We start from the raw sequence: 56,383 nt of genomic DNA, 5'->3' as shown, positions 1-56,383 counted from the left end.
GCCGGCAGCACGCAGGAGCGGCGCGACTGGCAGCGCGACTGCAATCTGCGCCATCTGCTGGCCGCCACCCTGGCTTGATCATCATCAAGCCAGGCGCAGCGGCAGGCTGCGCAGCCGTTTCCCCGTCAGACTGAATACGGCGTTCGCCACGGCGGGCGCAATCGGCGGCGTACCGGGCTCGCCCACGCCTTCCGGATGTTCGGCGCTGGCGATGATGATGGTTTCCACCTCGGGCGTTTGCCCCATGCGCAGCACGGGATAGTCGTGGAAGTTGCTCTGCTCCACTTTGCCATCCTTGAAGGTGATCTCGCCGCCCAGCGCCGCCGACAGGCCGAACAGCACGGCCGACTCCATCTGCTGGGCGATGATGTTCGGATTGACGGCGATGCCGCAATCGATGGCGCACACCACGCGCTGCACGCGGATCTCGCCGTTTTCCACCGATACCTGCGCCACTTGCGCGACGATGCTGCCGAACGACTGGTGCAGGGCCACGCCGTGCGCATGGCCCGGCGGCGGGCTGCCCGCCCTATCCACCGCCGCGTCGAGCACGGCCAGGTGGCGCGGATGCTGCGCCAGCATGGCGCGGCGGAAGGCGATGCCGTCCTGCCCCGCCGCGTGCGCCAGTTCATCGATAAAACTTTCCTTGAAGAAAGCGTTGTGCGAATGCCCGACCGAGCGCCAGTAGCCGACGGGAACGGCACTGTCGGCGATCACGTGGGCGATGCGCTGGCTGGCGATTTCATACGGCATGTCGAATTCGCCTTCGGCCGTCGTCTTGTCCGGCCCCGCGCCGGGCAAGCCGAAATTGCGCTGCAGAAACTGATGCGTGATGGAGCCGCTGACGGATTTATTGTCCCAGGAAGCGATGCGGCCGTGCTCGTCCAGGCGTGCCGCAAAGCGGGCCAGCGCGGCGGGACGGTACATATCGTGTGCCGTGTCCTGTTCGCGCGTCCACACCAGTTGCACGGGCGCGCCATTGCACTGCAGCGCGATGGCCACGGCTTGCGCGATCATGTCCACTTCCAGGCGGCGGCCGAAACCGCCACCGAGCAGCAGCACCTCGATGCTGACATCCTTCGCGTCGACGCCGGCCACCTTCGCCGCCACGTCGACGGCGATGCCGGGCGCCTGCGTCGACACCCACAGCATCACCTTGCCATTGCTCACCTGCGCGGTGCAGTTGACGGGTTCCATGGCGGCGTGCGCGAGGAACGGCGCGCGGTACTCGGCCTTGACGCTGCGCAAGCCTTGCACGGCTTTACTCTCCACCTCGCCGCTGGCGTGGTAGGCATGGCCCGCTTCGCTATTCAACAGGCGGGCAAATTCCGCGTAGACGCCGGCGCTGGACAAGTTCGCTTGCGGCCCCGCCTTCCACTGCGTTGGCAAGGCCGCGGCCGCCTGTCTGGCGCGCCACCAGGTATCGGCCACCACGGCCGCGCACGAGGTGACCGATGTGCTGCGCTGGGGCAAGTGTTGCGTCAGGTCCAGCACCTTTTTGACGCCGGGCATGGCGAGCACGGGCGCCGCATCGAACGCGGCCAGGGTATCGCCCAGGCGCGGCGGCAGATGCAGGGCCGCATACAGCATGCCGGGCGGACGCGCATCGATGCCGAAACGCGCGCTGCCATTGACTTTGGACGGCGTGTCGCGGCGCGGCGCCGGCTGGCCGATCAGTTTGAAATCCTTGGGCGATTTCAGCACGGGCGCGCCCGGATCGATGGCGGCGGCGCGCTGCGCCAGGCTGGCATAGCTGGCGCGCCGGCCATCCGGGTGGATCACGGCACCGTTTTCCGTACGGCATTGCGCGGCCGGCACCTGCCACTGCGCGGCGGCGGCTTGCAGCAGCATGGCGCGCGCGGACGCACCGGCCTCGCGCATGGGACCCCAGCCATCCTTCATGCTCGACGAGCCGCCCGTGACGATCACGCCCAGTTCGCGCGCGGCCTTGGCCACCGTCCACTGCGCCAGCGCCTTCAAGCGGCCCTGCTCGTCCGGGTGGAACGGCAGGCTGTCCTTGAGCATGGCCACATTGCCGAAGATTTTATCCATGGGCGCCTGGATCAGTTTGACGCTACTCAAAGGCACGTCGAGTTCCTCGGCCACCAGCATGGGCAAGGCCGTATGCACGCCCTGCCCCATCTCGCTGCGCGGCATGGCCAGGGTCACCGTGCCATCCGCGCCTATGGCCAGCCAGCCGTTCAAGGCCACGGCGCCATCGTGCAGCGGCAGCGGCGCGCTGCCGTGCAGGCGCTGGCGCGGCGGCAGCACGCCCCAGCCCAGCACCAGGGCGCCCACGCCGGCCACGCCGAGACCGAGGCCGCCGAGCAGGAAACGGCGGCGCGACGTGGTTTTTTCTCCGGTCATGGGAACTCCCTTATTTGATTAGTCATCGATCCAGCGCTCCAGCATATCCTGTGCCAGCACCGGACGGCTATAAAAATAACCTTGCGCCAGCTTGCAGCCATGGCGCAGCAGGAAGGCGGCCTGCTCTTCCGTCTCCACGCCTTCGGCGATCACCGACAATTGCATGCTCTTGCCCAGCTGGATGATGGCAATCGCGATCGCCTCGTCGTTCACGTCCGTCGAGATATCCTTGATGAAGGAGCGGTCGATCTTCAGCGTTTGCACGGGCAGCTGCTTCAGATAGGCGAGCGAGGAATAGCCGGTGCCGAAGTCGTCGATGGCCAGGCCCACGCCGATGGCGTGCAAGTCGTTGATGAAGCCCAGGGCGTCGCCCGTGTTCATGATCACCGATTCCGTCACTTCCAGCTGCAGCCGGTGCGGCTCCAGGCCCGTTTCCTTCAAGATATCGGCCACCATGCCGGCGATGCTGCCCCGCTCGAACTGTTTGACCGAGAGATTCACGGCCATCTTTGGCACGTGCAAGCCCTGCGCCTGCCAGCGCATCATCTGGCGGCACGCTTCGTCGAGCACCCATTTGCCCAGCTGGTTGATGAAACCGCTGTCCTCGGCCAGCGGAATGAAGCGCACGGGCGGCACCAGGCCCAGTTCCGGGTGGTTCCAGCGCACCAGCGCCTCGACGCCGACCAGGCGGCCCGTGTCGATTTCCACCTGCGGCTGGTAATTGAGGAACATCTCGTTCTTTTCCAGCGAGCGGCGCAAGAAGGTTTCCAGGCGCAGGCGCTCGACACCCTCGCCCGTCATCGACGGCGCATAGAAGCGGTAGCCGTTGCGCCCGCGCGCCTTGGCCTGGTACATGGCCACGTCGGCATTGCGGATCAGCATGTTCAAGTCCAGCGCATCGTCCGGATACAGGCTGATGCCCACGCTGCAGGTGACGAACAATTCGTGGTCAGCCACCGTGAACGGCTGGTCGAACATGGTCATCAGCTTTTCCGCCACCTGCGTGGCGCCGTACTCGCCGTCTATGCCTTCGAGCAACACGATGAACTCGTCGCCGCCCAGGCGCGCCAGGGTGTCGCCTTCGCGCAGGCGGGCCGCCAACTGGCCGGCCACCTTTTGCAGCAATTCGTCGCCCACATGGTGGCCCAGGGTGTCGTTGACATTCTTGAAACGGTCGAGGTCGATGAACAGCACGGCCAGCTGCTCCTGCTCGCGCGCGGCGCGCAGCAGGGCGTGCTGCAGGCGGTCGTGGAACAGCAGGCGGTTCGGCAGCGCCGTCAGCGGGTCGTGGTGGGCCATGTGGTCGAGCTTTTCCTGCGACTGCTTGATCAGGGTGATGTCGCTGAACACGCCCACGTAATGGGTGGTGACGGCGCGCGTGTCGCGCACGGCGCTGATGGTCAGCCACTCGAGGTAGATTTCACCGTTCTTGCGCTGGTGCCAGACTTCGCCGCGCCAGAAGCCGCTGGCGATCAGCTCGTCCCACAGCGCCTGGTAGAACGCCGCGTCGTGGCACGCCGAGCGGTTCAGCGAGGAATGCCGGCCCAGCGCCTCCGCTTCGCTGTAGCCGGTGATCTGCGTAAACGCCGGGTTGACGGTGACGATGATGCCGTTCGCGTCGACCACCATCACGCCGTCGGCGATGTGTTCGAGCACGGTGGCCGACAGGCGCAGCTTTTCCTCGGCTTCCTTGCGCGCCGTGATGTCGGCATACACCCAGATGCTGCCTTCGTTGGGACGCAGCGGATCGAGTGCGCAGCCGCTGAGCAGCGCCCAGAACAGGCTGCCGTCGCGGCGCTGGTACTGGCGCTCTTCGCTGAAGTCGCCCCCCTGGGCCAGGGCCGGATACTGGCGCTCGCCCGCCTCTTCGAAATCATACGAGGAAGTGAAGACGATGGCGGTCGAATTGCCCATCATTTGACCTGGATCATAGCCGAACAGCTCCTCGCAGCGGCGGTTGACGGAAATGATGCGGCGGTGGCGCACGAACATCACGCCGAACATCACGTTGTCCAGAATCGCGCTCTGCTCCGTCAGCAGCGCCTCGATGCGCATCTCGTGGTGCTTGCGCTGGCTGATGTCGGCAATGATGCCGTCGACCCAGATGACGCCCTGCTCGCCCGCCTGAGGCTGGCCATTCTCGGCCACCCAGCGCTCGATGCCGAAAGCGTCGATGATGCGGTATTCCAGCGCATACGGCCGCACCTCGGCCACTGCCTGGCGCACGGCGCGGCGGTGCTCGCGGCGGTCTTCCGGGCAGATCAGGTCGGCCCAGGCGTGCGTGCTGCCGCGCATGAACTGGCGCGCCGAATAGCCGGAAATCTCTTCGATGGCATCGCTGACGAAATCGATGGGGCCGTCGGGCCGGTAGCGGAAGACGGCGCCCGGCACCTGCGTGACGATGGTGCGGAAACGTTCTTCGCGCTGGCCCACGTCCTCGAACAGCTGGCCGATGGCCGCGCGCATTTGCTCGAGCTGGGCCGTCAGGCGCCCCAGCTCGTCATTGCTGTGCGAGGCCAGGGGCGTATCGAAATCGCCGTGCGACAGGCGGTCGGAAAAGCGCGTCAGGCGGCGCAGGGGCTTGAGCAGGCGGCGGTTCAGGAACAGCACGATCAGCGCCATCGACACGGCCAGCTGCGCGCCCAGCACGAAAATGTAGGAGATCTGCTTTTCGCGCAGCTCCTGCTGGCTGCGCGCATCGTCCATCTCGACGACGACATGGCCGATGCGCTCGCCGCGCACGAGGATGTCGCGCTCGGCGCGGTACAGATTGCCCACGGGCCGCTGCGGCGCCTGCAGGCGGATGAATTCCGTATCGCCCTGCCCCAGCACCTTCACCAGCAGCACGGAGCGGTCGCGCATCACCGATTCGACCAGCGAATGGGCCGATTCCGCATTCATGTTCCACAGCGACTCCTGCATGCCCAGCGCCAGGATGTCGGCATTGCGCTGCAAGGCCTCGTTCAGGCTGGTGCGCGCAGACTGGCGTTCATGCACGCCGACCAGCACATAGCTGCCGAAGAGGGCGGGCACGACCAGGCCGCCAAACACCACCAGCAGCAGGGCGCCATAGATCGACGAGCCGTACAGCACACGCAGGCTGGTGCGCAGGCGCTGGTAAGGTGAATTAAACATGCGGCAACAGGGCAACAGGGATCAGGCGGGCGATCATCGAGCTTTACGGGGGAAACTGGGTGGACGGGGCGGGAAGAAACTTTTTCAGGAGCAATTATGCATGGAAAAAGCAGGAAAAGTCACCAATAAACACGCGCCAGCGGCGACGTCATGCCATATAGACAGGGCCGAAAAACCACACGCGCGCCGGCGCGCCCGGCCCGCGCCAGCAGAAAAGCGCGCAGCTTGCTATCATCGCGCCACTTTACCTAGAGGAACCACCATGACCTTCTCCATCTACTCCGCATCGATCCCCGTCTTCAAACAGATCCTGGGCAGCCTGGCCGCCATCCTGGACAAGGCGGAAACGCACGCGCAAGACAAGAAAATCGACCCGAACGCCCTGCTGCAATTCCGCCTGTTCCCGGACATGCTGCCGTTCGTGCGCCAGATCCAGATCGCCACCGACTTCGCCAAGGGCTGCGGCGCGCGCCTGGCCGGCGTGGCCGTGCCACCATATGAAGACAGCGAACAGAGCTTTGCAGAACTGAAAGCGCGCATCGTGAAAACCATCGCCTTCCTGGAAAGCCTGCCGCAAGCGGACATCGACGGCAGTGAAACGCGCGCCATCACCACCGGCAGCGGCGAAAAGACCAAGCACTTCACGGGCCAGACCTATCTGTTCCACTACGCGCTGCCGCACTTCTTCTTCCACGCGACGACTGCGTACGACATCCTGCGCCATAACGGCATCGAAGTCGGCAAGAAAGACTTTATTGGCAGTTACTGAGACGCATAAGCAAATCTACTGCGCGGCGCGCTTTGCGGCCTGCGATGCTCGCCGTACTTGAGTACGGCTGCGCTTCTTAGCCACAAATCATCGCCGCTCGCTACGATTTGCTTAAGCGTCGACGCTTTAGAGTAATACCGCTTGATATTGCTCTATTGCGTCGCTATTTAAGTATTCCGGCGCGGATACCCCTGCGCCAGGATGCGCACCCACACCACTTCCTTCTCTTCATCCGTCATCGACACCCAGTGGGCCACTTCCACCACGCTGCGGCCGCAGCCGCGGCAGATTTCATCGAAGGTCGTCGAGCACACGGCCACGCAGGGTGTGTCTGGACGCAGCGGCAATTCCTTGTCCGCCATCAAGACACCTTCGGCAAGCCGAGTTTTTCCCAGCCTTCGGTGCCCAGCGCTTCCAAAGTGGCAATATTCTTGTCGAAGATTTCCGACGCTTCCGGGAACGCCTCGACGGCGCGCTCGATGCTGTCTTCGCGCAGCAGGTGCAGGGTCGGGTACGGCGAACGGTTCGTGTAGTTGCTGATGTCGTCCTCGAACGTCTCGGCAAACTGGTAGTTCGGGTGGAAACTGGCCACCTGCAGTTCGCCGGCCAGGTGCATGTCTTCCACGGCCGCGTCGGCCACGTCGAGGAACTCGTTGTAGTCGAGGAAATCGTTCAGGGTATATGGATGGATCAGCAAGGTCGTGTCGATCTGCTCCGGGTCCGTGTCGGCCAAGATTTGCAGCTCGTCCATCAGCAGCGCCAGCAAATCTTCCGGGTTCTCAGACTCGCACACCACATAACGGATCTGCTTCTTGACGTGCACGGCCTTGGCGAACGGGCACAGGTTCAGGCCGATCACGGCCTTTTCCAGCCAGGCGACGGTATTGGCGATGATGACGGCGTTGTCGTCGTCGTGGCGCGGCGGGGTGTTCATATGCTTGACTCTCTATCAATAAGGCGGCCGGCAGCCGAATGGCCGGCCAAAGCCAAATTGTACGCACTCTTTGCGCAGTCTCATACCGGACGGCTGCCACGCTTGCGCCAGCCTCCCCGCCATGTATGCTATAACAGCGGCCGAATCACGCATCGGGCAAATTAAATTTGCAATAATGACAGCATTTGCGAATGGAAACTCAGCCGTTACCCGCTTATTGCCGCTTATTTCCTGTCATCATGCTGACATAATTCTTGACTCCGGCATGTGGATATACGTACACTCGCACCTGAATCATGGGTCTGTCCGATGTTTCTCCGACGACAACAATGGAACACTATGCACGAAAACTCCTTTAAATCTACCGTCCTGGCGGCGTTGGCCCTGGCGCTTGCGCCCGCCCTCAGCCAGGCGTACGAAGCCGGTGTTGAGAGCGATAACGCGCCAGTCGCCGCCGCCGCACCTGCCCTGATCCCGATGACCGCCCAGGTCACGGCGAAACTCCCCACCCTCGACAACCGCCTGCAAAAGACCGACCGCCTGCTGAAAAACCTCAGCGACAATTCCGATCCGCTGCGCGAAGCCGACGTCTGGGGCCGCATCCGCAGCGGCTATGCGATTCCCGACATCAACAACCAGCTGGTGGCCAACCACGTCAACTGGTACGCCACCCGCCCCGACTACATCGCCCGCACCACGGCGCGCGCCTCGCGCTACATCTTCCACGTGGTGCAGGAACTGGAAAAGCGCGGCATGCCGACGGAACTGGCCTTGCTGCCGTTCATCGAGTCCGCCTTCAACCCGCAAGCGTTCTCCAGCGCCAATGCGGCCGGCATGTGGCAATTCGTGCCCGCCACGGGGCGCGATTTCAACCTCAAGCAAAACATGTTCAAGGACGAGCGCCGCGGCGTGCTGGCCTCGACCGATGCGGCCCTGACGTATCTCCAGCGCCTGTATGACATGTTTGGCGACTGGCAACTGGCCCTGGCCGCCTACAACTGGGGCGAAGGCTCGGTGCAGCGCGCCATCAAGAAAAACCAGGCGCTGGGCAAGCCGACCGATTTCGAAAGCCTGGCCGACCTGATGCCGGCCGAAACGCGCAACTACGTGCCGAAATTGCAAGCGGTCAAGAACATCATCGCCAATCCGGCCCAGTTCGGCCTGACCCTGCCCGTGGTCGACAACCAGCCGTATTTCACGGCCATCGACAAGACCAGCGACATCGACATCACCGTCGCCGCCCAGCTGGCCGAACTGTCGATGGATGAATTCAAGGCCTTGAATCCGCAATTCAACCGCCCCGTCATCATCGGCGGCGAAAAGACGAAGATTCTGTTGCCACAGGAAAACGCTGCCAAGTTCACCACCAACCTGGCGCAATGGGGCCATGCCTTGTCGAGCTGGACCACGCACAAGATCACGAATGCGCGCGAACGCATCGAAACCCTGGCGTCGAAATTCGGCACCACGGCCGACGTGCTGCGCCAGGCCAACAACATTCCGCAGCGCACCAGCCTGCGCGCCGGCTCCACCATCCTCGTGCCGAAGACTTCGGCCACGATGAACAAGGACATCACCCAGGAAATCGCCGACAGCGCCACCATGCTGCTGGAAGCGGACCGTCCGGAACGGGCCGCCAAGGCACTGCGCCGCGCCGCCAAGGGCGGCAAGGCGCAAACGGCGCCAATTTCCCTGGTGAAACCGCGCATCCAGCGCGGCGGCGGCAACAGTCGCGCCAAGGCCCGTCACTGATCGCCTGATCTGTATAGAGCCACCTCGCCGGCCGCCACAGCTTTGCTGTCGCGGCCGGTTGCACATCCGCCTTACCCGCCCACCTACCCAGACAGGAGTCGTCATGGCTTTCTTGCAAGGCAAAAAAATCCTCATCACGGGCTTGCTGTCGAACCGTTCCATCGCCTATGGCATCGCCAAGGCTTGCCACCGCGAAGGCGCCACCCTCGCCTTCACCTATGTGGGCGAACGCTTCAAGGAGCGCATCACGGAGTTCGCGGCGGAATTCGGCAGCGAACTTGTGTTCGACTGCGACGTGTCCAGCGATGAACAGATCGCGGCCGTCTTCCGCGACCTGGCGCAGCACTGGGAACACCTCGATGGCCTGGTGCACGCCATCGGCTTCGCCCCGCGCGAGGCGATCGCCGGCGACTTCCTCGACGGCCTGTCGCGCGACAGCTTCCGCATCGCGCACGATATTTCCGCCTACAGCTTTCCCGCCATGGCCAAGGCCGCCCTGCCCCTGCTGCATCCGGGCGCTTCGGTGCTGACCCTGACTTACCTGGGCGCCGTGCGCGCCGTGCCCTACTACAACACCATGGGCCTGGCCAAGGCATCGCTGGAAGCGTCCGTGCGCTACCTGGCCGAATCGCTGGGCCCGCGCGGTATCCGCGCCAACGGCATCTCCGCCGGCCCCATCAAGACCCTGGCCGCCTCCGGCATCAAGGATTTCAGCAAACTGCTGGGCTTTGTGGCCGAGCACGCCCCGCTGCGCCGCAACGTCACCATCGAAGAGGTCGGCAACACGGCCGCCTTCCTGCTGTCCGACCTGGCTTCCGGCATCACGGGCGAGATTACCTACGTCGATGGCGGCTTTTCGCAAGTGATGGCCGTCAATCCCGAAGTAGAGTAATTGGCACCTGACCGACGTGGCGCAAGCGGCCCGGCAAATCAACCTGGCCAGGGAAACGCGACAGGCGCCGCCGCTGCCCGCCGACATCGTGGCCATGCTCCATTAAACGGAAGAAAACTACGTATTCTTACTGATTTCACATAGGAAACATGATCAAAACGTGGTAGGACTGTCGTTTCTTCCCATTTAGGCCGTGCAAAACGGCGGCAAATACGGTATAGTGTCGTTGTGCGCTGCAATATGTTTCCTTGAAGCGATGGCAACACCGCAGTCACCGCACTACAAACTTAGCAGCTTCGCAAGCCTTAGCGCATCCACAGGATGCCGCTTAATAAAGCCCTCCCGCCTTGTGTGTCGCACCTGACACCGTCCCGGCGCAAAGCTTTTGTGCCGAAATTTCTTTCTAGTTGAGTCATTTCGTTTTGGTTGGCGTTGCTATTTTGCGTTCTGCTTTTTGCAAGAACGCTGATTTTCACGAAAGAAAAAGAATGACATTTGAATCCTTAGGCCTGCATCCGTCCATCCTCGCCGCTCTGACCGAATCGGGCTACACCGCGCCAACCGCGGTACAGTCGCAAGCGATTCCAGCCGCGATCGAAGGCCGTGACCTGCTGGTCTCGTCGCAGACCGGTTCGGGCAAGACGGCAGCTTTCATGCTGCCATCGCTGCACAAACTGGCCAGCGCCGAACAAAGCGCCGCCGGCAAGACGCCGAACCAGGAAATGCAAGCATCGCGCGCCCGCGGCGAGCGTCCACGTTTCAAGGCTGCCCAGCCAAAAATGCTGGTGCTGACGCCAACGCGCGAACTGGCCCTGCAAGTAACGACCAACACCGACAAGTACAGCACCGGCATCCGCCGCATCAAGGCTGTGTCGATCCTGGGCGGCATGCCTTACCCTAAACAGATGCAATTGCTGGCCAAGAATCCCGAGATTCTGGTCGCTACCCCAGGCCGCCTGATCGACCACATGGATTCGGGCAAGATCGACTTCTCGCAACTGGAAATCCTGGTGCTGGACGAAGCCGACCGCATGCTGGACATGGGTTTCATCGACGACATCGAAAAGATCGTCGAAGCGACGCCGGAAGGCCGCCAGACCATGCTGTTCTCGGCAACGCTGGATGGCGTGGTCGGCAACATGGCGCGCCGCATCACGAAAAACCCGCTGGTCATCCAGGTGGCAAGCTCGAGCAACAAGCATGAAAACATCACGCAGCGCGTCCACTTCGTCGACGACCTGTCGCACAAGAATCGCCTGCTGGACCACCTGCTGCGCGACGAAACCTTGGACCAGGCTGTTGTGTTCACCGCCACCAAGCGTGACGCCGACACCATCGCCGACCGCCTGAACATCGCCGGTTTCTCGGCTGCCGCCTTGCACGGCGACATGCATCAGGGCGCGCGCAACCGCACCCTGGACGGCATGCGCCGCGGCCAGGTCAAGGTGCTGGTCGCCACCGACGTTGCCGCCCGCGGTATCGACGTGCCAACGATCACCCACGTGTTCAACTACGATCTGCCGAAGTTCCCGGAAGACTACGTCCACCGCATCGGCCGTACCGGCCGCGCTGGCCGCAATGGCCTGGCCATCTCGCTGGTGAACCACGCTGAAGGCATGAACGTCAAGCGCATCGAACGCTTCACCAAGCAATTGATCCCGGTCAATGTCATCGAAGGTTTCGAACCGAAGAAAACGGCATCGGCACCACGTTCGAGCGCCCGTCCAGGCGGCTGGAAACCAGGCGACAACCGTGGCGGCGCGAAGCCAGGCCAGCGCACGTTCAGCAAGCCGGGCGCACCGCGTAAAGACGGCGCTCCTAGCACCGGCGGCGGCTACAAGGGTTCCAACCCGCGCAGCACCGACGGCGCACGCCGCAGCTACGGCGACCGTTAATCACGGCGCCATGCCGCCAAAGGGCGGCAAGCAATAAAAAACGGCCACCAGATCGCTCTGGCGGCCGTTTTTTTATGCCCGCAACGCTTTATTTCTTCGACACCTTCTGGCGCGACAGCTTGCGCAGCTTGGCCTGCTCGAAGCGCACCTGCTGCTCCGGCGTTTCCAGCGCCAGCGGCGGCACGGCCACGGGCTTGCGGTTGGCGTCCACGGCCACCATGGTGAAATAGCAGCTGTTGGCGTGGCGCACCAGGCGCTGCTGGATGTTTTCCGTCACCACGCGGATGCCCACTTCCATCGACGTCGTGCCCGTGTAGTTGATCGAGGCCAGGAACGTCACCAGTTCGCCCACGTGGATAGGCTGCAGGAACATCACCTGGTCCACCGACAGGGTCACCACATAGCTGCCCGAATAGCGGCTGGCGCAGGCGTAGGCGACGCTGTCGAGGTATTTCAGGATGGTGCCGCCGTGCACGTTGCCGGAAAAGTTGGCCATATCGGGCGTCATCAGGACCGTCATCGTCAGTTCGTGGGCCGACCAGTTCATCGCGCTGTCCAAAGTGTTCTCCAAGGGGAAATAATAGGGGGATGTGAAAACCGGCCCCAGGGGCCGGTTGCCGGGACAGGCTGTTACAGTCCCAGGGTATCGATATCGGCCAGCGAGTCGCGGCCCTTGTCGGAAATGTCGTGACCCTCGCCTTCGGCGCGCGCCACGATGTGGGCTTTCTTGCCCAGGAAATAGGCCACGTCCGTATCCAGCTTGGTCAGCGGATCGGCGGCCACGGCGCGCAGCCCCATGATGCAGCGGCGCAGGAACAGCAGTTGTTGTGCCTTATCCGTGATGGACAGACGGCCGTCGCGTGCATAGCTGAGCAGCTTCAGGCCGGACAGGCGCTTGGCATTGCGGGCAACGCAAGCACTGGGGCGCTCGGTCTTGATGCCGCGTGCAACTTGCTCCAGCGCGTCATATTCATCGGTTGTTAATTTCTCGTTCTTCATTACTTTTCCATAAAAGGCCAGGTGTTCGGCCCCCATGGTACGCGCCCCGCTGCGCATCGGCAACAGGCAACGTGATTCAGTCGCCGCCCGCCACACGGACGGCGTGCTGAAAAGGCGCGTGGAGTGCGCTTATTTGTAGGTGCGCAGCAGCAACCACGCCAGGCCGCAACCGGCCACGGCACCCGCCAGGGCCAGCGCCGCGAGGTTCTTGCTGGTGATCACAGGGCGACGGCCCAAGTAGATTTTGTTATGCAAGGAATTGCCCATGATGGTCTCCTGTACAAGAATTTTTATGATGTCTCATTATAAGAACAGAATCGTGACGGCCGCATGACACACAGCAGTTAGCGCTTGATTTGTATCCACTCGGCAACGTTTATTGGCATTTTTGTTGTTTAAATGGCGTGGCTACCCGGCCGCCCGCGCAATCCATTTCCGGCTAGAAATAAACAGCGCGCGGCAGCGGCTCGGCCGCTCAGGTGGGCGACGACTTGCTCTCAGCCCATCTTGACGGGCGGCGGCGGCGGCGTCGGCTCCTCGACCGGCACGGGATCCGTGTGCGGCGGCTTTTCCGGCGGCGGCGTCAGCGGATCGCCTTCGGGCGGCGGCGGGATATCCGGTTCAGGCGTGCTGTGCGCACGCAGCGGGGCATGGCGGGATCGTGGTTGCATGGTGACCTCCTTTGCCCCCACTGTAGCCCATGGCGGGAAAGACTGGCGCCCGCAAGCCGCGCCATAGGCGGACTAAAACGTCGACTTTTTTTACACAAGCGTGAAAAATGGCCACGCTTTTTTTATAAGCCATTGAATTTAAATGAAAATATTACATGGTACAAATTCTGCTTCAAGGGCGTATGAGGTTATCTGAGGCAGCCGCCACAGTGACCTGGTCCGATCAACCCTTACGCTGAAGGAAATGTCATGAAACCGCTGTCCTCACTCCTGCGTCTCGCTGTCTCCGTGGTCGCCATCGGCGCCGCGCTGATCAGCGCTCCCGCACTCGCGGGTCCGTTGTTTACCGTCAATGAAGGTTCCGTCCCCGGCTCCGCCGCCAATCAGGTGGTGGCCGACCGCATCAGCTTTGAATATCACGCGCGCGTCGAACAAACCATCGTTGGCGGTTTAGGTGGCGGCAACGATCCCTTCACTGAAACAGGCTTTTTGACCAAGGCCGCTTTCGGCAGCCCCAATGGCGGCAGCGTGCCATCGCAACTGAACGCCCTCAATGGCTATGGCATGTATGGCCTGTTTACCATCACCGGCCAGTCCGATACGCTGGCTGGCGGGATCCATGCCAACTTTCAAACCCTGACCATGACCTTGTACATCGACCCCAACCAGGACACGGCACTGTCGATCAGTAACGTGGCAGGTTCGCCGGTGAACGTGGGCGGCGTCTCCGGCGATGACTTTGCCATCGTCACCTACACGCTCGACGTGGGCGAAGCGCACATTTTCGCCGGCCTGGCCCAGGGCGACTTCAAGGCCTTGCTGAACGCCTCGCTGACGCCGCAAGGACAATTGTTTTTCATTAACCCCGACCCGTTTTTCCCGCTGGAGTCCCTCAGCGGCAATACGAACAGCTTCATAGGCGGCAGCCTGACCGACAGTTTCGTCGCAATGGCCGATGGTGGCGGCCTGGAATTATTTCTGGCAGTTCCTGAGCCAGGCACTATCGCCCTGCTCGGTATCGGCCTGTTTGGCCTGGGCATGACCGCACGCCGCCAGCAAGGCGGGCAGCGCCAGGCTTGACGTGCGCAGCATCGAGCCTGAAAGCCGCTGATGGCCTCAGCGGCTTTTTTCGCTGCGGCAGCCGGCAAACGCCTGCCGTTCACGCAGGCGTCTTGCCGTCGGCCGGCACCACCAGCAACTCTTGCAGCGGCCGGCGCAAGGAGCGCGCCTGGGCCGCCGGGCCGGCGCCGATGCGGCCCAGGAACACGGCCCGCTCAAACGCCGCCGCCCCCAGCACGTCCTGGCATTGCCCCGCCAGTTCCTGCGCCAGTTCCTGCATGCCGTCGGTGCGCGAAAAGGCCCGCCGTTCGCGCACATAGCGGGCAAAGATCAGCGGCGTCAGTTCCGGCTGCAATTGCAGGCCCAGCTGCGTGGCCGTCAGCCAGAAGCGCTGCATGGCGCGGCCGGCCGCCACGTAATCGTCGATATGGCGCGGCGCGGCCTCGGCCAGCAGCGCAAAATGCGCGGCGCAATACAGGCCGGGCAGCAAGTCCATCTGCAGGCGCGGCGCCACGGTGCCGGCCAGCCAGGTATTGAAGAAATCCACGCGGCGCCAGCTCTGCATGACCCAGCGCATCAGCCGCGCCGTCATCGGATCGACACCCAGCGCCTGTTCCGGGATGCGGTCGGCGCTGAAGCGCGCGCCCCATTCGATGACGTCGCGGTGCACCTTGTGCGCCTCGGGCATGGTCAGGCGCAAGCGGGCATTGTCGAACATCAGGCGGGCGCAGGCCAGGCGCGCGCGCCCGCCCTCGTACCACTGCACCTTGTAGCCGGAGGGCAAACTCCCCTCCAGCGCGGCCTTTTCGCTGGCGCGCAGCTGGCGCGTGCTGAGCCGGCGCCGCTGCACGCTGCGCTGCGGCAGGAAGGCCGCCAGCGGGTCGGGCAGCAGGCCGGGGCTGTCGACAAAACGCACATCGAAGGTGGGCAGGGTATCGGGCATGGCCGTGCGCCGGCGCGCCTCCATGCGCAAGCCGTGGCTGCTGGCCGCCAGTGCCATGCTTTCGAGCAAGGCGCCCAGCGACAGCTGGCTGGGATGGCCGTCGAGGTCGTACACGCAGTGGCTGCGCGTATCGAAGCCATGCACGACGACGTGGCGCGGCTCGATGGCTTCAAAGCGCCACGGCTGCGTGTTGTCGCCGCTGGGCGCCCAGCGCGCCTGGTCGAGGATGTTTTCCAGTATGGGATCGAGCTGCGGTGCTTGCGCCATTTATGCCCCCTGCGCCGCACGCCGGCGCTTGATGATGGCCATTGCCAGCCGTTGCAGCGGGTGGCGGTTGCCGCCCGGACGCCAGGTATGCACGAGCTTGTTGCGGTAGGCGTCGAAATGCACGCCATGCGGCGCCGCCATGACCTTGCCCCGTTTCAACAGGATCTTCAGGGCTTCCGTGGCGGCCGCGCCGGCGCACAGCTGGCAGCCCATGATGGTCGACGGCCCGCGCCGCTCTTTCAGGTTGATGGCGGACGGGTCGACCAGATACGGGCCGTGCAGGCCGGCCGGCGCCAGGCCGACGAGAAAGCGCAGGGCTTTTTCTTCTTCCGGCAAGTCGCCCCAGCCAAAATACTCTTCGAACGTCATGCCGCCCGGCATGAAACTGAGCACGGCCGTGCCCATGCCCAGCGGCGCGGCCGTGATGGCGGGAATGCCCAGGCGCGCGCAGGTGGCAAAGGTGGCCTGGCGCGCGGGAAAGGCGAAGAAATCCAGGCCGTCCACGTACAGGTCGACACCGGCAAAGAACTCCGCCAGGTTGCTCTCGTGTATGCCGTCGGGAAACTGTTTGATCTCCAGTTCGGGATTGATGTCCGTCGCCATCTGCGCCAGCACGGCCACCTTCGGCTGGCCCAGGGTGGAGACCATGGCGCCGGCCTGGCGGTTGAAGTTGGCGATGTCGAAGGTGTCGAAATCGGCGATGTGAAAGGCGCCGATGCCCAGCCGCGCCAGGGTCAGCAAGTGCACGCCGCCCACGCCGCCCATGCCGGCAATGGCCACGCGCTTGCCGCGCAGGCTATCCTGCTCCGCCTGCGTGACCCAGCCCAGGTTGCGGGCGAACGCCGCGTGATAGGAGAAACCGTCTGTCATGCTCACCTCGTGTAGACGTCCCCAAGGGACCAAGGAAGGTTGGACAGACGGCCAGATGAAAAGTTCCTTCAACGATGAAGGAACCTGTGTTGCGTCTACATGGGCGCCAAGGCTAGCGCGGCAGGCGCGCCTGCGCCGCCATGCCGGCGGCACGCGGTACCGCTGCCGTGGCGCCCACCTTGAACACGCTGACGATCTGCGCCAGGCCCGCCGCCTGCTCGTTCATGGCTTGCGCCGCCGCCGAGGCCTGCTCGACCAGGGCCGAGTTTTGCTGCGTCATGTTGTCCATCTCGACGATGGCCTGGTTGATTTGTTCGATGCCGGCGCTTTGCTCGGCGCTGGCCGAGGAAATCTCGGCCACGATATCGGTGACGTGCCGCACGCTGGAGACGACTTTTTCCATCGTCTCGCCCGCCAGCGCCACGAGTTTTTCACCGGCGCCCACCTGTTCGGCGGAACTGTCGATCAATTGCTTGATCTCCTTGGCTGCCGCGGCCGAGCGCTGGGCCAGGTTGCGTACTTCGCTGGCGACGACGGCGAAGCCACGGCCCTGCTCGCCCGCGCGCGCCGCTTCCACGGCTGCATTCAAGGCCAGGATATTCGTCTGGAAGGCGATGCCGTCGATGACGGCGATGATGTCGCCGATCTTTTTCGACGAGGCATTGATGGCGCCCATGGTCTCTACCACCTGGCCCACCACGCCGCCCGCCTGGCTCGCCACTTGCGAGGCAGAAATGGCCAGCTGGTTGGCCTGGCGCGCATTGTCCGCATTCTGGCGCACGGTCGAGGTCATTTCTTCCATGGTCGACGCCGTTTCTTCCAGCGAGCCCGCCTGCTGCTCCGTGCGCGCCGACAGGTCGTGGTTGCCCGAGGCGATCTCGCCCGACGCCGTGGAAATGGATTCCGCATCGTTGCGCACCTGGCTCACCAGATGCGCCAGGTTGTCGCGCATGGCCTTGATGGCCATCAACAGACTGGACGTATCGCCGGGACGCGTATCGATCTGCGTCGTCAGGTCGCCCTGGGCGATCTGCGCCACGATGGCCGCTGCATAGTCGGGCTCGCCGCCGAGCTGGGCCAGGATGCGGCGCAGCATCAGGGCCGCCAGGCTGCCCACCACCAGCATCAGCGCGCCGCCGATGGCCAGCAGCACGCCCGCCTGGGCCCAGAACTTGTGATTGATGTCATCGATATACGTGCCCGTGCCGACCACCCAGTCCCACGGCGCAAATTTCACCACGGCATACATCTTCGCCACCGGGTCCTTCACGCCGGGACGCGTGCCGTCCGCCTGCACCATGCCGATGCGGCTGTTGGCCAGGGCCGCGCGGTAGCGGTCGCCCGACTGCTTCATGTTCTTTTGCGGCGTGCCGATGCGCGCAGGATTCGGGTGCACGTACAGCAAGTCGGTGCTGAAATCGCGCACAAAGTAATACATCTCGTCCTTGACGAAGCTGCCGATGGCCAGCTTGGCCTGCTGCTGCGCCTGCTCACGCGTGAGCTTGCCCGACTGTTCCAGCGCATACGCCTTTTCCACCGAGGCATTGGCCAGCTCGACCAGCACCGTCAATTGCTCGACCCTTTCCGCCATCATGGTCTGGCGCAGGGAATACAGGGAAAAGGAAGCGATGAGGACGATGCCCAGCAAGGTGCTGAAACACAGGAGGAGAATGCGCGAACGGAGAGTCATGGGAGCCTGGGTAAAGAATAAAATGTGGAATTATAAACAATTTCCATGTGGAAATCTTTTCAGAAAAGCAAAGCGGGCGGCGCTACCAGGCTGATGCCCGGCAGGCACCGCCCGCATATGTCTTGCTGAAGTCTGACTGAAGGTCAGGCCAAGGCTTCCTTGGCCGCCTCTTCCGGCGTCAAGCCGTCATAGAACTGATCGGTAAACCACTCTACCTGCTCTTCGATATGGTCTTGCGCCTGCGCCACGGTGGCGCCGCCGGCCACGAGGAAGCCTTCGACCTCGATACACCAGTTGATCAACTCCAGGGTTTCCGGATCGAGTTCTTCTTTCTTAGCCATCGTATTTCCTTGCTTGTTAAATTGCGATCACATCCATTAGCAGCATTTTAACAGCTTCGGCACGCTGGCGCCCCGGCAACGCCAGCATGAAGATTACTTCACTGCAACATTTTTACGTTCCGGGTACAGCACCACCTGCACATAGTTATCCATGTTCAGATAGCGCTGCGCCGCCAGTTTGACGGCTTGCGGCGTGAGGGCGCGCACGCGCTGCTCGTAGCGCAGGATGTGCGCGGGGTCGCGTCCCTGCGTCACCGAGCCCATCAGCTGGCTCATCCAGTAGCGGTTTTCGCGCAAGGACTTTTGCTGGCGCGTGATCCAGTTCAGCTTGACCTTTTCCAGGTCGGCCGCGGATGGCCCGTCCGCCTTCATCCTGTTGATTTCGGCAAAGGCGGCGGCGATCACCTTATCCACGTTTTCCGGCCCCGTCGGCAAGTTCAAGGCCACCGAATAGTGGCCATACGGATGCTGGCCCATCGACGTTTCGAAGCCGCCGCCATAGATCATGCTCATCTTTTCGCGCAGCACTTCGATGACTTTCAGGTTCAGCACCTCGCCCAGCGCCTGCAGGGTCAGCTTTTGCTCGTCCGAATACGCGGCATCGCCATTGAAGGTGATGGAAATCGTGCTTTTGGGCTCGCTGCCCATGTAGACATTCTTCTTGACCACCCCGCTGACGGGGCGCATGCCCACGTCGCGGTAGGCGTGCACCACGTCGGCCACGGGCAAGGTGCCCAGGTAGCTGGCGATCAGGGGCTTGATCTTGTCGAGCTCGAAGCTGCCCGCAAAGATGAAGGTCATGCCGCGCGCGCTGGAAAAGCGCTGGCGGAAGATTTCCAGTGAACGGTCCAGGCCCACCTTGTCGAAGTCGGCCGCGCGCGGCACGCCATCGACGCGCGGGTTGTCGCCATACATGGCATGCTGGACGGCATCGTAGAACACGGCTTCCGGCTGCGCCATGCTGTTTTTCGCCAGGTCCTGCTGCTTGCCGATGAAGGACTGGTACAGGCCCGCATCCTTGCGCACGTCATGGAAATACAGATACACCAGTTGCAGCATGGCTTCCACATCCGCGCTGCTGGCCGAGCCGCCAAAGCCTTCGCTCAGCTCGCCCAGCGAGGCGCCCACATTGACCGTCTTGCCGGCCAGCACTTTCTGCAAGTCCAGCGGCGCCAGGTCTTTCAGCCCCATGCTGCCGACCACGGCGCTGGCATAGCGGGCGTTGTAGATATCGGCATCGCCGAACAGCGACTGGCCGCCGAAACGGGTCGAGCCCATCAGCACCTGGTCGTTCTTGAAGTCCGTCGGTTTCAGCAGCACGCGCACGCCATTGCCCAGGGTCAGTTCCGTCACGCCGATGGCGCTGTTCAGTTTTTCCGAGACGATGCTGCCGCCGGCCGGCGGGCCGTCCATCAGCTTACTGGCAAGCACTTTTTCCGTGCGCGGCTCGACGGTTTGCCGCTCCGCCTGCGCCACCGCGTCGAGCAATTGCTGCTGCGTCGGTACGGTCGAGGCCGCATCGCCCGCCTTCGGCTCGGCGCCCATGAAGACCACCAGTTTCTTTTGCTGGTCGGGAATCACCTTGGCCACCGTTTCGTTGATTTCCTGCAAGGTTACCTGCGGCAAGAGTTCCTGCGCGTACAGCAATTCATTGGCGATGCCGGGAATGGCTTCCTGCTCCAGGAAGTTGCGCGAATACTCGGCCACGAAACCGGCCGAATCGGACTTGTCGCGTTCGCTGTAGGCGCGCTCGTAATTGCGCAGCATATCCTTGCGCGCGCGGTCCAGCTCAGCCTGGCTGAAACCGAAGCGGCGCGCCCGCTCGTCTTCCTGCACCAGCGCATCGACGGCCGGCTGCACGCCGCCCTTGCCCAGCAAGGCATACGCGCTGAACGATTCATAGCCGCGCACCAGCTTGCCCATGCTGCTGCCGCCCTGGATGAACGGCGGGTTGGCTTGCTGCGTCAATTCCTGCATGCGGGCGCTGAGCATCTGCCCATACAGGTTTTCGATCATCTGGCGGCGGTAGTCGGCGATGGTGACGGGTTCCTGCGCGGCGCGGATCGGGTAGCGGATGAAGACGCTGTCGTCGGGCGCTTCCTTGTCCGTGATCACCAGCGCTTCCGTTTGCGAGCGCTGCGGCACTTCCGCATACAGGCGCGGACGCGGTTTCGCGGGGTTTTTCAGCTTGCCGAAATGCTGACGGATCAGCTTTTCAGCCTGGCCCGGCTCCACGTCGCCCACCACCATCACGGCCATCAGGTCGGGACGGTACCAATCCTTGTAGAAACGCTTGATGGCTTCCGGCTTGAAGGTTTTCAACACGGATTCCTTGCCGATCGGCATGCGCTGCGCATAGCGCGAACCGTTCAGCAGCTTCGGATACAGCACCTTGTTCATGCGGTCGCTGGCGCCCTTGCCCAGGCGCGCCTCTTCCAGCACGATGCCGCGCTCGCTGTTGATGTCGGCCGGATTGAATTTCAAGCCATGCGCCCAGTCTTCCAGCACGAGAAAACCCTTTTCCAGGTTTTCCTTCTTGTTCGTCGGAATCGGCAACACGTAGACGGTTTCATCGAAACTCGTGTAGGCATTCAAGTCGGCGCCGAACTTCACGCCGATCGATTGCAAGTAGGAAATCAGCTCATTGCGCTTGAAATGCGTGGAACCATTGAAGGCCATGTGTTCCGTGAAATGCGCCAGGCCTTGCTGGTCGTCGTCTTCCAGGATGGAGCCGGCTTTCACCACCAGCCGCAATTCCACTTTCTGGGCGGGACGGGCATTTTTCTTGATGTAATAGGTCAAGCCGTTCGGCAATTTTCCTACGGTAACTTCTGGTGCCAGCGGCAGGGGATCGGTCAAACGGATTTCCGCCTGGGCCATGCAGGCGCACGCCAGCAAGACGGCGCCCGAGATCAGGCGTAATTTACTCAGCTTCATGTATTCTCAACGGTAAGATTCAGTAGCCATACCTTACACTGAAATTCTGTTTCCGCCATTAAAAACAGCTTAGGAAAAACCGCTTTTCCCAGGCAACTTTGCCGAATGACAAACTCAACAGTGTCCTGCCAGGTTTTTTCAATTGTGCTAAAGTATTGCCGCCGGTCATGTGGACCGGCACAACAATACGTCTTCGGGGCGGGGTGCGATTCCCCACCGGCGGTAAGACCGGCAACGGTCAAGCCCGCGAGCGCTTTCCAGGCACCGCCTGGCGAGGTCAGCAGATCTGGTGTGACTCCAGAGCCGACGGTATAGTCCGGATGAAAGAAGATGTGCAGTAAACGCGATGTCCCATCGACCTGTCGATGCGGCCGGCTGCGTCTATTCGCTTGCCCTGCAGCGTTTTTCGCCTATGCGAGGAGCGTTTCACCATGTTAGTCAACAGCTATACCCTGCTTTCCAACGACCTGGAAGGTCGCATCCAGTCCGCCCTGGCCGCCATGCGCGCCGGCATCCCCGTCATCCTGCTCGACGATTTCGACCGTGAAAACGAAGCCGACCTGATCCTGTCTGCCGAGAAACTCACGAACGAAACCATGGCCCTGCTGATCCGCGAATGCAGCGGCATCGTCTGCCTGTGCCTGCCCACGGACGTCGTCAGCAAGCTGGAATTGCCGCCCATGTCGTCCGACAACGGCAGCCGCTACGGTACGCCGTTTACCGTCTCCATCGAGGCGCGCGACGGCGTCACGACGGGCGTGTCGGCCGCCGACAGGGTCACCACCATCCGCGCCGCCATCGCGCCAAATGCCAAGCCCGCCGACCTGGTGCGCCCCGGCCACGTCTTCCCCCTGCGCGCCGCGCCCGGCGGCGTGCTCGAGCGCCGTGGCCACACGGAAGGCTCCGTCGACCTGTCGCGCATGGCGGGCCTGAACCCGGCCGCCGTGCTGTGCGAACTGATGAACCCGGACGGCACCATGATGCGCGGCGACGATATCGAGCGCTTCGCCGAACTGCACGGCATGCCGATTCTGACCATCGAAGAACTGGTGGAGTGGCGCAGCACGCGCGAACAGTAAGCCTGCTTCAGGCGGCGGCCACGGCCTTCGGCACATGCACGTGCCGGTAGACGAGGCCCGCCGCCAGGCCATACGCGGCGGCGATCGTCGCGTAAGCCAGCGGCAGGCGCAGCGACCAGTCGGGCAGCATATGCAGGATGCTGCCGATCAGCGCCACGCCCACCAGCGCGCCGATTTGCCGGTTCGCATTCAGGGCCGCCGCCGCGCTGTTCGCATGCCGCTTGCCGGCCACCCGCATCACGGTGGCCGTCATGGCGGGAATGGCGATGCCGATGGCCACATTCATGACGGCCGTGCCCAGCGCCAGCCAGCCATATGGCGTGCCCGGACGCAAGCCCATCAGCAGCAAGGCCATGACGGCACCCACCAGCAAGCCTAGCAGCATGGGCAGGCGCGTGCCATGACGCGCCGCAATACTTCCCGCCATAAAGTTTCCCACCGTATAGGCCGCCATCATGGGCAACAGGCGCAAGCCCGACTGCAGGGCATCGGCGCCGCCCGACTGCTGCAAAAACAGGCTCAATAAGAACAACTGGCCGAACACGCAGAAATTGATCAGGAAACCCACGCCATTGGCCGCGCCAAAGCTGCTGCTGTGAAACAGTTCACGCGGCAACAGCGGATGCTCGTGCCGCAGCAATTGCCAGGCCGACAGCACCGTCAAGGCGCCCGCCGCCAGCACGCCCGGCGACAGCCAGCCCAGCACGGGCCCTTCGATCAGCACGAAACTCAGGCCCGCCAGCGCCGCCACGCCGAGCGCATGGCTGAACAGAGACAGATCGCGCGGCTGGCGCGCCGGCGCCACCAAGAGCAGCTGCGCCATGACGATGGCCAGCACGCCCAGCGGCACGTTGACCCAGAAGACGCTGCGCCAGCCGAACTGGTGCACGAGGATGCCGCCGATCAGGGGGCCGGACGCACCGGCCACGCCCACCAGCGCCGACCAGGCGCCGAGCATGCGCGTGCGCTCGCGCTCGTCTTCAAAGCTGTGCGTGAGCAGGCTGAGCGAGCTGGGCATGAACAGGGCCGCGCCCGCGCCCTGCAGCAGGCGCGCCGCCGTCAAAAAATGCCCGTCGGGCGCGGCGCCGCACAGCACCGAGCCGAGGATGAAGACGGCGAGGCCGCCCTGGTACACGGCTTTCGGCCCGTAGCGGTCGGCCAGCGCGCCGCCGGCCAGCAGCAGCGCGGCAAACGTCAAGGTGTAGCCATCAACCACCCAGACCAGGCCCGTCAGCGGAATATTCAAGTCCAGCGCGATATCGGACAGCGCCACGTTGACGGCCGTGACGTCGAGCATGGCCATGACGAAGCCGAAGGCCAGGGTCAGCAGGATCAAGCCGCTGGCGCGGTGCGGTGTGGGGGCAGTCATGGTACTCCTTGCAGTAACAGGGGGCAGCCATTATGCGAGCGTTGCGCGATGCGGTAAACAGGCATAAACTCGGCACACTGATGCAAAAATGCATCACCATATAAAACAGGAGAAGCAGCTTGGATTGGGATAACGCGCGCATCTTTCTGGCCATCGGCCGGGCCGGCACCCTGCGCGGCGCGGCCGCCCTGCTGTGCATCGACCAGGCCACGTGCGGGCGCCGCCTGGCCGCGCTGGAAGCGTCGCTGGGCGCCACCCTGTTCCTGCGCACGCCGTCGGGCTACGTGCCCACGCCGGCCGGCGAACTGGCGCTCACGGCGGCCGAAGCGATGGAGCGGGCGGCCGACAAGCTGCAGCGCGAGATGCAGGGCGTCGACAACCGTTTAAGCGGCCTGGTGCGCGTGGCCACGACGGACACCATGGCCAGCCATTTCGTCATCCGCGCCATGCAGCGGCTGCACGCGGCCCACCCGGACATCCGCATCGTGCTCAACGTGGCGCCCGCGCTGGCCAGCCTGACGCGGCGCGAAGCGGACCTGGCCGTGCGCGGCGTGCGCCCCACCGACCCGGACCTGATCTCGCGCCACCTGGTCAAGCGCAGCCTGGGCCTGTATGCATCGAAAACCTATCTGGCCGAACGGGGCGAACCCGTGCGCGGCACGGCGCTGGCCGGCCACGACATCGTCATCTACCACCATTCCGTGACGCCGCGCCATGCGGAGAAAATCGCCGGCGAGCCCGTCGCCAACGCCCGGGTCGCCATGGAAGTCAATTCGGCAGCGATGCTGCAGGAAGCCACGCGCGCGGGGCTGGGTGTGGCCGAGCTGGCCACCCACCTGGGCGACATCGACCCGCAGCTGGTGCGCATCTGGCCCGAGCGGGCGGAAAGCTACGACGTGTGGCTGGTCATGCATGCGGACCTGAACCGCTCGGCCCGCGTGCGCGCGGCGGCCGACGCCATCATCGCCAGCGTGGGTACCGCCAGCGCCGTCTGACAGGGGCGCACAATAGTGCCGAAAAGAAACTTTCTTTTTGATAAGTCTGATAAAATCCGCACCCCCGCCGCGCGCAGCCGCCGCCACCCGCCGCGGGATCCCTCAATCCCCCTGGAGAATTTTTATGCTTATCTGGCAAGGCTTCGGCATACTCGCCCCCCTCATCTGTTTGATCGTTGTCATGGCCGCACAGGCGCTGTTTGGCGCCACCCTGGGCGAGGCCTACACGAAGAGCCACGCCTGGCCCCTGGCGCTGGCCTTCCTGCTGGCAGCGGCCGCCAGCTGGTATGCGGGCGTGCGCCTGAACAGCGCGCCAGGCCGCGAACTGATCGACCCGGCCACGCAGGAAAGAGTGATCCTGCGCAAGCGCCACACCCTGTTCTGGATCCCGATGCAATACATCGCCGTGCTGATGGTCGTCATGGCCGGCTTCGCCCTGTTCGAATAGGCGCGCACGCCTGACGTGCCCGGCGGGCGGGCTGATGTTAAGATGCCATGATGACCCTATCCGTCTCCCTCATCATCAGCCTGCGCCGCCTGCACCGGGCCACCATGGCCTGGCTGGTCAGCTGGTGGCGCATGCTGCATTTCGCCATTCTCGTGTTTTCGCTGGCCCTGTCGCCATCGAGCTATAACCGCGACAACCGCCCCATCCTCGCGCACCGCCTGGTAACGAACACGGCGCCCAATCTCGTGTGGTTCAGCGTCGCCTGCGCGCTCGTCAGCCTGGTGCTGATACGCATCGTCGTCGTCAGCGCGCAAAGCTACGGCCTGTCGCGCTATGCGCTGGAAATGGTGGTGCGCGTGCTGGTGCTGGAACTGATACCGCTGACGGCCGCCCTGTTCGTCGCGCTGCGCCTGACCCTGCCCGACGGCATTGCGTTTGCGCAAATGCGCTCGTCCGGCATGCTCGACACCATGCAGCGCCAGGGCGTCGACCTGCTGCGCCGCGAATACTTTCCGCGTGTCATGTCGGGCATCTTCGCCGTGTGGATGCTGGCCATCGTCAGCTGCGTCAGCTCGCTGATCCTCGCCTACCTGACGATCTACGGTTTTACGCCGTGGGCGCTGCAAGGCTACACGCGGGTGGTGGGGCAAATCTTCAATCCGGCCGTGGCCCTGATCCTGATGCTCAAGGTCATCTTCTTCAGCTTTGCCGTGGCCCTGATCCCGCTGGCGTCCTCGTATTATCCGGAAGAGCCGCACGGCCGGCGCAACCGCCTGTGGGCCGCGCACGGCCTGTCCGAAATGCTGCGCCTGTTTTCCGTCATCCTGCTGATCGAAGTGGCTTCGCTGATGGGCAATTACTACTGATGCCCCGCCCGCCACCGCCAGCGATCCCCGAACCACCCATACGAGAGCCAGAATCCATGAGCCAGAGCCAGCCCCCCAATCCCGACCAGGTCGACGTCACGGCCCCCGCCGGTGCCACGCCAGACGCCGTGCTGCCCGCCCCGCCGCCCGTGCGCCACGCCGAACTGAAGGCGGCCATCCTGCTCGTCTTCATGTTCGTGCTCGTGGTCGGCTCCGTCGTCTACCTGATGTATGCGCGCGGCGCCTTTGAGGCAACGCAAACCCTCGTGCTGACGACCGACGATTCGGACGGCGTGGGCGTGGGTGCCGACCTGACCTTTTCCGGCTTTCCCATCGGCCGCGTGCAGCGCATCGAACTGGCGCCGGACGGCAAGGCTCGCGTCATCGTCGACGTGCCGCGCAAGGATGCGCACTGGCTGCGCAGCAGCTCCATCTTCACCCTCGAGCGGGGCATCGTCGGCGGCGCCAAGCTGCGCGCCTACAGCGGCATCCTGACGGACCCGCCGCTGCCCGACGACGCTACGCGCGACTTGCTGGTGGGCGACATGGCGGCGGAAATCCCCCGCCTGCTGGCCGCCGCCAAGGATTTGCTCAACAACGTGGCCAGCCTGACGGGCAGCGATTCCGCCCTCGACGGCACCTTGCGCAACGTGCAGGCCGTGACGGGCAAGCTGAGCGGCCCGGGCGGCGCCATGGGCTTGCTGACGGGCGACGACAAGCAGTCGCGCCTGCTGGTCGAGCGGGCCAATGCCCTGCTGCTGACTGCGGACCAGCTGGCGCGCCGCACGGATGGCCTGGTGGCCAACGCCGATACGCGCGTGTTCGGCGACAAGGGCGTCATGACGGATGCGCAGGCCACCATCGTGCAGCTGAACGCCCTGCTGGCCGACACGCGCGCCAGCCTGAAAAAAGTCGATGCCGTGCTGGTCGAGGCGCAAGCCGTGGGCGCCAACGCCAGGGCGGCGACGGCCGACCTGGGCCCGCTGCGCGCGGACGTGGAAAGCAATCTGCGCAAGGTCGAGCAGCTGGTCAATGAAATCAACCGCAAATGGCCGTTCAAGCGCAATCCGGAGATCAAACTGCCATGATAAATATCAAGTTCCTCTTGCCTGCCCTGCTCGTGACGGCGCTCGGCGCCTGTTCCAGCGGCCCGCCCGTGCCCGACTGGAAGATGAATGCGCAAAGCTCCGTCGAGCGCTTCCAGGCCGCCTACCTGGGCGGCAACGCCCTCGTCGAACAGACGGAATTCCGGCGCGCCCGCAGCCAGGTGGCGGGCACGGGCAAGCTCGAACTGGTGGCGCGCATCGAGCTGCTGCGCTGCGCCACGCGCGTGGCCAGCCTGGCCTTCGAAGATTGCGGGGGCTTCGACGCCCTGCAAGCGGACGCGAACGACGCCGACCGCGCGTATGCGGCCTGGCTGGCCGGCAAGGCGCAGGCGGCCGACGTCGCCCTGCTGCCCGAGGCGCAGCGGGCGGCGGCCGGTGCCGCATCCGACACGGCCGCCGCCAGCGCCGTGGCGGCCATCAAGGACCCGCTGTCGCAGCTGGTGGCGGCCGGCGTGCTGCTGCGCTCGGGCCGCGCCACGCCGGAATTGCTCGACACGGCCGTCGCCACCGCCTCGGACCAGGGCTGGCGCCGCCCGCTGCTGGCCTGGCTGGGCGTGCAGCGCCTGCGCGCCGAACAGGCGGGCGACACGCAAACGGCGCAGCGCATCGCGCGGCGCATGGCCATCGTCGAACAGCCGCCGGCCCCCTGAACGCCGATGGCGGCCCACGGCAGGCAGAATCAGGCATAATTCAGCCAGGATGACAGCTATGCCGTACAGGCAGCGAGGTGTGACGATGCAGTTCGAGGATTTCGACCTTTCCACTCCCGATACCGGCCGGCATGGCGGCGCGGCGCCTGGCGATGAAGAGCCGGCGGCCACGGCCGTGCGCCTGCAATACCTGCTCGACAATACACCTTCCATCATCTATTGCACCGTGCCCAGCGGCGACTTCAAGATGACCTTTGTCAGCAACAACGCCCTGAACGTGCTGGGCTACCAGCCCGAAGACATGGTCGCCGACCCCAACTTCTGGTTCGACCACATCCACCCCGACGATGCGCCCGGCATCTTTTCCAGCCTGGCGCAGATCTTCGTCGAAGGCGCGCGCGCCTATGAATACCGTTTCCGCGTGCGCGACGGCAGCTACCTGTGGATGCACGACAGCCTGCGCCTGGTGCGCGACGAGCATGGCGTGCCGTTCGAGGTGATCGGCTCGCTGACGGATATTACCGAACGCAAGCGCATGGAAGCGATGCTGCAGGCGCGCGGCGAAGAGCAGCAACTACTGATCAGCAAGTTGCAGGAAGCGCACGACCAGCTGCTGCAATCGGAAAAAATGGCCTCCATCGGCCAGCTGGCAGCCGGCATCGCGCATGAAATCAACAACCCGATCGGCTTCGTCAATTCGAACATGAGTTCGCTGCAAGGCTATGTCGGCACCCTGTTCGACGTGATCGGACAATATGAAGCGGCGATGCGCGAGACGCCCGACGGCCCGGCCCTGGCCGCCCGCGTGGCCGAGGTGCGCGCGCAGGCCGACCTGGCCTTCCTGCAGGACGACATGGTGGACCTGGTGCGCGAATCGATGGATGGCTTGAAGCGCGTGCGCGACATCGTGCAGGCGCTGAAGGATTTTTCGCACGTGGGCGAGACGGACTGGCAAGTGGCCAGCCTGCACGCAGGGCTGGACAGCACCCTGAATATCGTCGCCAACGAATTGAAATACAAGGCGCGCATCGAAAAACACTATGGCGAACTGCCGCCGATACTGTGCCTGGCGTCGCAGCTGAACCAGGTCTTCATGAACCTGCTCGTCAATGCGGGCCAGGCCATCAGCGGCGACGGCGTGATCAGCATCCGCACGGGCCACGCGGGCGACTGGGTGTGGGTGGAAATCGGCGACACGGGCGCCGGCATCGCCCCCGAGCACCTGAACCGCATCTTCGAGCCCTTCTTCACCACCAAGGCCGTGGGCAGCGGCACGGGCCTGGGCCTGTCGCTGTCGTACGGCATCGTCAACAAGCACGGCGGCCGCATCGAGGTGGCCTCGGAAGTGGGCCAGGGCACGCGCTTTACCGTGCACCTGCCGCTGCAGCCGCCCGCAGCCGCGAACGCCTAGGCTTCCTTCACGGGCGCGTACACGCGGATGCTCAGGCGCCCGCCATTCTTGCCCTCGAAATCGAGCAGCTGGGCGATCACGCGGGCCGTCAGCACGTGTTCGGCCGCCAGCAGCATCAGGCCGTCGCGGCTGATCAGGTCGCGCGACAGCGTCATGCCCGGCTCCAGTTGGCCCGACAGCACGGTCAGGTCGCGCGCCGGCGGCTCCGTCTCTTCCATGATGCTGCGGAAAGCGGCCACCACGGCCGGGTCGTAGCGCTTGCCGACGCTGTCGTAGATCAGCGTGCGGGCTTCCTCGGCGCGCAGGCTGCGCTGCACCATGGCGCCGATCTGCAAGCCGTCATAGTCCGACGCCAGCGCCAGGATGCGCGCGCCCATGGGAATGGCCAGGCCCACCAGGCCATCGGGAAAACCGCCGCCGTCGAAGCGCTCGAGCTGCGAGCGCAGGATCACGGAGACGGCGCGCAGCTCGTCGAGCGCCATCAGCAGCTGTTCGGCGCGCAGCGGATGCTTGCGGAAGGCGGCCAGCTGTTCGCCCGTCCAGGCGCTGGCCGGCAATTCCAGCACGTCGTCGCTCAGGCTGAGCTTGCCGATATCCTTGAGCAGGGCCGCGATGAACACGTCGCGCGCCTCCTGCCCTTCCAGGCCCAGCGCCTGCGCCAGCTTGCGCGCCAGCTCGGCCACCCTGCGCGCATGGCCGGCCAGCTTGCCGCCGCGCATCTCGATCAGGTTGGAAAATACCTTGATGGTCGTCACGAACGTGGCTTTCAGCCGCTCGTTGGCCGCCTGCACCTCGTCGTGCGACTGCTTCAGCTGCTGCGTGCGCGTGGCCACCTTCGCTTCCAGGCTGGCGTTGAGCGCCTGCAGCTCCACGTTCTGGCTGGCCGTCAGCGCTTCCAGGCGCAGCTTTTCCTGTTCCAGCGCGCGCCGTTCCAGCGCGTGGCGCACCACCAGCACGATATCGTTCTCGTCCCAGGGCTTGGTCACGTAGCGGTATATCTCGCCCTGGTTGATGGCGTCGAGGATGGACTGGATGTCGGCATAGCCGGTCAGCAGCAGGCGGATGGTGCCGGGCCAGCGCTGGCGCACCTGGGCCAGGAACTGCGCGCCATCCATGTGCGGCATGCGCATGTCGGAAATGACCAGGTCCACCGTCTCGCTCTCGAGCAGGGCCAGGCCGGCCGCGCCGCCGTCGGCCGTCAGCACGCGGTAGCCGTGCGGGCGGAACAGGCGCCGCAGCGACGACAGGATATTCGGTTCGTCGTCGACGCACAGGATGGTGGGCGGCGCGGCCGCGGCGCTGGCGCTCGTACTGGTGTTCATGCTCATGCTGTCCTGTTCGGTCATGGTGCGACGGCCTGCGCCTGGCGCACGGGCAAGGTGATGCGGAAGGTGGTGCCGCGGCCGATGATGCTGCGCACGTCGATGCGGCCATGGTGTTTCTGCACCGTCGTGTAAGCCAGCGACAGGCCCAGCCCCGTGCCCTTGCCGACGGCCTTGGTGGTAAAGAAGGGATCGAAGATGCGCGACAGGTGTTCGGGCGCGATGCCGCCGCCCGTGTCCTCGACCTCGATCCACACTTCCGTGGCATTGTCGCTGCCCGTGCGCAGGGTGATGCGCCCGCGCGCCTCGCCCATGGCGTGGGCCGCGTTGACGACCAGGTTCATGATCACCTGGTTCAGCTCGGAAGGCTGGCATTCGATGTCGGGAATGTCGCCATATTCGCGCACCACGTCGGCCTTGTACTTGACCTCGTTGTTCACGATGTTGAGCGTCGTATCGATGCCCTGGCGCAAATCGGCCCAGACCCACTCCTGGTGCGCATCCGTGCGCGAAAAATCCTTCAAGTCCTGCACGATGCGGCGCACGCGCGAGATGCCCTCCTTCGACTCGCCCATCAGCATGGGAATGTCGGTACGCAGGAAATCGAGGTCGATCTGTTCGCGCAGCGCGCGCAGGCGCGCCGCCACCACGGGGTCGGCGACGGCCGGTTCGGCTTCCTCGTAGGCGTCGAGCATGCTGAACAGGTCGTCCAGATAGCCTTCCAGGGTGCCGACATTGGAAAACACATAACCGATGGGGTTGTTGATTTCGTGCGCCACGCCGGCGGCCAGCTGGCCGATCGAGGCCAGCTTTTCCGACTGCAGCAGCTTTTGCTGGGCCAGCGACAGCTTGCTGTTCAATTCCGTCAGGGCAAGATTGCGTTCGCGCAATTCGAGATCGGCGATCTGGCGCTGGCGGATGTCGTCGGCCAGGCGCTCGTTCATTTCGGCCAGCTGGGCCGTGCGCTTGGCCACCAGGTGTTCCAGGTTGTCGTGCGCCTTGCGCAGCGCCAGTTCCGCCAGGCGCCGCTCGCTCACGTCGCGCAGGGTTTCGATGGCGCCCACCAGGCGTCCCTGGCGGTCGCGCAGGGGCGCCGCCGTGAAGTGCAGCCAGTGGCCGTCGGGGCCGATATCGGCAAAGAAATCCTCGGCTTCGTAAGCGCCGGGGATCACGGGGGAGCGCTTCAGCTTGCCAAGATAAAGGTCATTTTCACCGAGCGCGATATCGTCGGCCACCAGCAGGTCGGCCAGGCAGGCGCGCGGCTGCGGATAAAACGCCTTCCAGTGCTCGCGCGTGCCGACCATCTCGGCGGCCGTAAAGCCCAGCAACTGCTCGCAGGCGCTGTTCCAGTGCGTCACCACGTGGTTCGTATCGATGGCGAAGGTGGCCACGGGATGGCCGTCGAAAAATGCCGACAGCGCGATGGTGTCGCCCTGGCGGCGTTCCGGCGTGGCGGGCAGCGCTTGCCCTGCGTCTGTTTCCATGGCCTCTGTCCTGTTCATGCCAGCATGATCCGCGACATTTCATCGAAGGTGTGTTCCGTTTGCGCCAGCAGCGCCAGCCAGGCTTGCTCGTCGAGGGCAATGCTGCGCCAGCCCGCGGGCGACAGGGGCGGCACCAGCGCATCGTCGACGCCGGCCAGGTCGAGCGCCAGGGCGACGGCATTGGCCATGTGCACGGCCAGCGGCAAGCCGCCCGCTTCCAGCCGCTCGATGGCGTGGTGGTCGGCCACCGCCTGCTGTATCGCCTCGGGAAACTTCCAGTAAGCGGCCAGGGCGCTGCCCACTTGCGCATGGTCAATACCGATGACGGCCAGTTCAGCCTCGGCCATCTGGCAGTCATGCGCCTGGCGGTGGCTGCGCACGAGCGCGTGCTCGGCCGGGAAGCGCGTCACCAGCACCAGGGTGCCCAGGTCGTGCAGCAGGCCGGCCGTGAACGCCGTCTCGGGGTTGACGCGCAAATGCGGCGCCAGCAGGCGCGCGGCGACTGCCGTGGCCAGCGAATGGCGCCAGAACGCCTGGAAATCGAAGCCGCCGCTCACGGGCGCGAAGCTGCCCGTCAGGGCGCAGGCCGTGACGACGGTGCGGATGCTGTGAAAGCCCAGCACGGAAACGGCTTGCGGAATGCTGGTGACCTTCGATTGCATGCCGTAGAACGAGGAATTGGCGATGCGCAGGGTCTTCGCCGCCAAAGCCTGGTCCAGCTCGATCTTTTGCGCCAGCACATGCACGTCCGTGTCATCCTGGTCCATACTCGACAGCAGCTCCAGCACGACCACCGGCAGCGACGGCAGTTCCTGTATCTGGCGGATGATGTGTTCAAAACTGAGCCGTGTCATGCAGCGCCCCCTTGCCGGTAGCGCTGCAGCAGCCCCAGCAGTTGCGCCCCCGCGGAATCGGGCGGCGTGGCGCGGAACAGCACGGCCAGCCGCTCCAGGCGGTGCGCCCGCTCCTGCTCGGCCTGCGCCTGCGCGGCGGGGTCAGGCGCCTGGTCCATGACGACATGGCAGCGCTCCACATTGCGCCGGCGCAAGGCCGTCAGGTTCGCCGCCGTCAGGGTGGCGCCCTGGGCCAGCAGCACGGCGCCGCTGGCGTCGTTCAAGGCCTGCGCCAGCACCATGCCTTCCTGCGCCTGCTCCATGGAAATCTCGCGTCCGCTTTCACTCACGCTTTCATTCATGTATCCGCTCCATGACGACTCAGGGTGACCAGGCTGCCGCGCGAACGCGAATGCAGGCCCATGGGATGGATGGCCACGGCATACGGCTGGCCATCGATGGCGGCCAGGCGCGGCGCGCCCTGCCCGTCGAACAGCTGCGGCAAGACGATCGCCGCCTCGTTGCCCAGCAAGGCCGCGCCCCGCTCGAACAGGTTGGCCGCCGCCGCGTTGATGAAGGCGATCATGCCGTCCTCGTCGAGCCCGATCACGGGCAAAGGCAGAAATTGCAGCAGTTCGCGCGCGATGCCCAGGCTGACCTCGTCGCGGCTGATCTGGTGCTGCTGCTGGCGCACCAGCGCCTGCATGGCGGCATTGGCGGCCGCCAGGGCCTGGTTGGCGTCGCGCAGCTGCGCATTCAGGCGCACATTGTCGTCGTCGATGCCCTTCAGGCGGAACGCTTCGGCAATATGCTCGCGCAATTGATGGTCTTCCCAGGGCTTGGTGAGGAACTTGAAGATGGCGCCCTCGTTGACGGCGTCCGTGACGGCCTGCAGTTCGGTATAGCCCGACAGCATGATGCGTATGGTTTGCGGACACAGCAGCTTGGCCTTGCGCAGGAAGTCGGCGCCCAGCATGCCGGGCATGCGCTGGTCCGACACGATCACGTCGACCGCATGGCTGGCCAGCACGTCCAGTCCTTCCTGGCCGCTGCCAGCCGTGAGGATATGGTAGGCATCGCGCCGCAGCAGGCGCTTGAGGGAAGCGAGGATATTCGGCTCGTCATCGACCAGCAGCAAGGTGCGCCGCTGCGCCGCAGGCTGCTGCACGGCGTCCGCCGCCGGCACCGCAGTCCCGGGCATACCATGCTCGTCGTGCAAATCCATCGGACCATCCTCTCATCGCCACGGCGATATCGGAGCTTGCCTGGAGGGGAAATCCGCCACGCAAGTGCGTCTTGCGAGTCTTGCGCGGCAGCCAGCTTGCGTTGAAATTATACGACTAAATATTCCGTTATAACACTTGTCCGGCACTTATCCGCGCCGGGGTGGACAAGGCGTGTCGCGGTAAAACACAAAGCCGCCCAGGCCGATGGCCCTGGTGTCGGCTTTCACGCCATAGACCAGCGTATTCTTGTCCGCCTCGATGCGCAGCAGATTCTGGTGCTGCACGATTTGCGCGTGGGACAGCTCCAGCGAGGGCGTCGGCGCCAATGCCAGACGCAATTCGGACGTGGCCGCGTCATACGTCCAGCGGCCCGGGTTATAGAAGGCGAAGCCGCCGTCGAAACGCAGGCTGCCATCCTTGAACTGAGTCAGGCAAATGCCGGGAAATTCGCTGGGCGGGTTGTACCAGGTGGCGGCCACGGCCGTATCGGCCGGGATCTTGCCCGGCATCTGCATGCCGGCCTTGCCACCGTTGCCGCCCATGCCGGCGCAGCCGGCCAGCGCCAGCGCGCCAGCCACAGCGACCGCGCGTTTGATGCATGTCATGTGCATTCCCGTCCCCTTGCTTTATAGAAACACAATCTTAGTCCGGGAAACGTGGCCGTTCAAGCGGCCAGCGCACATAAGGCGAATTTAATTGCCTGCGGCCGCCTTGGCCGCAGCTTCGCGCAATTTGTCCTTCTTGCTCTTGCGCGCGCCCTTCACGCCGCCGTTCACCGTATCCGTGACGGGGTTGACGGGCGTGGGCAATTCCGTCGGTTCGAACCCGGCCACCACTTCGCGCACGATGCGCAAGTCGTTGCGGTTTTCGATCAGGCGGAAATGCGCCTCCGTGTCGGCCGTGACGAAACTGATGGCCGTGCCGCTCTCGCCGGCGCGGCCCGTGCGGCCGATGCGGTGCGTGTAGTCGACGGCCGAGCGGGGCAAGTCGTAGTTGACGACGGCGGGCAAGCCGGCGATGTCGATGCCGCGCGCGGCCACGTCGGTGGCCACCAGCACCTGCAAACGGCAAGCCTTGAAGTCGGCCAGCAGCTGGCTGCGCGTGCCCTGGCTGAATTCGCCATGAAAGGCGCCCACGTGCAGGCCCGCGCGCTGCAGCTTGTCGGCCACGTGTTCGGCCGCGTACTTGGTGGCGACGAACACCAGCACGCGTTCCCACTGCTGCTGCAGGATCAGGTAGCGCAGCAGCTGCGTGCGGCGCGGCACGTCGACCGTGATGGCGCGCTGCACGATGTCGGGCTTGTCCTGCGGTTCGGACGCCACTTCGATGCGCACGGGGTCCGTGAGCAGGCTGTCGGCCAGCGCCTGCACGCTGTCGGGGAAGGTGGCGGAAAAGAACAGGTTTTGCCGTTGTTTGGGCAGCAGCGCCAGGATGGCGTTGATTTCTTCGCTAAAACCCATGTCCAGCAGACGGTCCGCTTCATCGAGCACGCACAGCGACACGCCGCCCAGCTTCACGGCATTTTGCCGCACCAGGTCCAGCAAACGGCCCGGCGTGGCGACGACGATATCGGCGCCGCCGCGCAAGTCCATCATCTGCGGATTGATCGACACGCCGCCGAACAGCACGGAAATCTTCAGTTTGACGGGCAGCGGCTTGGCCAGCGCGTGCACCGTCTGCCCCACCTGCGCCGCCAGCTCGCGCGTGGGCACGAGGATCAGCGCGCGCACCTGGCGCGGGCCGGAAGCGGGCGCCATCAGCACCTGCAGCAGCGGCAGCGCGTAGGCGGCCGTCTTGCCGGAGCCCGTCTGCGCCGCGCCCAGCACGTCGCTGCCGCGCAGGATGGCGGGAATGGCGGCCGCCTGGATGGCCGTCGGCGCGGCATAGCCGGCCTTGTCGACGGCACGGACCAGGGCGGGAATCAGACCCAGGGAGGAAAATGGCATAGCGGGCCTTCTTTATTCGGAAAGTGGGACCGGCCGCGAAAGGCGGCCGGTCGGAATAGCGACAGTATAAAGCAGGCGCTTACTGCCTGGGCATTTGCAGCTTCGGATGGCCCGTTTCATCGTAGCCCGGCATGCCGCGCCGGATCGCATGCGAAAAGTCCGCATCGTCGTTGGCCGCCCGCGCGCGCGCCGTGATATGGCCGCCATCGCGCAGCTGCTGGAAGCTCAGGCCGGGCACCAGGCCCTTGACATCGAACAGATAGCGGTCCAGGTAGCCCGAGGCCAGCAGCCGGTAGTCGAGCGGCAGGCCCGGCACGATGCGGCGCACCATCTCGAAGACGATGGTGGTGCAATTGGCCGTCAGCGTGTTGTAGAACCGCGGCTGAGCCTTCAGCGCCTGCGCTTCGTCCAGGTAGGCGAGGAACAGCGAGCGCATGGCCGCTTTCGGCATCATCACGCGGTACAGATGCATGTCCTCGCCCCGCGCATTCGTGCGCACGCGCAGGATGTCGCGCTCGTCGGCGGCGATCAGGCTCATTTCGAAATGCTTGAAGAAGCCGCCGATGGCGGAAAAGCTCTCGCCCTTTTCCTTGCGGATTTCGATGGAAAACGTCAGAAAGCGCCCGTCCGCAAAGCCGAACGAGATCAGCGTGTGTGCGATGTACGGTCCCGTCCAGTACGACAGCGCCGTGTCCATCGTGCGCAGTTCGTCGAGGTCGTAGCTGCGCTGCTCCCACTTGACCGTGTAGTCGTCATCGCTGCGCCAGTCGAAATTGCGCACATTGTCCAAGGTGACGAGATTGCCCTTGAGCGTGCCCGTGACATTGCGCGCCACGTCGTCGGCCCACACGCGCTCCTGCCTGGGCGCGATGCAACTCCACCACACGAGCAGCAGGAGAAAGCCGGCCGCATACGGCAGCAGCGCGCGCGCATCGCCGCGCATCCACCACAGCGCGATGCTGGCCACGCCCAGCGCGCCCCACAGCAGCGCGCCGATGGCTTGCGCCGCCGTGCCGCCGGACAGCTGATACCACAGCGCCAGCGCGCCCCACACGGCAGTCAACAGGAGAATCAGGGAAACGGCCATTTTGCCGACGGTGGCCAGCACGGAGCGGGCACGCAGTGATAAGAAAGTCATGCCCTGATTATAAGGGCAAGCGCAGGAAGAGGTGCGTCCGGGCAAGTAGTGCTGCAACAGGCCCGGCCGCAAAATCATTGCTTGCCTGCCAATTTATTTCATGAGAGCATGTTGTAAAAATAAAATGTATAGACAAGGCGGACTGTCACGGCAGCGATGCTTTGGCCATTCCAGGAGATAGCTTGCAGCCCCCTTCCCTCTACGCCCTCGCCGGCAGCCTCAATTCCCTGTTCATCGTCGTCAGCCTGTATGGTTTATGGTCGCAGCTGCAAAAAATCTGGCGGCGCAAGCGCGATGCCGGCATCGGCGCGGGCCAGACGACGGACATCCTGTCGATCAACCAGTTCACCGTCAGCTTCCTCGCGTATTGCGCCTTCTTCGTCTACGGCTATTCGATCACGCCGTTCAACCACTACATCGTCTGGCCCCGCCTGATCGCGTCCCTGATCGCGCTGGCCATCCTGTTTGAAATCGACCGCGACCGCCGCAGCCTGGCATCGCGCAATGCGCTGCTGGCCTGCGCGCTGCTGCTGGGCGCGGGCGTGGCGGGGCTGGCCTTCGGCCCCACGTTCACCGATGAAAAGCGCCTGATCTCGCAAAGCCTGATCGTCGCCGTCACCGTGCTGCTGGCGCAGGGCTATGCGCACCAGATCCGCCTGATCTGGCGCTCGGGCAGGACGGGCGCCGTGTCGTTAAAGATGAGCCAGTTCATCCTGGCGATGGATGTCAGCACCATCTTCTTCGCCTGCGTCATGGGTCTGAAAACAGGCTGGCCATTGCTGCTGCTCGCCAGCGTCAGCGCCACCACCAAGCTCATTATCATGTGGCTGTTCCGCTGGGAGAAGGCCAGTCCCGCCGCGCGCATGAAGCGGCTGGCGCCGGCCTGAGGCTAGAATGGCGGCATACCCACCTGTCGAAAGCGCCGCCATGCACCTGTCCCCTGCCATCCCCATCCTGCGCATCTTCTCGGAAGAAAAGGCGCGCGAGTTCTACCTCGGTTTCCTCGGCTTTACCCTGGACTGGGAACATCGCTTCGAGCCTGCGGCGCCGCTGTACCTGCAGGTGACGCGCGGCGAGTTGGTGCTGCACCTGTCCGAACACTACGGCGACGCCACGCCGGGGGCGGCGCTGTTGATCCCCGTCAATGACGTCGCCGCCCTGCACGCGGAACTGCAGGCCAGGGATTATCCGTATGCGCGGCCCGGCATCCGCGACGAGGACTGGGGCCGCATCCTGGAAGTGGCGGACCCATTCGGCAACCGGCTGCGCTTCTGGCAGCGCAGCGAATAAGGCTCACTGGCCGCTCAGCGCCCGCATTTCCGCATACAGGTTCGCCTTGCCCTCGAAGCCGATGCCGACCAGGTCCGGCATGGTGATGTGGCCGTTTTCCACGCGCACGCCATCGGGGAAGCCGCCGAACGGCTGAAATAAATCCGGATACGATTCATTGCCGCCCAGGCCCAGGCCCGCCGCGATATTCAGCGACATCTGGTGGCCGCCGTGCGGGATGCAGCGGCTGCGCGACCAGCCGTGCTGGTGCAGCATATCCAGGGTGCGCAAATATTCCACCAGGCCGTAGCTGAGGGCGCAGTCGAACTGCAGCCAGTCGCGGTCGGCGCGCATGCCGCCGTAGCGGATCAGGTTGCGCGCATCCTGCATGGAAAACAAATTCTCGCCCGTCGCCATGGGCTTGTCGTAATAGCTGCGCAAGGTCGCTTGCAGTTCGAAATCGAGCGGATCGCCCGCCTCTTCGTACCAGAACAGGTCATACTGGCGCAGCGCCTTGGCGTAGGCGATCGACGTATCGAGGTCGAAACGGCCGTTCGCGTCCACGCACAGCTTCTGTCCATCCTGCAGCACTTCCATGATGGCGTCGATGCGGCGCAAGTCCTCGTCCAGCGAGGCGCCGCCGATCTTCTTCTTGACCACCGTGTAGCCGCGGTCGATATAGCTGCGCATCTCGTCCTGCAGGGCACTCAAGCTCTGGCCCGGGTAGTAATAGCCGCCCGCCGCATACACGAACACCTGTTTGTCGGGCACGCCCGTGCCGTGGCGTTCGGCCAGCAGCTGGAACAGCGGCTTGTTCTCGATCTTCGCCACGGCATCCCAGATGGCCATGTCGATGGTGCCGATGGCCACCGAGCGCTCGCCGTGGCCGCCCGGCTTTTCATTGGTGTACATGCAATCCCACACCTTGTGCGGATCGAGGTTGCCGCCGTCGTCCGTCACGAGGCTGGCGGGATCGGCGTCAAGGATGCGGGGAATGAAGCGCTCGCGCATCAGCATGCCCTGGCCGTAGCGGCCATTCGAATTGAAACCGTAGCCGACGACGGGCTTGCCGTCGCGCATCACGTCCGTGACGACGGCCACCAGGCTCAGGGTCATCTTCGTGAAATCGATGTAGGCGTTGCGGATGGGGGAAGAGATGGGGATGGTCTTTTCGCGGATTTCGACGATTTTCATGCGGCTCTCCTGTGCTTGAATGGTGACGCCAGCTTACCCGCGATACGTAGTCGTATAATTGACTGTAATTTAAACCATTCTTCACTTGAAGTTAATAATGAAAAGCGACGCCACCACGGAAATGGCCTTCTTTGTGCTGCTGACCAAGCTGGGCAGCCTGTCGGCCACGGCGCGCGAGCTGGGCATCACGCCGCCCGCCGTCAGCAAGCGCTTGGTGCTGATGGAGCAGCGCCTGGGCGTGCGCCTGCTGAACCGCAGCACGCGGCGCATCAGCCTGACGGGAGACGGCGAAAGTTATCTGCAGCAGGCGCGGCAGATCCTCGACGATATCCGCGCCATGGAGGAATCCCTGGCCAGCGGCAGCGCGGAACCGCGCGGGTTGCTGCGCGTCAACGCCACCCTGGGTTTCGGGCGCACGGTGATCGCGCCCCTGCTGTCGCAATTCGCCCTGCGCCACCCGCAGCTGGAAGTGCAGCTGCAGCTGACGGACAGCCCCATCAACCTGGTCGAGCAGGCGTATGACCTGGGCATCCGCTTCGGCGACCTGCCCGACACGCGCCTGTCGGCGCGCAAGATCATGTCGAACCGGCGCTTCCTGTGCGCCTCGCCCGCCTACCTGCAGGCGCACGGCACGCCGCAAACGCCCGACGAGCTGGCGCAGCACCGCTGCATCGTGCACCGGCAAAATGACGACGCCTACGGCATCTGGCGCATGAGTAAGGGCCGCGCCACGCATACGGTGAAGGTGCGCGGCACGGTAGCCAGCAACGACGGCGACGTGGTGCTGGGCTGGGCGCTGGACGGCCACGGCATCCTGCTGCGCTCGGAATGGGACCTGGCCCGCTACCTCGACAGCGGCCGCCTGCGCGTGGTGCTGCCCGACTACACGCTGGCGCCGGCCGACCTGTACGCCTACTATCCGAGCCGCCACCAGTTGCCCGCCAAAGTGCGCGCTTTTATCAATTTTCTCATCCAGCAGTTGCAGCCGGAAGCGGCCACGGCGGCGGAATCGGGTTACACTACAATATTGCGATATGGCAATATTATGAAGGAGTAAGTTTTGCTAGTCATACTCGGATTTCTCGTCGTGCTGTTTTCCGTCTTTGGCGGCTTCGCCATGCAGGGGGGGCATCTGGGCGCCCTGTTCCAGCCGCTGGAACTGCTGATGATCGGCGGCGCCGCGCTGGGCACCTTCTTTGTCGGCAATGACGCCAAGGCCATCCGCGCCACGTTCGCCGCCATTCCCACCCTGTTCCACGGTTCGCAGTACACGAAGGCGCGCTACATGGAGCTGATGGGGCTGATGTATGAAATCCTCAGCAAGATCCGCAAGGAAGGCCTGATGTCGGTTGAGGACGATATCGACGACCCGTACCGCAGTCCCATCTTCGTGAAATACCCGTACACGCTCGGCGACGAGCATATCCTGGAATTCATCACCGATTATCTGCGCCTGATGGTGTCGGGCAATATGGATGCCTACCAGATCGAAAACCTGATGGATAACGAGATCGAGACGCACCATGAGGATGCGGAAATGCCGATCCAGACGATTTCGCAGCTGGCCGACGCCATGCCCGCCTTCGGCATCGTGGCCGCCGTGATGGGCGTCGTGCACACGATGGCGTCCGTCGGCTTGCCGCCGGCCGAGCTGGGCGTGCTGATCGCGCAGGCGCTGGTGGGCACCTTCATCGGCATTTTGCTGGCGTATGGCTTCATCGCGCCGCTGGCCAGCTTGCTGCGCCGCAAGCACCATGAAACGGCAAAGATGTACCAGTGCGTGAAAGTGACCTTATTGGCCAGCCTGAACGGCTACGCGCCGGCGCTGGCCGTGGAATTCGGCCGCAAGGTCATTTCCGCCACGGAACGTCCGTCGTTCAGCGAACTGGAAAACCACGTGCGCCAGGTGCGCACGAAGAACTGATACGGCCAGTTGCCCTTGCCCGGCGCCTCAGGCTTCCGGCGCCGTCCAGACCAGGTTCCACAGGTGGCCATCGATATCCTCGAAGCCCTGGTCATACATGAAGCCATGGTCCTCGGGCGGATGCGGGATGCGGCCGCCGGCGGCCGCGGCCCTGGCGATCAGGCTGTCGACCTCTTCCCGGCTTTCGCAACTGAGGCAAATGACCACTTCGTTGGCTTCCTTCGCATTTGCCACCGGCTTGCCGATCAGGGACTGGAAGAAGGCTTCGGTCGTCAGCATGGCCTGGATGCTGCCGTCGACGATGTTCATGAACGCCGCGTTCTCGCCGCTGAAGCGGGTATCGAAGGTAAAGCCGAGAGCGGCAAAGAAGGCCCTGGATGTCTCCAGGTCCTTCACGGGCAGGTTGAGGATGATCTGTTTATTCATGGCGCTTCCTTGCTTCCTGGGTGAAGGTGGAATGGGCAACCGGTGCGCCCGCCCCCTGCAGCGGGGACGGCATACCAAATTGACACGCTGACGAAAAAATCGTTCCTCTAGAATATCAACAAATTGTGCAAACGTCGCCAAAAGCGCGCTGGATGGCGTGACGCCGTAGCATGGCTGAAGAGCTGGTGCCTGTTTGTGCGCGCCGCACAAATAATTTCTGGCAACGCCATCTTTCAGATACAGTTGTCATTCTGATCAATATGACAAGGATGACGGTATGCACAGCAATACACAGCGGGATCCCGATGCCGCGGCAGCGATGCTGGGCGCGCCGAGTTTGCAACTGAACTCCTTGTCCTGGGCAGCGGCGGGCAGTTTGACCAAGTGGGTCGGCAAGAATGCCGCCAGCGGGATCGTCGGGGCGGCCGCTGGCATGCTGTTCCAGGAATTCCTGGGAGCGGTCGGCATGGGCGGCCCGGACCTGGCTGGCAAGCTGGACGTAATCAGTGACAAGCTGACGGAAGTCCAACGCTCGCTGGACCGGGTCACGTCCATGACCTCGGAAATTCTGTTGAAACTGGACGAGTTGCACAATTTCATGGAAAAAAGCCTGAAGGTGGAAACCTTGCTGGCGGCCATGGGACGCATCGATGTCGCCTATGGCTACGCCGACGCCAGCCTGCTGAAGGCCGATGCCACCGGCGGCGCCATCTCTTTGCGGCTATTGACGGAAAATATGCCGCACTTTCCAGGCATGACGCCGGAATATCTGACGAAAGCGGCCCATGAGTTCGCGTCGTACGTAGCCGATATGCCGGATTGCATCGATACCATCCGCCGGGTCTTGGCGAAAGCGGCGTTTGGGCAGGATTCATTGCTCGATCATTGGGCCAAGGAGCTGGCGCAGCAGGTGCGCAACAAGAAGATCAGCCGCGAAGCGGCGTATCTGGTGCTCGAGGGATATTTCCTCCAGGCCGTCTCTGTCCAGCTGAAGGGCCTGTGCGTGCATTGCCTGGCACTCAGTACCGACCCATTCGCTGCCAAGCGCATCGAGCAATATCTGCAGCAAAACTTCGGATTGTTGATGCGCGAGCAGACTGAGGCTTATACCGCCGCGGTTGAGGATTTGGTTTTCCTGTCGCTCGATCCCATCATGCGCGCCGGCATGAGGGACATGGGCATGAGCGCACGCGAGTTTCCTGTGCATGTGGACGAGATACTGCTGCGTACCGACTTGCTGTGCGCCGCATTGAATCTGGTGGGCAGAAAGTCGACAGGGCCGCTGGCGGCATCCCCGCAAGCGGCGATCCAGGGCATTTATGCCCGTTCCCTGTTCCGTCCTTCTGATTTGCGCGACGGCAAAGTCCCGCCCATGGAGGTGCATGGCTACGCACCGGCCCAGGCCGGGCAGCAGCGTCAGGCGCCGTTCGGTTGCCTGGATCTGATCGCCTCCGATGACAGGGCCGTGCTGAGCGATGTAGCGGCGACGCGCGTGACGGTCGCGCGCTACAGATGGCACTTCCCGGCGACTGTGCCCGCAGTTGACGTATCGATCGATAGCAGGTTCCGTAGCGCCACGCCGGCGCTGTACCCGGTGTTTGGTGCCGACGAGCCGGTGCTGGCTGTGGGCATCTTTAACGGCAGCCCGCTGTGTCGCGGCGTGCCTGCCAGCGTCCCGCAAAGCCGCAAGTACACGCCATTCCCTACAGGCAATCCGCATGTCACGTATTTCAACGAAGCGCACACGCCCGGCAGACACCCGCTGACCAATGGCGAGGGCGAGGTTACTGAGACGTATTTCCAGGTCCAGAATGCCTACAAGGCAGACGCGCAGGAGCACAGTCTGGTAATGCAGCATCTGTTCAGCTACACAGGCCAGGAAATCGGCGTCAGGATGCATGCGCAAGTGCTCACCCGATTGCAGGTCGGCCCCCGGGCGGATATGCATCTGGGCGCGGACAGGCATCATTACTCGGTCTTTCACCGCTTGCTGGTGCGGTTTCCCGACGGCACAGACAGGGCAATTTACAATTCGGAAATTGATTTTGATCACGCTGTCGATATACAGCGGGTCCATCATTCCTTCAATAACTTCGTCGATGTGGCGCGCTCGGGCTTGTTCGCCATGGACTTCAAGCTGATTCCAGGCCACTATCACCTGATACTCGACAACGAAACCTACTTTCCACGCGCGGCCAACAAATACAACGGCTGGAATTTAGCCAACCTGGTTTTCAAGCTTGGCGGCGTGGCGCTGGAAATGCGCTACCCGAGCAGTTAGTTGCCGCGGGACAACGAACTGCAATGGGAGGCCATGGCGATGGCTGGCGTGGACGGCCGGAACAGCTCGGCGCACGGAGTCATTGCCGCCACCGAAGGCACGCCTTTGCTCCGGCGCGCCAAGTCCCTCCCCCGCCATTTACGGGCCCGGCGCCGTGTCATCGGGGCAGCTGACCTCGTCCTCCTGCGTATACAAAGTCATCGGCACGCGCTGGCCGTCGACTTCCAGCTCGCGCACCTTCGGCGGCACCAGCTGGAATTCGCCCGCCTGCAGCTTCTCGCGCAGGGGCTTGCAGCGCAGGGCATCCGTGGGGATTTGCCCGCGCGCAGTCCAGTTGCCATCGTCCTTTTCCGCCAGCAACACCGACGAGGCGCGCGGGTCATTGCTGATCAGCAACACGTCCTGCTTGCCATCGCCATCGAAATCGAGCAGGTAGGCGTCGCACTGCGGCCCTGCCCGCTTCAAACAGGCGGGCAGACGCCAGGCCGGGCCTACCTGCGTCCAGTCCTGGCGCAGGAAGCTTTCCGGCAGCCTGGCCGTGGCCGGACGCAGGGTCAGGTTGATCGACACGTCGCTCAGCGCGCCCGTCTCGTCGAGGCGGTTCTGGCGCTTGAGCATGGCCTCGGCGCGGGCCCGCACGACAGCCGCGTCGGCGCCCGTCGTGCGTTTGCTCAATTCCTGCAAGGCCGCCTGGCCATAGCGGGCGCCCTGGAAGCGCAGGTATTCGAAATCGAACTTGTCCACGCCCACCTTGCCGCTGTCCAGGCGCGCCATCTGGCTGGCCACGGAAATGCGCGCCGGGTCGGCCAGCGGCGAGAACAGGGCGAACAGCACCAGCAGGGTGACAAAGGCGGTGGCCACGTTGACGTTGGCGATCAGGTGCAGCCAGTCGCCATACTTGCTGGCCGCCCAGGCATAGCCGGCGGCGTAGCAGGTGGCGATCAGCAGGCAGGCGGCGGCGATCAGGCGGTCGGACGTCCAGCCATGCGACATCACGCGCAAGGTCAGCGCATAGATGGCGATGCCCACCACCCACGGCAGCAGCAGGCAGGCCAGGCGTGTGCCGAGGCGGATGCCGCGCGCCACGCCATGGCCCACTTCGCCATTCTGGAAAGCGGCATTGATCAGCACCACCAGCACGCCGGCCATGCCCAGCAGCACGGACGCCGCATGGCGCGTGGCCCACAGGCGCTCGAAGCCGATGAAGGGCAAGGTCAGCAGGAAACCGGACACGAGCACGGCGGCGATCGGCATCAGCCACGACAGCAGTACCAGCAGCAGGGTGCGGATGCCGCGCACGATGGACGGGCGCACGTCGGTGATGTGGATGGCAAAGGAAAACGCGAAGCAGATGACGGGAATCACGAACCAGGCCTGGCCCAGCAGTTTTTTCAGGAAACTCAGTTTAATGAGCAGGAACAGTTGCCCGCCCAGCCACAGCACCAGCCACAGGCCCAGCACGAACAGCAGGGAAAACAGCAATTGAATGCCCAGCTTCCAGGCGATTTCAAAATACGTGGGGTAGCGGGCGATGCGCCGGCCATCCTGGGCGCTGGCCAGCACCAGCGCATGGGCGATATAGAATCCCACGACGCAAAAGCCGAACAGCTGGGCGGAAATGACGCGCAGCGGCGCGCCCGGCTTGTAGTTGCCCCAGATGACGTGTTCGGCGCCGCGCGCCACGTCGTGCCAGGCCAGCACGGCCAGCACGACGGCCGCGCCCGCCATCCACAGGCCGATGCGCTTCGCCGACATATGGCCCAGGCTGGAGACCAGCAGGATGGGCAACAGCAAACTGATCAGCATCAACGGCCCCAGCAGGTAGGCTTCCGTGGCGGGCCACACCTTGTCCTGGGCCGTGCTGTACAGCCAGTACAGCAGCAAGCCTTGCAGCAGGCCCGTCACCAGGCGCGTCACCGCGATGCGCGGTGCCACCACCGGATCGAGCAAAGCCATGTTTTTTCCTGCGGCATCCTGCTGCATAATCATTCCCTTAGAGTCGTTCATTGCAGTCATTGTTGCACTGCGAGCACGGCCATTATTGCATTTCGTTATCGTCATCTCAACAGCGATTCGCGCGCAAGCCCTTCCCGTGCGCCCTCGCTGCGGCGCAAGGGCAGGCTTTGCGCGAGGCCCCAGGCCAGTTCCGGCACGAGGAACAGCCACAGCAGGGGCTGGCCCGTGACCAGCAAGGCCCACGCCATCCAGGTGGAAAACAGGTAGCGCGCCGCCGCGTCGTAGCGGCCGAAGCGCGGCTGCGGGTCGAGCATGCGCAGCACCGACCAGACCATCACCACGCTGCCAAACAAGCTGCCGATGAGCACATGAAACGGTTCGAAGGCGGGCAACGGCATGCCGCCGAGCGACACATTGACGGCGCTCAAGTGCTCGCGCAGCAGCAAAAACGTCCACGGCGTGGTAAACGGGGCCGTCATGAGCACATCATAAATGGCGCTGGCGCGCACCACGCGGCGGAAGGCGGAAACGGACAACATGGGAAACTCCTGTCAGTGGAAAGCGCCCATGATCAAGGCTGGAGTACACTCCATGGTCAAGCATTTTATGAAAGAAAAGAACCATGCAGATCGGCGAGATGGCGCAGGCGACGGGCTTGAGCCGCGATACCCTGCGCTTCTATGAAAAGCGGGGCTTGCTGCGCGCGCGGCGCGGCGCGAACGGCTACCGCGACTACCCGCCCGAGGCGGCCGACTGGCTGCGCTACCTGCGCACGGCGCAGCAGCTGGGCTTTACCCTGGCGGAAATCGAGGCCGACATGCCGCTGCTGGCGGCCGCCGGCGATCCCGCCACGGCGGAATTACTGCGCGCGGCGCTGGCGCGCAAGCTGGGCGAGATCGATGCGCGCATAGCCGGCTTGACGCAGCTGCGCGGCGAACTGGTGCTGCGTATGGGGCCGCAAGCGGCCGCGTGTCCATTGCGCGGAGATGCCGATGCGAATCACTAAACTGCTGCCGTGGCTCTTCCTGCTGGGCGTGGGCGGCGCGCAGGGCGCCGAACTGGCCTGCGGCGACTTCCTGTCCCGGCTGGGCCAGAAACCCGCCTACATCGTCTACCAGGGTTGCCAGCAAAACAGGGAACGCCAGGACCAGCCGTTCGAGGCGCGCTACCAGGTGGATGGCAAGCATGCGCGGCAGGCGGAAGCCTACCTGCGGCGTACGTATGGCTTGCCCAGGCTCAAGCGCTATTGCTGCGTCTGGGACAGCACGCCCCACTCCTGGCGCGACCGCCGCACGGGCTACAGCTATATATTCGGCATGGCCACGGGCGAAACGCCGGTCAGGACGCGCGACGCCTGGCCGCGGATCGAGCGCTTTGTCGTGCAGGTCGATGGCTACGCGCAAGATCCTTGATGCGGCGCCTCAATCGAGTTCCTGGCGCGCCACCAGAATGCCGTCCGCATCGGCGTAGATCCAGTCGCCCGGATGCACGGCCACGCCGCTGATCTGCACGCGCACGTCGCGCTGGCCGGCGCCCGTCTTGTTGCTCTTGCGCGGATGCGTGGCCAGGGCGCGCACGCCGATCTGGCAGACATTGATTTCCTCGCAGTCGCGGATGCAGCCATCGACAATGATGCCGGCCCAGCCATTGCTTTCGGCCAACACGCCCAGCTGGCCGCCCACCAGCGCGCGGCGCAGGCTGCCGCCGCCATCGATCACCAGCACGCGGCCCTGGCCCGGCGTTTCCAGGGTGCTGCGCACGAGCGCGTTGTCCTCGAACACGTGCAAGGTGGCGGCGGGGCCGCTGAAGCGCACGCGCTGGCCAAAGGCGCGGTACACGGGCGGCAGCACGGCCAGGGTGCCCTCGTCCAGCATGGCTGCATGGTCGTCGCACAGATCGGTGGTAGCAAAGGTCATGGGAACTCCTTTAGTGGCAGATGGCAACGATTCTATGCCTTTTGCAGCGCGGCGGCGCGTGTTTTGCCGCCCACGCCCACGGCCGTGGCAATCGCCAGGGCCTGGAATACGCCGATGAAGACGAACAGCAGGGCCGGATGGTCGCCATCCATCAGCGCGCCAAAGAACAAGGGCCCCACGGCCAGGCCGCTGTCGAGGCCCGAATACACGACGCCATACACGCGGCCCGTGGCATTCTTCGGCGCCGCCGCGCGTATCATCAGGTCGCGCGACGGTCCCGCCACGCCCGACGTCAGGCCGATGGCGCCCATCAGCACCACGGCGCCCCAGGCCGGCACGACGGCCATGGCCAGCAGCACGGCCAGCAGCGCGGCGGCGGAAAAGGCGATCGCCACGTTGCGGTCAGGATGCTGGCTGCGCGCGCCCACCACGCCGCCGGCCAGCATGCCCACGGCCGAGGCCAGCATATAGGCCGTGTAGGCGCTCGTCGCCAAGGCCAGGCTCATGCCGTACAGCTTGACGAGGGCCACGCTGGCAAAGCTCTGGATGCCGCCCAGGGCGATGGCCGTGATGAAGAAGAAGGCAAAGCACATCCACACGGCCGGCAGGCGCAGGAAGTCCAGGGTGCCTTCGCCGCCGCCCGCCTGGCCTGGCGCCGCCTTTTTGACCGGCTCGGGACGGATGGCGTGGCGGTTCAGGAACAGGATCAGCAGCACGCCGAACGGCAGCACGGCTGCGCATTGCAGCGCGATTCGCCAGTCGTAATGGGTGGCGACATAGGTCATGAACAGCGGAGCCAGGGCCCAGCCGATGTTGCCGCTGATGCCATGCACGGAAAAGCCGTAAGCCACGCGGGCCGCCGAAACGCGCTGGTTGAGGATGGTGTAGTCGGCCGGATGGAACACGCTGTTGCCCATGCCGGCCAGCATGGCACCCAGCATCAGCGCCGCATAGCTGTGTGCGCCGGACAGGGCCAGCGCCGACACGCCCAGCAGAAAGACGCCGGAAAACAGCACGGCGCGGGCGCCGAAGCGGTCGACGACAAAGCCGGCCAGCGCCTGCCCCACGCCCGAAATGATGAAAAATACCGTCATCAGCAAGCCCAGTTCCGCATACGACAGGCCGAAGGCGGGCTTCAGCCAGACGAACAGGGCCGCCAGGATCAGGTGGTAAAAGTGCGAAATGCCATGCGCCAGCCCCACCAGGGCGATGACGCGCGCATCGCTGCGCAAGGTTGGCGGTGACTGCGGTGGCAACTGCCCTGCCGAGTTAGTTGTTATCATGTCATACCCTGTTTTATACTGGTGAAGCTCAAGTGTATGCAAAATACCATCGTCTGTTTTCCGACAGAACGACATAATTTATCGAATTAAGGCCAAGCTGATGGGTGTACCTATCCTCCACCATACCCGCATGTGTCCGCCAAGGGAGGCGCCCAGTGCGTCCATCCCCGTGACCATGGTCGCGCGCGACCTGCAACCCGATGAATTTTTGTTGCCGCACAGCCACCCCTGGGGCCAGGTCACGATGGCGCTCGAAGGCGTGCTGCGCATTACCGCCAACAACAGCAGCTGGGTGCTGCCGCCCATGCGCGCCATCTGGATCGCGCCGAACGTCGAGCATGCCGTCACGATACTGGAAAAAACCCGCTTGCGCCCCCTGTGCATCCATGCCGCGCGCGCGCCGTTCGCGGGCCAGGACTGCAAGGTGCTGGAAGTATCGAATTTGCTGCGCCAGCTGATCATGGCGCTGGAACAGCTGGACCCGGGCCAGGAACCGGCGCGCGAGGCCTTGCTGGCCGAACTGATACTCGATGAATTGAAACGTTCGGACACGCGGCCCATCCGTGTGCCCTTGCCCAGCGACAAGCGCTTAAAAACCCTGTGCGACAGCCTGATCGACAAGCCGGGCCTGAACCTGACGCTGGAACACTGGGCGCAGCAGGTCGGCGCCTCGGAGCGTACCCTGGCGCGGCTGTTCGAACGGGAATTGGGCATGAGTTTTGGCCAGTGGCGCCAGCAAGTGCGCCTGGCGCACGCGGCACCGCTGATCGCGCGCGGCGTGCCGCTGTCGCAGGTGGCCGAGGAACTGGGCTACGCCAGCCAGTCGGCCTTTTCCGCCATGTTCAAGAAGACTTTCGGCAGTTCGCCGTCGGCCTTCTTTGCCCAGGGCGAGCGCTCTTAGGCCATGAAGTCGAAGAGCGAATTTTTACCGGTATAACCCGGCAAGGCCGAGTTCGTGCCCATCTGTTCCTGCGCCGAATACGCCTTCACCAGCGCCTGCGCCTGGGCCGTCAGCGCCTTGGCCAGCACGGCCTTCTTGTTGGTGAGCGTCGTGATGTCCTTGCCGACCGTTTGCACTTCCTTGCGGATGATGCTCGTCTCGCCCGTCAATTCGCCGATCTTGCTGGCAAACTGATCCGCCACGCCCTTGCCGTTATTGGTAAACATCTTGCTGACGGCGTCGGGATCGGCCGCGATGGCCGCCTTGAGCTTTTTATCGTCGAGCACCAGCTCGCCGCTCTTGCCCAAGGTCACGCCGGCGCTGCTCAGCACCGACGATGGCACGCCCGTGCTGGCCGTGCGCAGCACTTGCTCCATCTGCGAACGCACTTGCCCCAGGGCCGTGTCGGATTTCAAATCGCCCTGCTGCAGGCTCTGCAGCTTGCTGTTGAGCTCATTGTAGGCGGTGACGAAGCTGGCCACGTTGGTGGCGATCTGGCTGCTGTCCTTGGCGATGACGAGGTCGGTCGTGCCCTTTTTCTTCAATTCGATGGTGGCGCCCTCGACGGCCGTCGTCAGGGTATTCGTGGCGCTCTTGATGTCCTTGCCGTCGACGGTCAGCAGCGCGTCCTGCGCGGCGGCCGTCTGCTGCAGGCCCTTGCCGGCGCCGGGCGCGTAGGACAGCAGATTGCTGACGGCCGCGTCGCCGGACACGCTGATGCGCATGCTGCTGTCGGCGCCGCTCTTGCCATTGATGGCCAGCGAATAGCCATCGGTGCCCTTGACCACGCTGGCATCGATGCCCTGCTGCTTGAGCGCGGCGGCGATGCCGTCGAGGCTATTGTTGCTGCTGTCGATGGTCAGCGCAATGATCTTGCCGCTGCCGGGCGTAAATTGCTTGCCGTCGGCCGTGCCCACTTCGATCTTGACCAGCGCCGGCGCGCCCGTGCCGATGGCCGCGCTCGACGATTTCTGCGTGCCGCTCTGCAGGGTCTGCCCTTGCGCCAGCTGCTTGACATTCAGTTCATGGCTGCCGCTGGCGGCCTTGTCGGTGGTGGTGGCGCTCAGCACATCCTTGCTGCTCGACGTGGCCGAGGTGGCCAGGCCGCTGCCGGCCATGTTCTTGGCCACGGTCTGGAATTTCGCCAGCGCCGATTGCAGCTGGCCCAGGCCCGAGAATTTGGCCTGGTCGCGCGCCAGGCTGGCGTTGAGCTTGACGACGCCCGTGTTCTGCGACTGCATCTGACGCTCCACCTTCGCATACACATCGGCCGAAATATTGCCCTGCGTCGTCTGCTGCGTGTTGTTGGTGTAAGCCCTGCTGTTGATGGTCGAATTAAACATGGTAGGCGTTCCCGTCGGGTGTAAGGTCATGGCACACGGTTCAGGTCGTGACCGTGCTGCGCTGGAAACGGACGGCAGGCGCGCGTGGCGCGGCAAGGTCCCTCTTCTGGTTGATAATTATGCAGTATTACCGGAATATCAAAACAGCGAACAGAACAGGTTTTTCCTGACTGCAAACCCATATGCACCATTTTAGCGCATTTCATTTGCAGCCGATCTTGTCTCGTTTCAGCGCATGAATTTCGAGATGGCGCTGCTGACGGCCATGTCCAGCTTCAGGAAAGTGAGTCCCACCTTGAAACCTGCACTGCTGAAAATGCAGTGCGATACGGATACGCGCGCCTCGATGATGTGCGCCGCGCCATCGTAAAACAGCTCGAACAGCACCTTGCCCTGCTTGCCTGTCGGCACCGGTTCCGCGATGACGGCCGCCATGCCGCCCGGCCCCACATCGAGGGTGCGCGCCGCCACGGGACCCGCGCCATCCATTACCAACATTGCCTTGGCACGCAATATCTTGCGTGCGCCCTGCCTTTGCTCAACTGACACTGTATTCCGCTTCTCTATCAATTCATGGTCGATGCGAACTCGCTGCGCGAATTCATCGGACAAATATTATAGTTCTAAACGGAAATTTTGTTTGACTTGTCTCAAGCTTGGCATTTAAACCATACCAACTTTTACTCCAGATCGCGCAATTTATTAAACGCTTCGTCGATGCGCTCGACGCCGATGACCTTGAGACCCTCGATGACTTGCTTGGGCAGGTTGGACTTGGGCACCACGGCCAGGGTAAAGCCCAGCTTGGCCGCTTCGCGCAGGCGCTCCTGGCCCCGTGGCGCGGGACGGATTTCGCCGGCCAGCCCCACTTCGCCAAACACCACGAGTCCCCGCGGCAAGGGTTTGTTGCGCATCGACGAATTGATTGCCAACAACACGGCCAGGTCGGCCGCCGGCTCCGTGATCTTGACGCCGCCGACGGCGTTGATGAAGACGTCCTGGTCGAAGGCGGCGATGCCCGCATGGCGGTGCGCCACGGCCAGCAGCATGGCCAGGCGGTTCTGCTCCAGGCCGACGGACAGCCGGCGCGCATTCGGCAAGTGACTCGTGTCGACGAGGGCCTGGATTTCCACCAGCAGCGGGCGCGTGCCTTCCTGCGTCACCATCACGCACGAGCCGGGCACCTGGTTGTCGTGCTGCGACAGGAACAGCGCGGACGGGTTCGACACCCCTTTCAAGCCCTTTTCCGTCATGGCGAACACGCCCAGTTCATTGACGGCGCCGAAACGGTTCTTGATGGCGCGCACCAGGCGGAAGCTGGAATGGGCGTCGCCCTCGAAATACAGCACCGTGTCGACGATGTGCTCGAGCACGCGGGGACCGGCCAGCGCGCCCTCTTTCGTCACGTGGCCGACTAAAATGATGGTCACGCCCGTCTGCTTGGCCGCCCGCGTCAGCTGCGCCGCGCATTCGCGCACTTGCGCCACGGAACCGGGCGCCGAACTGAGGGCGTCCGAATACACGGTCTGGATCGAATCGATGACGACCACTTCCGGTTTTAAATCGGCCAGGGTGGCAAGAATCTTCTCAAGTTGGATCTCCGCCTGCAATTTCAGTTCCTTGGCGTCGATGACGAGGCGCTTGGCGCGCAGGGCGATCTGCGCGCCCGATTCCTCGCCGCTGACATACAGCACGCGCTTGTGGTGCGACATATTCGCCAGCGCCTGCAGCAGCAGGGTCGACTTGCCGATGCCGGGATCGCCGCCGATCAGCACGACGCCGCCCGCCACCATGCCGCCACCGAGCACGCGGTCGAATTCCTCGATGCCCGTGCCGAAGCGGGGCACGTCGATGGCGTCGATATCGTCGAGCGACAGCACGGGCGCCGTCTGCGCCAGCGACATGTGCTGCGGGTTCGAATAGCGGTTGTTGCCGCCCGTCTCGGGCAGGGTTTCCACCATGGTATTCCACTGGTTGCACGAGGTGCATTGCCCCATCCATTTATTACTGATGGCGCCGCAATCGCTGCAGGTGTAGATGGTCTTGACTTTTGCCATGGTGTGCTTTGCCCGGGTAAGGTAAAAATGCTGTTTATATATACAGTATATACAAACGGCGGGCCGGCGTCACTGTTATGCTTCGACCACGGGCACGCGCGGCGCCAGTGCGCACATCAGCTCGTAGCCGATGGTGCCGGCGGCCAGGGCCACCTCGTCGATCGGCATGCCCTGGCCCCACAAGGTGACGCTGCTGCCGACCCTGGCGCCCGGCACGTGGGTCAAGTCCACCATCAACATGTCCATCGACACCCGGCCGATCAGCCCCGTGCGCACGCCGTCGACCAGCACGGGCGTGCCTTCGGGCGCGTGGCGCGGGTAGCCGTCCGCATAGCCGCAGGCCACCACGCCCACCTTGACGTTGCCGGCCGCTTCATAGCGGCTGCCGTAGCCCACCACCTCGCCGGCGGCGATATCCTGGATGCCGATGATGCTGCTGCGCAAGGTCATTGTGGGCAGCAAGCCGAACGCCTGCGCCGAGGTGCCGCCGGGAGCGCCGCTGGGCGTGCCGCCATACAGCATGATGCCGGGGCGCACCCAGTCGCTGTCGAGATGATGCATCAGCACGCCGGCCGAATTGCACAGGCTGCGCGGCAGCGGCGTACCGATGCTGGAGGCGCCGGCCTCGAAACGCAGCATCTGCTGTTCCAACGGCAAGCGCGTGGGGCCCGCCTCGTCCGCATTGGCGAAATGCGTCATCAAGGTGATCGTGCCGATATGCGGCATGGCGCGCAGGCGCGCATAGGCACCGGCCACGGCAGCCGGCGTGAAGCCCAGGCGGTTCATGCCCGTATTCATTTTCAGGTGCACGTCGATGGCGTGCGGCAAGCGCGCCGCTTCCAGCATGGCGATCTGTTCCTCGCAATGCACGCTGCCGTTCAAGCCATATTGCGCCATCACGGGCAAATCACTGGCATCGAAAAACCCTTCCAGCAGCAGGATGGGCTTGGTCCAGCCCAGTTCGCGCAAACGCACGGCGTAATCGACCTCGACCAGCGCCAGGCCATCGGCCCCGGCAAAGCCCCGCATGGCCCGTTCCAGGCCGTGGCCATAGGCATTCGCCTTGACGACGGCCCATACCCTGGCGCCGCGGGCGCCGGCACGGGCGCGCGCCAGATTGTGTTGCATGGCATCGAGATGGATGGTGGCGAGAAGGGGCCTGGGCATATGCATCGTTCACGGCGGGTGGGAAAGCCGTATTTTACCGGATGCACAGTACGCGGACACGGCAGACGCCCAAGGTCGTATGCAGAGGACATCATTTATAAAATACTCACATGTGATGTATTTTTCTACGGCAAAAAAATTAAGCTTCACTTAGGCAAGACTATGCAAAGCAGCCCCGTCCAAACTTGGGGTTTGCCGTTTTTTCGTGGTATAAAGCAAGCCAGATATGATTTCAGGCATTCCAGAATGAATCGTGGTTTTTATACCATCATGGCGGCGCAGTTCTTTTCCTCGCTGGCAGATAACGCCCTCTTTTTTGTCGCCGTCGATTTATTGGTGTCCATGAAATCCCCGGCGTGGATCACGCCGCTGCTCAAACTATCGTTCGTGTTGTTTTACGTGCTGTTGGCCGCTTTTGTCGGCGCCTTCGCGGATGCTTTGCCGAAGGGCAAGGTCATGTTCATCGCCAACATGGTCAAGATCTTCGGTTGCGCCCTCGTCTTCTTCCACGTGCATCCGCTGCTGGCCTACGCCGTCGTCGGTTTTGGCGCGGCCGTATATTCGCCCGCCAAATACGGCATCCTGACGGAACTGCTGCCGCCGGAAAAGCTCGTGGCGGCGAATGGCTGGATCGAAGGCTTGACCGTCAGTTCCATCATCCTCGGCACCGTGATGGGCGGCGCGCTCGTCAGCGGCCACGTGTCCGACATGCTGCTGTCCATCGACATCCCACTGATCGACACCGGCATCACCAGCAAGACGGAAGCGGCCTTGTGCGTCGTGGTCGGCATCTATGCGCTGGCAACCCTGGCCAACCTGAAAATTCCCGACACGGGCTGCGTATATCCGCACCAGGAACGCAATCCTATCAAACTGATCACCGATTTTGCCAATTGCTATTCCATCCTGTGGAAAGACAAGCTGGGCCAGATCACCCTGGCCGTGACGACGCTGTTCTGGGGTGCCGGCGCCACCTTGCAGCTGATCGTGCTGGAATGGGCCAAGCAATCGCTGAACATGCCGTTCGACAAGGCGACCAGCCTGGTGGGCGTAGTCGCCATCGGCGTGGCCGCCGGCGCCGTGCTGTCGGCCCGCTTCATTCCTCTGCGCAAATCACTGACCGTCATTCCACTCGGCATCGCCATGGGCGTGATCGTCATGATGATGACGCAAGTGCATTCCGTGTGGATCGCCTACCCGCTGCTGATCCTGATCGGCGCCCTGTCCGGCTTC

General features: G+C 63.9%; 54 protein-coding genes and 1 riboswitch (2 of these 55 cut by a window edge). Of the genes, 22 read left to right on the top strand and 32 right to left on the bottom strand.

The window, feature by feature from the left end:
• Nucleotides 1-78 carry the 3' end of a thioredoxin family protein gene (locus IGS61_RS16205; protein WP_230540606.1) on the top strand. 351 nt of this gene lie to the left of the window's left edge, so the window shows 78 of its 429 coding nt (coding positions 352-429); its start codon lies beyond the left edge, outside the window; it ends in the stop codon at nt 76-78.
• A 6-nt stretch (nt 79-84) separates the two neighbouring features.
• On the opposite strand, the gene IGS61_RS16200 is transcribed toward IGS61_RS16205, so the two are convergent.
• Together IGS61_RS16200 and IGS61_RS16195 are read right to left on the bottom strand one after the other, a co-directional pair.
• A complete protein-coding gene (locus IGS61_RS16200; protein ID WP_230540605.1) occupies nt 85-2,367 on the bottom strand; it encodes a xanthine dehydrogenase family protein molybdopterin-binding subunit in 2,283 nt (760 codons plus the stop codon).
• Nucleotides 2,368-2,385: 18 nt separating this feature from the next.
• Nucleotides 2,386-5,502, bottom strand: coding sequence for an EAL domain-containing protein (locus IGS61_RS16195; RefSeq protein ID WP_230540597.1), 3,117 nt, complete (start codon nt 5,500-5,502; stop codon nt 2,386-2,388).
• Nucleotides 5,503-5,764: 262 nt separating this feature from the next.
• Between IGS61_RS16195 and IGS61_RS16190 the strand changes: the two genes are divergently transcribed.
• Entirely contained in the window at nt 5,765-6,271 is a 507-nt protein-coding gene (locus IGS61_RS16190) for a DUF1993 domain-containing protein (RefSeq protein ID WP_034779265.1), read from the top strand.
• Nucleotides 6,272-6,438: 167 nt separating this feature from the next.
• On the opposite strand, the gene IGS61_RS16185 is transcribed toward IGS61_RS16190, so the two are convergent.
• The gene (locus tag IGS61_RS16185) at nt 6,439-6,633 is read right to left on the bottom strand and encodes a DUF1289 domain-containing protein (protein ID WP_131372932.1); all 195 of its coding nucleotides are present in this window, start codon (nt 6,631-6,633) and stop codon (nt 6,439-6,441) included.
• On the bottom strand, nt 6,633-7,205 hold the full coding sequence (locus tag IGS61_RS16180) for a DUF1415 domain-containing protein (RefSeq protein WP_230540595.1): 573 nt from the start codon (nt 7,203-7,205) through the stop codon (nt 6,633-6,635). The genes IGS61_RS16185 and IGS61_RS16180 overlap by 1 nt, the downstream gene beginning before the upstream one ends.
• Nucleotides 7,206-7,544: 339 nt before the next feature.
• Here IGS61_RS16180 and IGS61_RS16175 point away from each other — a divergent pair, with 339 nt between their 5' ends.
• From IGS61_RS16175 to IGS61_RS16165, 3 genes are all read left to right on the top strand, one after another.
• Nucleotides 7,545-8,957, top strand: a complete 1,413-nt coding sequence (locus IGS61_RS16175; protein ID WP_230540592.1) for a transglycosylase SLT domain-containing protein — start codon at nt 7,545-7,547, stop codon at nt 8,955-8,957.
• 103 nt (nt 8,958-9,060) lie between these two features.
• Complete coding sequence (fabI, locus tag IGS61_RS16170; protein WP_230540585.1) at nt 9,061-9,849, top strand: enoyl-ACP reductase FabI; 789 nt, start codon at nt 9,061-9,063, stop codon at nt 9,847-9,849.
• A 488-nt stretch (nt 9,850-10,337) separates the two neighbouring features.
• Nucleotides 10,338-11,744 carry a DEAD/DEAH box helicase gene (locus IGS61_RS16165; RefSeq protein ID WP_071322891.1) on the top strand — a complete coding sequence of 469 codons (1,407 nt, stop codon included), beginning with the start codon at nt 10,338-10,340 and terminating at the stop codon, nt 11,742-11,744.
• An 88-nt stretch (nt 11,745-11,832) separates the two neighbouring features.
• Here the strand turns inward: IGS61_RS16165 and IGS61_RS16160 are convergent, their stop codons facing one another.
• The 4 genes from IGS61_RS16160 to IGS61_RS16145 all read right to left on the bottom strand — a co-directional run bounded on the left by IGS61_RS16160 (nt 11,833) and on the right by IGS61_RS16145 (nt 13,414).
• On the bottom strand, nt 11,833-12,291 hold the full coding sequence (locus IGS61_RS16160) for an acyl-CoA thioesterase (protein WP_071326331.1): 459 nt from the start codon (nt 12,289-12,291) through the stop codon (nt 11,833-11,835).
• A gap of 83 nt (nt 12,292-12,374) precedes the next feature.
• Nucleotides 12,375-12,743, bottom strand: coding sequence for a hypothetical protein (locus IGS61_RS16155; protein WP_092714661.1), 369 nt, complete (start codon nt 12,741-12,743; stop codon nt 12,375-12,377).
• A 129-nt stretch (nt 12,744-12,872) separates the two neighbouring features.
• Complete coding sequence (locus IGS61_RS16150; RefSeq protein WP_166674638.1) at nt 12,873-13,010, bottom strand: hypothetical protein; 138 nt, start codon at nt 13,008-13,010, stop codon at nt 12,873-12,875.
• A gap of 230 nt (nt 13,011-13,240) precedes the next feature.
• Nucleotides 13,241-13,414 carry a hypothetical protein gene (locus tag IGS61_RS16145; RefSeq protein WP_230540583.1) on the bottom strand — a complete coding sequence of 58 codons (174 nt, stop codon included), beginning with the start codon at nt 13,412-13,414 and terminating at the stop codon, nt 13,241-13,243.
• 249 nt (nt 13,415-13,663) lie between these two features.
• Between IGS61_RS16145 and pepA the strand changes: the two genes are divergently transcribed.
• Nucleotides 13,664-14,494: a flocculation-associated PEP-CTERM protein PepA gene (gene pepA, locus IGS61_RS16140; RefSeq protein WP_230540581.1), complete on the top strand. Its 831-nt coding sequence runs from the start codon at nt 13,664-13,666 to the stop codon at nt 14,492-14,494.
• Between the two features lie 79 nt (nt 14,495-14,573).
• Here pepA and IGS61_RS16135 read toward each other — a convergent pair whose 3' ends face one another.
• The 5 genes from IGS61_RS16135 to IGS61_RS16115 form a co-directional block, all read right to left on the bottom strand.
• Nucleotides 14,574-15,683: a molybdopterin biosynthesis protein MoeY gene (locus tag IGS61_RS16135; protein ID WP_230540572.1), complete on the bottom strand. Its 1,110-nt coding sequence runs from the start codon at nt 15,681-15,683 to the stop codon at nt 14,574-14,576.
• Entirely contained in the window at nt 15,684-16,553 is an 870-nt protein-coding gene (locus tag IGS61_RS16130; RefSeq protein ID WP_230540564.1) for a ThiF family adenylyltransferase, read from the bottom strand.
• 112 nt (nt 16,554-16,665) lie between these two features.
• Nucleotides 16,666-18,243 (bottom strand): methyl-accepting chemotaxis protein, encoded by a 1,578-nt coding sequence (locus IGS61_RS16125; RefSeq protein ID WP_230540562.1) that lies wholly within the window; start codon nt 18,241-18,243, stop codon nt 16,666-16,668.
• A 143-nt stretch (nt 18,244-18,386) separates the two neighbouring features.
• Nucleotides 18,387-18,584, bottom strand: a complete 198-nt coding sequence (locus IGS61_RS16120; RefSeq protein ID WP_010399555.1) for a hypothetical protein — start codon at nt 18,582-18,584, stop codon at nt 18,387-18,389.
• 93 nt (nt 18,585-18,677) lie between these two features.
• Entirely contained in the window at nt 18,678-21,521 is a 2,844-nt protein-coding gene (locus IGS61_RS16115; protein WP_230540561.1) for a M16 family metallopeptidase, read from the bottom strand.
• 185 nt (nt 21,522-21,706) lie between these two features.
• A riboswitch (FMN riboswitch) is annotated at nt 21,707-21,857 on the top strand.
• A 95-nt stretch (nt 21,858-21,952) separates the two neighbouring features.
• On the opposite strand from IGS61_RS16115, the gene ribB reads away from it, so the two are divergent.
• A complete protein-coding gene (ribB, locus tag IGS61_RS16110) occupies nt 21,953-22,600 on the top strand; it encodes a 3,4-dihydroxy-2-butanone-4-phosphate synthase (protein ID WP_070288674.1) in 648 nt (215 codons plus the stop codon).
• A gap of 7 nt (nt 22,601-22,607) precedes the next feature.
• Here the strand turns inward: ribB and IGS61_RS16105 are convergent, their stop codons facing one another.
• Entirely contained in the window at nt 22,608-23,969 is a 1,362-nt protein-coding gene (locus IGS61_RS16105; protein ID WP_230540559.1) for an MFS transporter, read from the bottom strand.
• Between the two features lie 119 nt (nt 23,970-24,088).
• Here IGS61_RS16105 and IGS61_RS16100 point away from each other — a divergent pair, with 119 nt between their 5' ends.
• From IGS61_RS16100 to IGS61_RS16075, 6 genes are all read left to right on the top strand, one after another.
• On the top strand, nt 24,089-24,964 hold the full coding sequence (locus tag IGS61_RS16100) for a LysR family transcriptional regulator (RefSeq protein WP_230540557.1): 876 nt from the start codon (nt 24,089-24,091) through the stop codon (nt 24,962-24,964).
• 124 nt (nt 24,965-25,088) lie between these two features.
• A complete protein-coding gene (locus IGS61_RS16095) occupies nt 25,089-25,412 on the top strand; it encodes a hypothetical protein (RefSeq protein WP_230540550.1) in 324 nt (107 codons plus the stop codon).
• Between the two features lie 50 nt (nt 25,413-25,462).
• Nucleotides 25,463-26,278, top strand: a complete 816-nt coding sequence (locus IGS61_RS16090; protein ID WP_230540740.1) for an MlaE family ABC transporter permease — start codon at nt 25,463-25,465, stop codon at nt 26,276-26,278.
• Nucleotides 26,279-26,334: 56 nt separating this feature from the next.
• Complete coding sequence (locus tag IGS61_RS16085) at nt 26,335-27,366, top strand: MlaD family protein (RefSeq protein WP_230540548.1); 1,032 nt, start codon at nt 26,335-26,337, stop codon at nt 27,364-27,366.
• Nucleotides 27,363-28,034: a hypothetical protein gene (locus IGS61_RS16080; protein ID WP_230540540.1), complete on the top strand. Its 672-nt coding sequence runs from the start codon at nt 27,363-27,365 to the stop codon at nt 28,032-28,034. Before IGS61_RS16085 ends, IGS61_RS16080 begins: the two co-directional genes overlap by 4 nt.
• Before the next feature lie 85 nt (nt 28,035-28,119).
• Nucleotides 28,120-29,445 carry an ATP-binding protein gene (locus IGS61_RS16075; RefSeq protein WP_230540739.1) on the top strand — a complete coding sequence of 442 codons (1,326 nt, stop codon included), beginning with the start codon at nt 28,120-28,122 and terminating at the stop codon, nt 29,443-29,445.
• Here IGS61_RS16075 and IGS61_RS16070 read toward each other — a convergent pair.
• The 8 genes from IGS61_RS16070 to IGS61_RS16035 form a co-directional block, all read right to left on the bottom strand.
• Entirely contained in the window at nt 29,442-30,767 is a 1,326-nt protein-coding gene (locus tag IGS61_RS16070) for an HD domain-containing phosphohydrolase (RefSeq protein WP_329958064.1), read from the bottom strand. The genes IGS61_RS16075 and IGS61_RS16070 overlap by 4 nt on opposite strands.
• A 20-nt stretch (nt 30,768-30,787) precedes the next feature.
• Nucleotides 30,788-32,251 carry an ATP-binding protein gene (locus IGS61_RS16065; protein WP_230540538.1) on the bottom strand — a complete coding sequence of 488 codons (1,464 nt, stop codon included), beginning with the start codon at nt 32,249-32,251 and terminating at the stop codon, nt 30,788-30,790.
• Nucleotides 32,252-32,265: 14 nt separating this feature from the next.
• A complete protein-coding gene (locus IGS61_RS16060; RefSeq protein WP_230540536.1) occupies nt 32,266-33,105 on the bottom strand; it encodes an HDOD domain-containing protein in 840 nt (279 codons plus the stop codon).
• Entirely contained in the window at nt 33,102-33,446 is a 345-nt protein-coding gene (locus tag IGS61_RS16055) for a hypothetical protein (protein WP_230540534.1), read from the bottom strand. Before IGS61_RS16055 ends, IGS61_RS16060 begins: the two co-directional genes overlap by 4 nt.
• Nucleotides 33,443-34,285 (bottom strand): response regulator, encoded by an 843-nt coding sequence (locus tag IGS61_RS16050; protein WP_230540533.1) that lies wholly within the window; start codon nt 34,283-34,285, stop codon nt 33,443-33,445. Before IGS61_RS16050 ends, IGS61_RS16055 begins: the two co-directional genes overlap by 4 nt.
• Nucleotides 34,286-34,456: 171 nt before the next feature.
• Nucleotides 34,457-34,915 (bottom strand): hypothetical protein, encoded by a 459-nt coding sequence (locus IGS61_RS16045; RefSeq protein ID WP_230540531.1) that lies wholly within the window; start codon nt 34,913-34,915, stop codon nt 34,457-34,459.
• Between the two features lie 87 nt (nt 34,916-35,002).
• Complete coding sequence (locus tag IGS61_RS16040; RefSeq protein WP_230540529.1) at nt 35,003-36,256, bottom strand: DEAD/DEAH box helicase; 1,254 nt, start codon at nt 36,254-36,256, stop codon at nt 35,003-35,005.
• Between the two features lie 79 nt (nt 36,257-36,335).
• Nucleotides 36,336-37,394 (bottom strand): Lnb N-terminal periplasmic domain-containing protein, encoded by a 1,059-nt coding sequence (locus tag IGS61_RS16035; protein ID WP_230540528.1) that lies wholly within the window; start codon nt 37,392-37,394, stop codon nt 36,336-36,338.
• Nucleotides 37,395-37,576: 182 nt separating this feature from the next.
• On the opposite strand from IGS61_RS16035, the gene IGS61_RS16030 reads away from it, so the two are divergent.
• Complete coding sequence (locus IGS61_RS16030; protein WP_230540526.1) at nt 37,577-38,281, top strand: hypothetical protein; 705 nt, start codon at nt 37,577-37,579, stop codon at nt 38,279-38,281.
• A gap of 40 nt (nt 38,282-38,321) precedes the next feature.
• Complete coding sequence (locus tag IGS61_RS16025) at nt 38,322-38,684, top strand: glyoxalase superfamily protein (RefSeq protein WP_230540524.1); 363 nt, start codon at nt 38,322-38,324, stop codon at nt 38,682-38,684.
• A gap of 3 nt (nt 38,685-38,687) precedes the next feature.
• On the opposite strand, the gene IGS61_RS16020 is transcribed toward IGS61_RS16025, so the two are convergent.
• The gene (locus tag IGS61_RS16020; RefSeq protein ID WP_230540522.1) at nt 38,688-39,857 is read right to left on the bottom strand and encodes a mandelate racemase/muconate lactonizing enzyme family protein; all 1,170 of its coding nucleotides are present in this window, start codon (nt 39,855-39,857) and stop codon (nt 38,688-38,690) included.
• A 97-nt stretch (nt 39,858-39,954) separates the two neighbouring features.
• Between IGS61_RS16020 and IGS61_RS16015 the strand changes: the two genes are divergently transcribed.
• Both IGS61_RS16015 and motA read left to right on the top strand, forming a co-directional pair.
• Entirely contained in the window at nt 39,955-40,914 is a 960-nt protein-coding gene (locus IGS61_RS16015; RefSeq protein WP_230540521.1) for a LysR family transcriptional regulator, read from the top strand.
• Nucleotides 40,915-40,917: 3 nt separating this feature from the next.
• Entirely contained in the window at nt 40,918-41,781 is an 864-nt protein-coding gene (gene motA, locus IGS61_RS16010) for a flagellar motor stator protein MotA (RefSeq protein ID WP_230540519.1), read from the top strand.
• A 27-nt stretch (nt 41,782-41,808) separates the two neighbouring features.
• Here the strand turns inward: motA and IGS61_RS16005 are convergent, their stop codons facing one another.
• Complete coding sequence (locus IGS61_RS16005) at nt 41,809-42,207, bottom strand: VOC family protein (protein ID WP_230540517.1); 399 nt, start codon at nt 42,205-42,207, stop codon at nt 41,809-41,811.
• 277 nt (nt 42,208-42,484) lie between these two features.
• Between IGS61_RS16005 and IGS61_RS16000 the strand changes: the two genes are divergently transcribed.
• Entirely contained in the window at nt 42,485-44,488 is a 2,004-nt protein-coding gene (locus IGS61_RS16000; RefSeq protein WP_230540515.1) for a hypothetical protein, read from the top strand.
• 138 nt (nt 44,489-44,626) lie between these two features.
• On the opposite strand, the gene IGS61_RS15995 is transcribed toward IGS61_RS16000, so the two are convergent.
• Entirely contained in the window at nt 44,627-46,444 is a 1,818-nt protein-coding gene (locus IGS61_RS15995; protein ID WP_230540513.1) for a DUF4153 domain-containing protein, read from the bottom strand.
• A gap of 101 nt (nt 46,445-46,545) precedes the next feature.
• Nucleotides 46,546-46,983, bottom strand: a complete 438-nt coding sequence (locus IGS61_RS15990) for a hypothetical protein (RefSeq protein ID WP_230540511.1) — start codon at nt 46,981-46,983, stop codon at nt 46,546-46,548.
• An 83-nt stretch (nt 46,984-47,066) separates the two neighbouring features.
• Here IGS61_RS15990 and IGS61_RS15985 point away from each other — a divergent pair, with 83 nt between their 5' ends.
• Together IGS61_RS15985 and IGS61_RS15980 are read left to right on the top strand one after the other, a co-directional pair.
• Complete coding sequence (locus tag IGS61_RS15985) at nt 47,067-47,450, top strand: MerR family transcriptional regulator (RefSeq protein WP_230540509.1); 384 nt, start codon at nt 47,067-47,069, stop codon at nt 47,448-47,450.
• On the top strand, nt 47,437-47,856 hold the full coding sequence (locus IGS61_RS15980; RefSeq protein ID WP_230540508.1) for a DUF4952 domain-containing protein: 420 nt from the start codon (nt 47,437-47,439) through the stop codon (nt 47,854-47,856). Before IGS61_RS15985 ends, IGS61_RS15980 begins: the two co-directional genes overlap by 14 nt.
• A gap of 9 nt (nt 47,857-47,865) precedes the next feature.
• On the opposite strand, the gene rraA is transcribed toward IGS61_RS15980, so the two are convergent.
• Together rraA and IGS61_RS15970 are read right to left on the bottom strand one after the other, a co-directional pair.
• Nucleotides 47,866-48,360, bottom strand: a complete 495-nt coding sequence (gene rraA / locus IGS61_RS15975) for a ribonuclease E activity regulator RraA (protein ID WP_230540507.1) — start codon at nt 48,358-48,360, stop codon at nt 47,866-47,868.
• A gap of 32 nt (nt 48,361-48,392) precedes the next feature.
• A complete protein-coding gene (locus IGS61_RS15970) occupies nt 48,393-49,643 on the bottom strand; it encodes an MFS transporter (protein ID WP_230540505.1) in 1,251 nt (416 codons plus the stop codon).
• 130 nt (nt 49,644-49,773) lie between these two features.
• Here IGS61_RS15970 and IGS61_RS15965 point away from each other — a divergent pair, with 130 nt between their 5' ends.
• Complete coding sequence (locus IGS61_RS15965) at nt 49,774-50,544, top strand: helix-turn-helix transcriptional regulator (protein ID WP_230540504.1); 771 nt, start codon at nt 49,774-49,776, stop codon at nt 50,542-50,544.
• Here the strand turns inward: IGS61_RS15965 and fliD are convergent.
• The 4 genes from fliD to alr form a co-directional block, all read right to left on the bottom strand.
• A complete protein-coding gene (gene fliD / locus IGS61_RS15960) occupies nt 50,541-51,926 on the bottom strand; it encodes a flagellar filament capping protein FliD (RefSeq protein ID WP_230540502.1) in 1,386 nt (461 codons plus the stop codon). The two genes, IGS61_RS15965 and fliD, sit on opposite strands and share 4 nt — an antisense overlap.
• A 228-nt stretch (nt 51,927-52,154) precedes the next feature.
• Nucleotides 52,155-52,475, bottom strand: coding sequence for a PilZ domain-containing protein (locus tag IGS61_RS15955; RefSeq protein ID WP_329958063.1), 321 nt, complete (start codon nt 52,473-52,475; stop codon nt 52,155-52,157).
• 131 nt (nt 52,476-52,606) lie between these two features.
• A complete protein-coding gene (gene radA / locus IGS61_RS15950) occupies nt 52,607-53,983 on the bottom strand; it encodes a DNA repair protein RadA (protein ID WP_230540493.1) in 1,377 nt (458 codons plus the stop codon).
• 75 nt (nt 53,984-54,058) lie between these two features.
• Entirely contained in the window at nt 54,059-55,150 is a 1,092-nt protein-coding gene (alr, locus tag IGS61_RS15945; RefSeq protein ID WP_230540485.1) for an alanine racemase, read from the bottom strand.
• A 246-nt stretch (nt 55,151-55,396) separates the two neighbouring features.
• Here alr and lplT point away from each other — a divergent pair, with 246 nt between their 5' ends.
• Nucleotides 55,397-56,383, top strand: partial view of a lysophospholipid transporter LplT gene (gene lplT / locus IGS61_RS15940; RefSeq protein ID WP_230540483.1) — the 5' portion only. 276 nt of this gene lie beyond the right edge of the window; 987 of the gene's 1,263 nt are visible here — the first part of the coding sequence; it begins with the start codon at nt 55,397-55,399; its stop codon lies off the right edge, out of view.

Origin of the sequence: Janthinobacterium sp. FW305-129 (assembly GCF_020858115.1) — a bacterium.
In the GTDB taxonomy this organism is placed as follows: Bacteria; Pseudomonadota; Gammaproteobacteria; order Burkholderiales; family Burkholderiaceae_D; genus Janthinobacterium.
This window is presented reverse-complemented; position numbering and strand designations above follow the sequence as displayed.

Coding starts and splice junctions, on each gene's coding strand:
- IGS61_RS16185 (WP_131372932.1), bottom strand. CDS start 6,633: ATGGCGGACAAGGAATTGCCGCTGCGTCCAGACACACCCTGCGTGGCC.
- IGS61_RS15970 (WP_230540505.1), bottom strand. CDS start 49,643: ATGATAACAACTAACTCGGCAGGGCAGTTGCCACCGCAGTCACCGCCA.
- IGS61_RS15965 (WP_230540504.1), top strand. CDS start 49,774: ATGTGTCCGCCAAGGGAGGCGCCCAGTGCGTCCATCCCCGTGACCATG.
- IGS61_RS16180 (WP_230540595.1), bottom strand. CDS start 7,205: ATGAACACCCCGCCGCGCCACGACGACGACAACGCCGTCATCATCGCC.
- pepA (WP_230540581.1), top strand. CDS start 13,664: ATGAAACCGCTGTCCTCACTCCTGCGTCTCGCTGTCTCCGTGGTCGCC.
- IGS61_RS16060 (WP_230540536.1), bottom strand. CDS start 33,105: ATGACACGGCTCAGTTTTGAACACATCATCCGCCAGATACAGGAACTG.
- rraA (WP_230540507.1), bottom strand. CDS start 48,360: ATGACCTTTGCTACCACCGATCTGTGCGACGACCATGCAGCCATGCTG.
- IGS61_RS16150 (WP_166674638.1), bottom strand. CDS start 13,010: ATGGGCAATTCCTTGCATAACAAAATCTACTTGGGCCGTCGCCCTGTG.
- IGS61_RS16195 (WP_230540597.1), bottom strand. CDS start 5,502: ATGTTTAATTCACCTTACCAGCGCCTGCGCACCAGCCTGCGTGTGCTG.
- IGS61_RS16190 (WP_034779265.1), top strand. CDS start 5,765: ATGACCTTCTCCATCTACTCCGCATCGATCCCCGTCTTCAAACAGATC.
- IGS61_RS16020 (WP_230540522.1), bottom strand. CDS start 39,857: ATGAAAATCGTCGAAATCCGCGAAAAGACCATCCCCATCTCTTCCCCC.
- IGS61_RS16160 (WP_071326331.1), bottom strand. CDS start 12,291: ATGAACTGGTCGGCCCACGAACTGACGATGACGGTCCTGATGACGCCC.
- IGS61_RS16035 (WP_230540528.1), bottom strand. CDS start 37,394: ATGACTTTCTTATCACTGCGTGCCCGCTCCGTGCTGGCCACCGTCGGC.
- radA (WP_230540493.1), bottom strand. CDS start 53,983: ATGGCAAAAGTCAAGACCATCTACACCTGCAGCGATTGCGGCGCCATC.
- IGS61_RS16095 (WP_230540550.1), top strand. CDS start 25,089: ATGCTTATCTGGCAAGGCTTCGGCATACTCGCCCCCCTCATCTGTTTG.
- IGS61_RS15980 (WP_230540508.1), top strand. CDS start 47,437: ATGCGAATCACTAAACTGCTGCCGTGGCTCTTCCTGCTGGGCGTGGGC.
- IGS61_RS16125 (WP_230540562.1), bottom strand. CDS start 18,243: ATGACTCTCCGTTCGCGCATTCTCCTCCTGTGTTTCAGCACCTTGCTG.
- IGS61_RS16025 (WP_230540524.1), top strand. CDS start 38,322: ATGCACCTGTCCCCTGCCATCCCCATCCTGCGCATCTTCTCGGAAGAA.
- ribB (WP_070288674.1), top strand. CDS start 21,953: ATGTTAGTCAACAGCTATACCCTGCTTTCCAACGACCTGGAAGGTCGC.
- IGS61_RS15985 (WP_230540509.1), top strand. CDS start 47,067: ATGCAGATCGGCGAGATGGCGCAGGCGACGGGCTTGAGCCGCGATACC.
- IGS61_RS16075 (WP_230540739.1), top strand. CDS start 28,120: ATGCAGTTCGAGGATTTCGACCTTTCCACTCCCGATACCGGCCGGCAT.
- IGS61_RS16145 (WP_230540583.1), bottom strand. CDS start 13,414: ATGCAACCACGATCCCGCCATGCCCCGCTGCGTGCGCACAGCACGCCT.
- IGS61_RS16130 (WP_230540564.1), bottom strand. CDS start 16,553: ATGACAGACGGTTTCTCCTATCACGCGGCGTTCGCCCGCAACCTGGGC.
- fliD (WP_230540502.1), bottom strand. CDS start 51,926: ATGTTTAATTCGACCATCAACAGCAGGGCTTACACCAACAACACGCAG.
- IGS61_RS16120 (WP_010399555.1), bottom strand. CDS start 18,584: ATGGCTAAGAAAGAAGAACTCGATCCGGAAACCCTGGAGTTGATCAAC.
- IGS61_RS16115 (WP_230540561.1), bottom strand. CDS start 21,521: ATGAAGCTGAGTAAATTACGCCTGATCTCGGGCGCCGTCTTGCTGGCG.
- IGS61_RS16105 (WP_230540559.1), bottom strand. CDS start 23,969: ATGACTGCCCCCACACCGCACCGCGCCAGCGGCTTGATCCTGCTGACC.
- IGS61_RS16040 (WP_230540529.1), bottom strand. CDS start 36,256: ATGCCATTTTCCTCCCTGGGTCTGATTCCCGCCCTGGTCCGTGCCGTC.
- IGS61_RS16005 (WP_230540517.1), bottom strand. CDS start 42,207: ATGAATAAACAGATCATCCTCAACCTGCCCGTGAAGGACCTGGAGACA.
- IGS61_RS16085 (WP_230540548.1), top strand. CDS start 26,335: ATGAGCCAGAGCCAGCCCCCCAATCCCGACCAGGTCGACGTCACGGCC.
- IGS61_RS16050 (WP_230540533.1), bottom strand. CDS start 34,285: ATGCCCGGGACTGCGGTGCCGGCGGCGGACGCCGTGCAGCAGCCTGCG.
- IGS61_RS16000 (WP_230540515.1), top strand. CDS start 42,485: ATGCACAGCAATACACAGCGGGATCCCGATGCCGCGGCAGCGATGCTG.
- fabI (WP_230540585.1), top strand. CDS start 9,061: ATGGCTTTCTTGCAAGGCAAAAAAATCCTCATCACGGGCTTGCTGTCG.
- IGS61_RS16070 (WP_329958064.1), bottom strand. CDS start 30,767: ATGAACACCAGTACGAGCGCCAGCGCCGCGGCCGCGCCGCCCACCATC.
- IGS61_RS16065 (WP_230540538.1), bottom strand. CDS start 32,251: ATGGAAACAGACGCAGGGCAAGCGCTGCCCGCCACGCCGGAACGCCGC.
- IGS61_RS16090 (WP_230540740.1), top strand. CDS start 25,463: ATGACCCTATCCGTCTCCCTCATCATCAGCCTGCGCCGCCTGCACCGG.
- IGS61_RS16135 (WP_230540572.1), bottom strand. CDS start 15,683: ATGGCGCAAGCACCGCAGCTCGATCCCATACTGGAAAACATCCTCGAC.
- IGS61_RS15990 (WP_230540511.1), bottom strand. CDS start 46,983: ATGTTGTCCGTTTCCGCCTTCCGCCGCGTGGTGCGCGCCAGCGCCATT.
- IGS61_RS16155 (WP_092714661.1), bottom strand. CDS start 12,743: ATGAAGAACGAGAAATTAACAACCGATGAATATGACGCGCTGGAGCAA.
- IGS61_RS16045 (WP_230540531.1), bottom strand. CDS start 34,915: ATGACATGCATCAAACGCGCGGTCGCTGTGGCTGGCGCGCTGGCGCTG.
- IGS61_RS16055 (WP_230540534.1), bottom strand. CDS start 33,446: ATGAATGAAAGCGTGAGTGAAAGCGGACGCGAGATTTCCATGGAGCAG.
- IGS61_RS16015 (WP_230540521.1), top strand. CDS start 39,955: ATGAAAAGCGACGCCACCACGGAAATGGCCTTCTTTGTGCTGCTGACC.
- IGS61_RS16175 (WP_230540592.1), top strand. CDS start 7,545: ATGCACGAAAACTCCTTTAAATCTACCGTCCTGGCGGCGTTGGCCCTG.
- IGS61_RS16165 (WP_071322891.1), top strand. CDS start 10,338: ATGACATTTGAATCCTTAGGCCTGCATCCGTCCATCCTCGCCGCTCTG.
- IGS61_RS15995 (WP_230540513.1), bottom strand. CDS start 46,444: ATGGCTTTGCTCGATCCGGTGGTGGCACCGCGCATCGCGGTGACGCGC.
- alr (WP_230540485.1), bottom strand. CDS start 55,150: ATGCCCAGGCCCCTTCTCGCCACCATCCATCTCGATGCCATGCAACAC.
- IGS61_RS16080 (WP_230540540.1), top strand. CDS start 27,363: ATGATAAATATCAAGTTCCTCTTGCCTGCCCTGCTCGTGACGGCGCTC.
- IGS61_RS16200 (WP_230540605.1), bottom strand. CDS start 2,367: ATGACCGGAGAAAAAACCACGTCGCGCCGCCGTTTCCTGCTCGGCGGC.